The organism is Croceitalea sp. MTPC6 (assembly GCF_036985525.1).
Lineage (GTDB): Bacteria > Bacteroidota > Bacteroidia > Flavobacteriales > Flavobacteriaceae > Croceitalea.
In genome coordinates this window covers 1-47,545 of the sequence record NZ_BTGR01000015.1, presented here as the reverse complement: position 1 = coordinate 47,545, position 47,545 = coordinate 1, and the positions used below count along the sequence as shown (strand labels likewise).

56 protein-coding genes and 1 pseudogene are annotated in these 47,545 nt (G+C 41.6%); 44 read left to right on the top strand and 13 right to left on the bottom strand.

What is annotated here, in order from left to right; all coding sequences use genetic code 11:
• The 10 genes from AACP56_RS17760 to AACP56_RS17715 form a co-directional block, all read left to right on the top strand.
• On the top strand, positions 1-616 hold a 616-nt coding region (locus AACP56_RS17760; protein WP_339340019.1), incomplete at its 5' end, for a DNA-processing protein DprA.
• Positions 606-1,244, top strand: a complete 639-nt coding sequence (locus AACP56_RS17755) for a hypothetical protein (protein ID WP_339340017.1) — start codon at positions 606-608, stop codon at positions 1,242-1,244. The genes AACP56_RS17760 and AACP56_RS17755, both read left to right, overlap by 11 nt.
• A 17-nt stretch (positions 1,245-1,261) precedes the next feature.
• Positions 1,262-1,504: a hypothetical protein gene (locus AACP56_RS17750; RefSeq protein WP_339338906.1), complete on the top strand. Its 243-nt coding sequence runs from the start codon at positions 1,262-1,264 to the stop codon at positions 1,502-1,504.
• Between the two features lie 3 nt (positions 1,505-1,507).
• Positions 1,508-1,960: a GIY-YIG nuclease family protein gene (locus AACP56_RS17745; protein ID WP_339338908.1), complete on the top strand. Its 453-nt coding sequence runs from the start codon at positions 1,508-1,510 to the stop codon at positions 1,958-1,960.
• A gap of 1 nt (position 1,961) precedes the next feature.
• Complete coding sequence (locus AACP56_RS17740; protein WP_339338910.1) at positions 1,962-2,225, top strand: hypothetical protein; 264 nt, start codon at positions 1,962-1,964, stop codon at positions 2,223-2,225.
• A gap of 2 nt (positions 2,226-2,227) precedes the next feature.
• On the top strand, positions 2,228-2,428 hold the full coding sequence (locus tag AACP56_RS17735) for a hypothetical protein (protein WP_339338912.1): 201 nt from the start codon (positions 2,228-2,230) through the stop codon (positions 2,426-2,428).
• Between the two features lie 11 nt (positions 2,429-2,439).
• Complete coding sequence (locus AACP56_RS17730) at positions 2,440-2,799, top strand: hypothetical protein (protein ID WP_339338914.1); 360 nt, start codon at positions 2,440-2,442, stop codon at positions 2,797-2,799.
• Positions 2,800-2,806: 7 nt separating this feature from the next.
• Positions 2,807-3,793, top strand: coding sequence for an adenine-specific methyltransferase EcoRI family protein (locus AACP56_RS17725; RefSeq protein WP_339338916.1), 987 nt, complete (start codon positions 2,807-2,809; stop codon positions 3,791-3,793).
• The gene (locus AACP56_RS17720) at positions 3,793-4,875 is read left to right on the top strand and encodes an HNH endonuclease family protein (RefSeq protein WP_339338918.1); all 1,083 of its coding nucleotides are present in this window, start codon (positions 3,793-3,795) and stop codon (positions 4,873-4,875) included. Before AACP56_RS17725 ends, AACP56_RS17720 begins: the two co-directional genes overlap by 1 nt.
• Positions 4,876-4,991: 116 nt before the next feature.
• A complete protein-coding gene (locus AACP56_RS17715) occupies positions 4,992-6,911 on the top strand; it encodes an AAA family ATPase (protein WP_339338920.1) in 1,920 nt (639 codons plus the stop codon).
• Positions 6,912-7,348: 437 nt separating this feature from the next.
• Here the strand turns inward: AACP56_RS17715 and AACP56_RS17710 are convergent, their stop codons facing one another.
• The 4 genes from AACP56_RS17710 to AACP56_RS17695 form a co-directional block, all read right to left on the bottom strand.
• Positions 7,349-7,834 carry a hypothetical protein gene (locus tag AACP56_RS17710; RefSeq protein WP_339338922.1) on the bottom strand — a complete coding sequence of 162 codons (486 nt, stop codon included), beginning with the start codon at positions 7,832-7,834 and terminating at the stop codon, positions 7,349-7,351.
• Positions 7,835-8,121: 287 nt separating this feature from the next.
• Complete coding sequence (locus AACP56_RS17705; protein WP_339338924.1) at positions 8,122-9,231, bottom strand: serine hydrolase domain-containing protein; 1,110 nt, start codon at positions 9,229-9,231, stop codon at positions 8,122-8,124.
• Positions 9,232-9,466: 235 nt separating this feature from the next.
• Positions 9,467-10,501, bottom strand: coding sequence for an alpha/beta fold hydrolase (locus AACP56_RS17700; RefSeq protein WP_339338926.1), 1,035 nt, complete (start codon positions 10,499-10,501; stop codon positions 9,467-9,469).
• Between the two features lie 425 nt (positions 10,502-10,926).
• Positions 10,927-11,733, bottom strand: coding sequence for a sterol desaturase family protein (locus AACP56_RS17695; protein WP_339145034.1), 807 nt, complete (start codon positions 11,731-11,733; stop codon positions 10,927-10,929).
• 147 nt (positions 11,734-11,880) lie between these two features.
• On the opposite strand from AACP56_RS17695, the gene xerA reads away from it, so the two are divergent.
• From xerA to AACP56_RS17680, 3 genes are all read left to right on the top strand, one after another.
• The gene (xerA, locus tag AACP56_RS17690; protein ID WP_158259092.1) at positions 11,881-12,681 is read left to right on the top strand and encodes a site-specific tyrosine recombinase/integron integrase; all 801 of its coding nucleotides are present in this window, start codon (positions 11,881-11,883) and stop codon (positions 12,679-12,681) included.
• 121 nt (positions 12,682-12,802) lie between these two features.
• Positions 12,803-13,384, top strand: a complete 582-nt coding sequence (locus AACP56_RS17685) for a recombinase family protein (protein ID WP_094998671.1) — start codon at positions 12,803-12,805, stop codon at positions 13,382-13,384.
• Positions 13,385-13,398: 14 nt separating this feature from the next.
• Entirely contained in the window at positions 13,399-14,190 is a 792-nt protein-coding gene (locus AACP56_RS17680) for an AAA family ATPase (RefSeq protein WP_094998672.1), read from the top strand.
• On the opposite strand, the gene AACP56_RS17675 is transcribed toward AACP56_RS17680, so the two are convergent.
• Entirely contained in the window at positions 14,183-14,386 is a 204-nt protein-coding gene (locus AACP56_RS17675; RefSeq protein WP_188669485.1) for a hypothetical protein, read from the bottom strand. The two genes, AACP56_RS17680 and AACP56_RS17675, sit on opposite strands and share 8 nt — an antisense overlap.
• A 390-nt stretch (positions 14,387-14,776) precedes the next feature.
• On the opposite strand from AACP56_RS17675, the pseudogene AACP56_RS17670 reads away from it, so the two are divergent.
• A pseudogene (locus AACP56_RS17670) lies at positions 14,777-15,211 on the top strand (IS982 family transposase); the annotation flags it as partial.
• A 684-nt stretch (positions 15,212-15,895) separates the two neighbouring features.
• The gene (locus AACP56_RS17665; RefSeq protein WP_339338928.1) at positions 15,896-16,042 is read left to right on the top strand and encodes a hypothetical protein; all 147 of its coding nucleotides are present in this window, start codon (positions 15,896-15,898) and stop codon (positions 16,040-16,042) included.
• Positions 16,043-16,486: 444 nt separating this feature from the next.
• On the opposite strand, the gene AACP56_RS17660 is transcribed toward AACP56_RS17665, so the two are convergent.
• Together AACP56_RS17660 and AACP56_RS17655 are read right to left on the bottom strand one after the other, a co-directional pair.
• The gene (locus tag AACP56_RS17660) at positions 16,487-17,479 is read right to left on the bottom strand and encodes a replication initiation protein (RefSeq protein WP_339338930.1); all 993 of its coding nucleotides are present in this window, start codon (positions 17,477-17,479) and stop codon (positions 16,487-16,489) included.
• The gene (locus AACP56_RS17655; protein ID WP_339338932.1) at positions 17,476-17,715 is read right to left on the bottom strand and encodes a hypothetical protein; all 240 of its coding nucleotides are present in this window, start codon (positions 17,713-17,715) and stop codon (positions 17,476-17,478) included. The genes AACP56_RS17660 and AACP56_RS17655 overlap by 4 nt, the downstream gene beginning before the upstream one ends.
• A gap of 439 nt (positions 17,716-18,154) precedes the next feature.
• On the opposite strand from AACP56_RS17655, the gene AACP56_RS17650 reads away from it, so the two are divergent.
• The 14 genes from AACP56_RS17650 (at position 18,155) to AACP56_RS17585 (ending at position 33,361) form a co-directional block, all read left to right on the top strand.
• Positions 18,155-18,373 (top strand): hypothetical protein, encoded by a 219-nt coding sequence (locus AACP56_RS17650; RefSeq protein WP_339338934.1) that lies wholly within the window; start codon positions 18,155-18,157, stop codon positions 18,371-18,373.
• A gap of 629 nt (positions 18,374-19,002) precedes the next feature.
• A complete protein-coding gene (locus tag AACP56_RS17645) occupies positions 19,003-19,593 on the top strand; it encodes a BfmA/BtgA family mobilization protein (protein ID WP_339338936.1) in 591 nt (196 codons plus the stop codon).
• Positions 19,594-20,811: a DUF5712 family protein gene (locus AACP56_RS17640; RefSeq protein ID WP_339338938.1), complete on the top strand. Its 1,218-nt coding sequence runs from the start codon at positions 19,594-19,596 to the stop codon at positions 20,809-20,811. It begins immediately after the preceding gene.
• Positions 20,812-22,443, top strand: a complete 1,632-nt coding sequence (locus tag AACP56_RS17635; RefSeq protein ID WP_339338940.1) for a type IV secretory system conjugative DNA transfer family protein — start codon at positions 20,812-20,814, stop codon at positions 22,441-22,443. It abuts the gene before it with no gap.
• 15 nt (positions 22,444-22,458) lie between these two features.
• Complete coding sequence (locus AACP56_RS17630) at positions 22,459-22,776, top strand: hypothetical protein (protein ID WP_339338942.1); 318 nt, start codon at positions 22,459-22,461, stop codon at positions 22,774-22,776.
• Between the two features lie 3 nt (positions 22,777-22,779).
• Entirely contained in the window at positions 22,780-23,088 is a 309-nt protein-coding gene (locus AACP56_RS17625; protein ID WP_339338944.1) for a hypothetical protein, read from the top strand.
• Positions 23,085-25,526, top strand: coding sequence for a TraG/VirB4 family ATPase (locus AACP56_RS17620; RefSeq protein ID WP_339338946.1), 2,442 nt, complete (start codon positions 23,085-23,087; stop codon positions 25,524-25,526). Before AACP56_RS17625 ends, AACP56_RS17620 begins: the two co-directional genes overlap by 4 nt.
• Positions 25,513-26,082 (top strand): hypothetical protein, encoded by a 570-nt coding sequence (locus AACP56_RS17615; protein WP_246905352.1) that lies wholly within the window; start codon positions 25,513-25,515, stop codon positions 26,080-26,082. Before AACP56_RS17620 ends, AACP56_RS17615 begins: the two co-directional genes overlap by 14 nt.
• A 3-nt stretch (positions 26,083-26,085) precedes the next feature.
• Positions 26,086-26,847: a hypothetical protein gene (locus tag AACP56_RS17610; protein ID WP_339338948.1), complete on the top strand. Its 762-nt coding sequence runs from the start codon at positions 26,086-26,088 to the stop codon at positions 26,845-26,847.
• Positions 26,844-27,476 (top strand): hypothetical protein, encoded by a 633-nt coding sequence (locus AACP56_RS17605; RefSeq protein ID WP_339338950.1) that lies wholly within the window; start codon positions 26,844-26,846, stop codon positions 27,474-27,476. Before AACP56_RS17610 ends, AACP56_RS17605 begins: the two co-directional genes overlap by 4 nt.
• The gene (gene traM / locus AACP56_RS17600; RefSeq protein ID WP_339338952.1) at positions 27,469-28,446 is read left to right on the top strand and encodes a conjugative transposon protein TraM; all 978 of its coding nucleotides are present in this window, start codon (positions 27,469-27,471) and stop codon (positions 28,444-28,446) included. Before AACP56_RS17605 ends, traM begins: the two co-directional genes overlap by 8 nt.
• Positions 28,443-29,429, top strand: coding sequence for a DUF4138 domain-containing protein (locus tag AACP56_RS17595; protein ID WP_339338954.1), 987 nt, complete (start codon positions 28,443-28,445; stop codon positions 29,427-29,429). The genes traM and AACP56_RS17595 overlap by 4 nt, the downstream gene beginning before the upstream one ends.
• A 4-nt stretch (positions 29,430-29,433) precedes the next feature.
• On the top strand, positions 29,434-29,985 hold the full coding sequence (locus AACP56_RS17590; RefSeq protein ID WP_339338956.1) for a conjugal transfer protein TraO: 552 nt from the start codon (positions 29,434-29,436) through the stop codon (positions 29,983-29,985).
• Between the two features lie 19 nt (positions 29,986-30,004).
• Positions 30,005-33,361, top strand: a complete 3,357-nt coding sequence (locus AACP56_RS17585) for a TraQ conjugal transfer family protein (RefSeq protein ID WP_339338958.1) — start codon at positions 30,005-30,007, stop codon at positions 33,359-33,361.
• Positions 33,362-33,387: 26 nt separating this feature from the next.
• Here the strand turns inward: AACP56_RS17585 and AACP56_RS17580 are convergent, their stop codons facing one another.
• Complete coding sequence (locus AACP56_RS17580; protein ID WP_339338961.1) at positions 33,388-33,867, bottom strand: hypothetical protein; 480 nt, start codon at positions 33,865-33,867, stop codon at positions 33,388-33,390.
• A 45-nt stretch (positions 33,868-33,912) separates the two neighbouring features.
• On the opposite strand from AACP56_RS17580, the gene AACP56_RS17575 reads away from it, so the two are divergent.
• The 6 genes from AACP56_RS17575 (at position 33,913) to AACP56_RS17550 (ending at position 37,854) form a co-directional block, all read left to right on the top strand.
• Positions 33,913-34,596, top strand: a complete 684-nt coding sequence (locus AACP56_RS17575) for a M23 family metallopeptidase (RefSeq protein ID WP_339338963.1) — start codon at positions 33,913-33,915, stop codon at positions 34,594-34,596.
• 72 nt (positions 34,597-34,668) lie between these two features.
• Positions 34,669-35,961 carry a Y-family DNA polymerase gene (locus AACP56_RS17570; RefSeq protein WP_339338965.1) on the top strand — a complete coding sequence of 431 codons (1,293 nt, stop codon included), beginning with the start codon at positions 34,669-34,671 and terminating at the stop codon, positions 35,959-35,961.
• 7 nt (positions 35,962-35,968) lie between these two features.
• Entirely contained in the window at positions 35,969-36,385 is a 417-nt protein-coding gene (locus tag AACP56_RS17565; RefSeq protein ID WP_445227712.1) for a LexA family protein, read from the top strand.
• Positions 36,386-36,397: 12 nt separating this feature from the next.
• Entirely contained in the window at positions 36,398-36,781 is a 384-nt protein-coding gene (locus AACP56_RS17560; protein ID WP_339338969.1) for a hypothetical protein, read from the top strand.
• A 27-nt stretch (positions 36,782-36,808) separates the two neighbouring features.
• Positions 36,809-37,579 carry an SOS response-associated peptidase gene (locus AACP56_RS17555; protein WP_339338971.1) on the top strand — a complete coding sequence of 257 codons (771 nt, stop codon included), beginning with the start codon at positions 36,809-36,811 and terminating at the stop codon, positions 37,577-37,579.
• Positions 37,580-37,581: 2 nt separating this feature from the next.
• Positions 37,582-37,854 carry a hypothetical protein gene (locus AACP56_RS17550; RefSeq protein WP_339338973.1) on the top strand — a complete coding sequence of 91 codons (273 nt, stop codon included), beginning with the start codon at positions 37,582-37,584 and terminating at the stop codon, positions 37,852-37,854.
• Between the two features lie 7 nt (positions 37,855-37,861).
• Here AACP56_RS17550 and AACP56_RS17545 read toward each other — a convergent pair whose 3' ends face one another.
• From AACP56_RS17545 to AACP56_RS17535, 3 genes are read right to left on the bottom strand one after another with little or no spacing between them, the layout of a single operon-like run.
• Positions 37,862-38,206, bottom strand: coding sequence for a hypothetical protein (locus tag AACP56_RS17545; RefSeq protein WP_339338975.1), 345 nt, complete (start codon positions 38,204-38,206; stop codon positions 37,862-37,864).
• Positions 38,196-39,071: a hypothetical protein gene (locus AACP56_RS17540; RefSeq protein ID WP_339338977.1), complete on the bottom strand. Its 876-nt coding sequence runs from the start codon at positions 39,069-39,071 to the stop codon at positions 38,196-38,198. Before AACP56_RS17540 ends, AACP56_RS17545 begins: the two co-directional genes overlap by 11 nt.
• 16 nt (positions 39,072-39,087) lie before the next feature.
• Positions 39,088-39,246: a hypothetical protein gene (locus AACP56_RS17535; protein ID WP_339338979.1), complete on the bottom strand. Its 159-nt coding sequence runs from the start codon at positions 39,244-39,246 to the stop codon at positions 39,088-39,090.
• Between the two features lie 473 nt (positions 39,247-39,719).
• Between AACP56_RS17535 and AACP56_RS17530 the strand changes: the two genes are divergently transcribed.
• Both AACP56_RS17530 and AACP56_RS17525 read left to right on the top strand, forming a co-directional pair.
• Positions 39,720-40,013 carry a hypothetical protein gene (locus AACP56_RS17530; RefSeq protein WP_339338981.1) on the top strand — a complete coding sequence of 98 codons (294 nt, stop codon included), beginning with the start codon at positions 39,720-39,722 and terminating at the stop codon, positions 40,011-40,013.
• Positions 40,014-40,611: 598 nt separating this feature from the next.
• Complete coding sequence (locus tag AACP56_RS17525; RefSeq protein ID WP_339338983.1) at positions 40,612-41,400, top strand: N-6 DNA methylase; 789 nt, start codon at positions 40,612-40,614, stop codon at positions 41,398-41,400.
• 44 nt (positions 41,401-41,444) lie between these two features.
• Here AACP56_RS17525 and AACP56_RS17520 read toward each other — a convergent pair whose 3' ends face one another.
• Complete coding sequence (locus tag AACP56_RS17520) at positions 41,445-41,648, bottom strand: hypothetical protein (RefSeq protein WP_246905400.1); 204 nt, start codon at positions 41,646-41,648, stop codon at positions 41,445-41,447.
• 171 nt (positions 41,649-41,819) lie between these two features.
• Positions 41,820-41,978: a hypothetical protein gene (locus AACP56_RS17515; RefSeq protein ID WP_339338985.1), complete on the bottom strand. Its 159-nt coding sequence runs from the start codon at positions 41,976-41,978 to the stop codon at positions 41,820-41,822.
• A 506-nt stretch (positions 41,979-42,484) separates the two neighbouring features.
• On the opposite strand from AACP56_RS17515, the gene AACP56_RS17510 reads away from it, so the two are divergent.
• The 7 genes from AACP56_RS17510 (at position 42,485) to AACP56_RS17480 (ending at position 47,471) form a co-directional block, all read left to right on the top strand.
• Positions 42,485-42,868, top strand: a complete 384-nt coding sequence (locus tag AACP56_RS17510; protein WP_339338987.1) for a single-stranded DNA-binding protein — start codon at positions 42,485-42,487, stop codon at positions 42,866-42,868.
• Between the two features lie 76 nt (positions 42,869-42,944).
• Positions 42,945-43,172: a hypothetical protein gene (locus AACP56_RS17505; protein ID WP_339338989.1), complete on the top strand. Its 228-nt coding sequence runs from the start codon at positions 42,945-42,947 to the stop codon at positions 43,170-43,172.
• Positions 43,157-43,519 (top strand): DUF6876 family protein, encoded by a 363-nt coding sequence (locus tag AACP56_RS17500; RefSeq protein WP_339338991.1) that lies wholly within the window; start codon positions 43,157-43,159, stop codon positions 43,517-43,519. The genes AACP56_RS17505 and AACP56_RS17500 overlap by 16 nt, the downstream gene beginning before the upstream one ends.
• A gap of 17 nt (positions 43,520-43,536) precedes the next feature.
• Positions 43,537-43,773, top strand: a complete 237-nt coding sequence (locus AACP56_RS17495; RefSeq protein ID WP_339338993.1) for a hypothetical protein — start codon at positions 43,537-43,539, stop codon at positions 43,771-43,773.
• 649 nt (positions 43,774-44,422) lie between these two features.
• Positions 44,423-46,129: a ParB/RepB/Spo0J family partition protein gene (locus AACP56_RS17490; protein WP_339338995.1), complete on the top strand. Its 1,707-nt coding sequence runs from the start codon at positions 44,423-44,425 to the stop codon at positions 46,127-46,129.
• 233 nt (positions 46,130-46,362) lie between these two features.
• Positions 46,363-47,151 carry a ParA family protein gene (locus tag AACP56_RS17485; RefSeq protein WP_339338997.1) on the top strand — a complete coding sequence of 263 codons (789 nt, stop codon included), beginning with the start codon at positions 46,363-46,365 and terminating at the stop codon, positions 47,149-47,151.
• 5 nt (positions 47,152-47,156) lie between these two features.
• A complete protein-coding gene (locus AACP56_RS17480) occupies positions 47,157-47,471 on the top strand; it encodes a hypothetical protein (protein ID WP_246905385.1) in 315 nt (104 codons plus the stop codon).
• Positions 47,472-47,545: the final 74 nt, after the last annotated feature.

Genomic DNA, 47,545 nt, shown 5'->3' with positions numbered 1-47,545 from the left:
AGAGCTTTACACCGCAGGGAATACCGAATTGTTGTTCCAAAAAAGAAGGGTTTCCGTGGTGGGATCCCGAAAGGCAAGCAAAGATGGTTTGGCAAGGGCAAAGATCGTGGCAAGGGAGCTGGTCAAGCACGATATTATCGTGGTAAGTGGTCTGGCCAAGGGTATTGATACCGTTGCGCATGAGACGGCCATCCAGACAGGAGGGAGCACCATTGCCGTTTTGGGAACGCCCTTGAACAAGGCCTATCCAAAGGAAAACGAGGGGCTTTTGGAGACCATTAAAAAAGACCATCTGGCAATATCCCAATTTCCAGAGGGGTATCCCTCACAACCTAAAAATTTCCCTATTCGAAATCGCACGATGGCCTTGATATCGGATGCAACCATAATCATTGAGGCAAGCGAGAACAGCGGAACACGGCACCAAGGATGGGAGGCACTTCGTTTGGGCAGAGAGGTCTATATCCTGGAAAATGTGGCCAACAATCCAAAAATTGGTTGGGCAAAGGAAATGATTGACTATGGGGCAGTACCACTCGCAAGGGAACAAATGGAGGACGTTTTTTATGAAATTCCATACCTAACTTCCAAATTTCAGGACCAGGATGCCTTTTAATATCGATTTCGCCACTATGCTTGAATTCTCTACAAGGGGAACAAACGACAAGGCTGCATTGTCCAGGCGCATTTGTGGAAATTTGAAATCAGGAAGTGCCCAAATGATATTACGAATGATTTATTATATGAAGCAGCTTCCAGCCGATCACCCCATAAAAGCCATGTTCAGCGATATGCCTATTTTGGTTCCCGCCCCAAGGAGCGCCCCCTTGGTGGAAGGCGGGCTATGGCCTACTAGAATATTGGCGGATTTTTTGGTCAGGGAAGGTTTCGGAGGGAGCGTACAACATTGGCTGGAAAGAACCAAGAGAGTGCCTAAGTCAAGTAATTTCAGCAGTGCTGACCAACGGCCATCTTGTAACACACACTACGATAGTTTGCATGTTGTTCCGTCTCCAGAGGCATTTGTACACAAGATTATATTAATAGACGACGTGTTTACGTTGGGAAGGACTTCAACGGCATGTGTGCGACGATTGAAAGAAACCTATCCGGATGCACAGGTTTTTGTGTTCGCCGCCATGCGTACCCGTGGATTCGTCAAGACCTTGGACGAAATCGTAAAGCCATCCTATAATCAAATGGTCTACAGACCCGAATATGACAGCGTAAAGTTACCCGATTAATAAAAAAAGAGATGACCATGATATTTTACAAAGACAATAGGGTTGACCAGAAAATGGAGCTCACCCACAAAGAACTGATTGAGATTTTCATTGAGGATGAAATCGCCTATACCAATTTTTTAAAGGGATGGCCATTTGAGAGGGCTTTCCTGAACACGATGCCGGGCACACCGGAACCGATTCAGATTTCAGATGAAAACTGGAAAGCGCTCTGGAGCGAGTTTAAATCACAAGTTCCCAATCCTGAGTATAAAGCCTGATGAATGGAAATAGATGTAATGGCATATTTATCGTCGCTTGAAAAACAATTGTTTGCCCAAAACAATAGGAAGAAAATTTCTCTCAATAAGGATTGGCCAAAGTCATTGAACCTGAATGTTCCGGGAGTGTATGTTTTTTTCGAGAACAATAATCCTTGTTATGTTGGCGAAACAGGAAGCCTCTCTAAAAGGATGAACGATATTAGGAACACAAAACACCATTCATTAAGGCGGAGCTTTGGCACCAACCATTTTAAAGAAAATGTAAACTGGAGCAAACCAAGCTCCTATGTCAGTTTCCACCCCGAGATTGAGAGTGAACTTAATTTTTTGATTGAAAAATCATTGCAAGTAAGTTTATTGCCGGTCGAACTCGGCAGAAAAGAATTGGAAGAGCATATATGCAGTAAATATAACCTACTCGATAAGTATAATAATCGAGGTCAAAGAAAATAGTATGGCCATAAAAGGCATTTTGGGAAGGATTTACAGTCTGATGGGAGTTAAAGAGCGTACGGAGCTCCACAACCTCCTATTAAGGAAAGACAACCGAATCGCCCTGGTCGTTTTGCTTGTGGGGCTTTTGGGAAGTGTGGTGATGGCCATAGTTGGAACCCAGAACAAAGTTTCAGGAATACTGAAGCTTATGTTTGGATTACTTTGGGTAGTTCCTGCATACATCGTTCTGAGGGAGGTTTATAGAAATTCCAAGAAAGAATAAATATGACAAAAGCAGAATTGATAAAGGAGTTGGAGCAATATCCAGATGATATGAAGCTAACATTTCAAACAGCCAATAACATGTTCATCTATGACGATGTAATCATTAAAAAACTTGAAGTCCCAAATAATATACTGAAAACACTGGATGAAAAAAATTTGTACGGATACACGCTACTAATAACAAGCTCATCCTTTGATTAAAGATAGAAATTATGGAACATCCCAATAAAAAACAACGGGAAAACCAAGCAAAGCTCTTGGCGCAACTTCCGGAAGAGGAAAGAGAGGAACATGCCCGTTTGTTGCGTTTTGGTAATGCAGCTTATATCTACCATCGTCAGGCTGAGAACCTTGAGCCGACCGAAGAAGATTTTAATGAGTGGCTTGAGGGATTGCCCGAAAATGTGCGTGAGGATATGGAAATACAGGGTTTTGAGCTGTGCAAGGGCGTTCTTTCCTTTAGGCGTTACGTAATGGAAAAGAACGATATTGGGATGGGGGAGTGGATGCGCAGGAACTTAAGTGAAGAGGATTATAAAGCATATCAGGAAAGAGAGAAAAATTTAAGATAACTATCAAATGCCAAATAAAAATCAAGCACTTAATAAAGCTAGCAAGAATAAACGTGATGAATTTTATACCCAGCTCCCAGACATTGAGAGGGAGCTGAGACATTATAAGGAACATTTTAGAGGCAAGGTTGTCTATTGTAACTGTGATGACCCTCGAATAAGCAACTTCTTTCATTATTTCTCCTACAACTTTGAAGCTTTGGGGCTTAAGAAGCTCATAACCACTTGTTATAAAAGTTCAAATATGGAGCTGTTCAGTCAAAATGACTCTGAGCAGGCGATTTATTTGGAATACGAAGGCGACAAAAATGGGAACAACATTCCTGATATTGAAGAAATTGGGGTTGTACTACTAAAAGGAGACGGTGATTTTCGCAGTAAGGAAAGTATTGAACTATTAAAGCAGGCTGATATTGTAGTTACAAACCCACCTTTTTCATTGTTCCGTGAGTATGTTGCTCAACTTATAGAAAACAACAAAAAATTTATAATAATTGGACATCAAAATGCAATTACCTACAAGGAAATATTTAAATATCTAAAAGATAATAAAATTTGGTTGGGCTATGGATTTAAAAGAAATATGGCTCACTTCATCAACCCATATTATGAAGATTATGCAACGGACACCGATCATAAAGAGGGAATGATTCGTGTTTCAGGAGTAGTGTGGTATACGAACCTGGAGATAAAGAAGAGACATGAAGACATGATACTTTTTAAAAAATATAATGGGAATGAGGATGATTACCCTAAATATGATAATTATGATGCCATTAATGTTGATAAAACCAAGGAAATACCCATGGATTTTAAAGGAATAATGGGCGTGCCCATAACTTTTATGAGCAAGCACAATCCCGACCAATTTGAATTAATCGGCCAAATGGTAACGACGAAGGTTGACGAGTTTAATCATGGTTATCCTTATCTTAATGGTAAGAAAATATATGCACGTATTTTAATTAAGAATAAAAACGCATTTGACCAATAATGAAAATTGAATTAAAAGAAATAACAATCCGAGAACTCACTAATGGTTATTTCGATAACGAGGAAGATGGCGTTGTCGGTTTCGGGGGAAGGCTGGATATAAGACCACCCTACCAGCGTGAATTCGTGTATGGACCAAAAGAAAGGGACGCTGTAATTGACACGGTAAACAAGGAATTTCCCCTTAATGTGATGTATTGGGCCGTCAGGGATGATGGGAATTATGAAATCATTGATGGCCAACAAAGAACCTTATCTATATGCCAATATGTCAATGGGGACTTTTCATACATGATGAAGTATTTCCACAACCTCCAAGATGATGAAAAAGAAAAGTTCTTGGACTATAAGCTGATGGTCTATTTCTGTACGGGAACCCCCAGTGAACGCTTACAATGGTTCAGGACGATTAACATCGCAGGAATGGAGTTGACGGACCAAGAGTTGCTCAATGCGGTCTATTCTGGCTCTTGGGTTACTGACGCGAAACGATATTTTAGTAAAAGTGCCTCCCCCGCCTATGGGCTGGCAGCAGATTACCTTTCCGGTAGCGCCAAACGTCAGGACTATCTGGAGACAGCCATAAAATGGATTTCAAAAGGAAATATAGAGGTTTATATGGCAAATCACCAGCACGACCCCAGTGCAAACAAGCTATGGCTATATTTTCAAGAGGTGATCAATTGGGTCAAAACCAATTTTCCGAACTACAGGAGGGAAATGAAGGGAATACAATGGGGAGAACTTTATAATGAACACAAGGACATGGATCTTGACCCAAAGGAATTGGAAAGCCAGATTGTCACTTTGATGATGGATGATGACGTTACGAAGAAAAAAGGCATATATCAATATCTCCTAACCGGAAAGGAAAAACATCTCAATATCCGTTCGTTTACAGCCAACCAAAAACGTCAAGCATATGAAAGACAAAAAGGAATCTGTCCGATATGTAAAGAACATTTTCAGTTTAGCCAAATGCATGCCGATCATATCGACCCATGGTCGAAAGGAGGAAAAACCGAAGATAGCAATTGCCAAATGTTGTGTGCCGAAGACAATAGGAGGAAGTCCTCCATATAGGATGTAAGTTCAAAATAGGGATTGATTTAAAAACGAAGAAAAAGGAATTAGTTAGAAATAATTAAAAATTATGCCCTGCTCATTGTTTCCAGGGCCATATAAAAAATAGCCAACCCATGATTAGATTAAAGCAAGTCATCGTCAATAAATTTAAAAGCATCCAAACGCCCCAGACAGTAGATATTGAACCTACCATAACTACATTGGTAGGCATGAATGAATCAGGAAAAACATCATTTCTGACCGCAATAGCCAAAACAAAGTATTTCAATGATGATGAAGATTTTGAGTTTAACACCACGCAGGATTACCCAAGAAATGAACTAATTGATTTTCAGCATAGTGGCGAGGAATGTGAAATAATAGAATGCAAATATGAAATTCCGGACGAATTATTAAAGGAAATTGAGGGCGACATTGGAAAAGGAACGTTTGTTGGCAAAGAATTTAGCGTAACGCACAAATACGATTCTTCTTCCAGAACTTTTTCTGGAATTAAAGTAAAAAAAGAGAATTTTTATTTCCACATGTTTGAATCTTATATGCTTTCAGAAGCTACTAAGAAGGCTATAAATAAAATTGAAAAATGGAGCGAGATTGCTGAACTGGAAGAACTGGAAGGAGATACCGGGCTTGATGACTTTAAATCCGATATCGCAATATACGCCAAACAGTCTTTTAAGGGTTTTGACAATAGTTTGGCGGGTTATGTTGCGTGCAGGTGGTTGGATTTAAAAACCCCAAAGTTTTGGTATTTCGATGATTATTATCCATTGAGGGGAAAAATCAACATTAACAAGCTGCATAATGCCCCTCCTGTAGATGAAAAAGATAAAACATCGAAAGCCCTTTTTGAGCTGGCCAGAATCGAGCCTGAGGATATATTAAATGCAACTGAAGCGGAGTACGAAAAATACATTGCTTTGTTGGAAGCTTCGTCCAATAAAATCACAAACGAGATATTTAAATATTGGTCTACAAACAGCAATCTGGATATAGATTTCAAAATTCAGAATATTAAAAACGCCCAAGGACAGAATGAGAAAGTTCTTGATATTAGGGTCAAAAGCCAACGCCACAAAATAACCCTCCCCTTGGATAGACGAAGTAAAGGGTTCAATTGGTTTTTCTCGTTTATAATATGGTTTAGCAAAATTCAGTCCGATTCTGATTCTGATTACATTTTGTTGTTGGATGAACCCGGCCTCAATCTCCATGCATCTGCCCAAGCCGATTTGTTAAGGTTCATAGAAGACCTTTCGAGCAAATACCAAATTATATATACCACCCATTCTCCTTTTATGATTGACACCTTACATTTAAACAGGGTCAGGACCTGTTTTGAAACGGACAATGGGACAATCATTTCTGACTCGGTCCAGGAAAAGGACCCGAACACTTTATTTCCACTTCAGGCCGCTCTGGGATACGACATTGCGCAAAATCTGTTCATCTCCAAATATAACCTACTGGTCGAGGGCCCAGCTGACCTCATTTATTTAACTATAATGTCCAGTATTCTTGAAGAGGAAAAAAGAGCTTTCTTGAATCAGAAAATAACCATTGTGCCAGTTGGAGGACTGGACAAGGTTTCAACATTCATCTCATTATTAAGGGGACAAAGTTTAAATGTGGCCTGTCTGCTTGATACGTTTACAGACCAAAAGGGGAGGCAAAGGGTTGAAGACTTAATCATGTCCAAGATTATTAAAGAAAAGAACATACGTTTTTTCGACGAGTTTGCCGACAATGGAAAGAAAACAGCGGACATTGAGGATCTGTTCGATAAGGGGGAATACTTACATCTGTTCAATGAGGCATTTAAGGGGGAGCATAATGAAGTAAAGCTCGGCGATCTAGATGAAAAGCTGGATACGGTTTTAAAGCAAATCAATAAGCAGATTGGAAAAAAACGCTTTAACCATTATAGACCAGCTCATAAATTGAGCCAGTTGGGAGTTGATAAATCATTCTTCAAACCATCGACACTCGACAATTTCGAAAAAGTGTTTGAGGAAATTAATAAGCTTTTTTGAGCTAAAGAAAACCGAAAGATTTCCGGTTACGGATTGAAACCCATAAAGGGGATATCGGGTACGGATCTGTAAGATTTCGGTCCAATTTAAGCCCTTCTAAGGCACTCAAAAAAGCTAAAGGCCTGGAAGTATGCGGGATATGAAGTTATATAAGTGGTTTTATGTAAAATAGAACGCCTTTTTAAGGTACGAAGAAAAATCGAGAATTGTTACCGCTAATTTAAAATCAATACAGTAATAATTTAAAACATGTACGATTTTTGACCACGGATGAACATAACTGTTTGAGCAACAAAAAACTACAAAAATATTTCGTGAAAAAACTCGTGAAAAAACCGTGAAATCTGAAATTATTATGTCAAATTGAACCTGCAATTTTTCACGAATGCTAGTACCGTAAAAGGTTGAAAAAATGGGAATCTTAAATAGATGGAATTCTATTGAAGTTCGATTACTCCCAAAAACTGGAGCGGAGGAACTTCGGTAAGTTCGAAATTTGACCTGTTAAAAGTTCCCTCGAGAGGTAAATAATAAGACAGGTTGCATGGAATTTGGGTTAACTCAGCGGAAAAACTGACCTGGATGGAATTGGTTTCAGAGAGATATATAGTGTAATGAAAGTTGGATTCGTCCGGAATCAGGAGCTGGATGGTATTGTCCAACTTTCTGATATCTGCCTCTGGGACGGCAAATTCCCTGGGAGGATTGAAACTGAAACCTGCATTTGGAAAATCTCCTTCAACTCGTATGTCTTCTGGGTCTAAAGTGCCATTTTCAAATAGATTGGTATCCTCAGCATCGACCAATTCTAGATAAAGGGAGGGATAGGCAGGGTCAAAAAGTTCACAGTCAATCCCATTGTTATCTTCCGAACAACTTGTCCAAAGTGGTACTGCCAAAAACAATAGAAACATTTTTTTCATGTTGTTCAAACTTGCAAACTGTACTCAAAGATATGTTAATAGATGTTGATTCTCCGAAAGGTTGCTCTTAAATGTGGTCAGATAAGTTATTGTTAAATTGACATTCCCTGTAAATCTTATAAATATTCTAGAGTATAAATTGGGATGTCAACTAATTAAGTGGAAGGAAAGAGACAATTCCCAAAAAAAGTTTGGTTTTATGATACTAAATTGAAAGATTAAAGAATTTGTGAGTTGATGGGCTGGGCTGACACTTTAAATACTATTCATTGCTATTGTAGACAATTTTAATCCGTATACTTAATTATATTGTCCGCCAACGCACTCAATTTTTGATGCACTTCGGATCCCGAAACATTTGTTATGATAAAAACTCCAGTTTTCGTTTCGGGAATAATTGTCAACCAACTAGATGTTCCGAAAGCACCTCCATTCTGAAAAATTTTCTTTGGCTTATCTTCATTTTTGAATATCTGCCAAAACAGCCCATTTTCAAAATTCCCGTATTTGCCATTCCATAATTCCTGATGTGAGGTTTGAACTAGTTCATTGTCCGTTTGCAATTCAAATTGCAAATATTTTATCATATCATCAAGGTTTGAAATTATTCCACCCTCTGCTTGCAATTCTTTTTTAGCCCTAGGTGGCATTTCGATTCCATTGGTATTTAGCCCTTTAGCTAAAAATTGCTTGTTTTCTTCTGAAATTCCAATGTAAGTATTGTTCATTTTCAACGGTTGGAGGATAGAATTTTTGATTAAGTCCTCATATGGTTTTTGATATATTCTTTCAAGACAATACCCTAATAGATTTGCACCAGCGTTAGAGTAGCTAAATTTATGTCCAGCAAGTGTGTCCAATTCTACTTTGTGTAACTCTGCCAAAAATTGCTCCTTTGTAAATCCAGCCTGTAATTCGTTGATTTTGAAAGGTAATTCGTCCCAATTTGGTTTTTCAAATATTTCAGGTCGGTTTGGAAACATATTGGGTAAACCGCTTGTGTGTGTTACCAAATTCCTAAATGTTATCGGTTGGCCGTTAAATTCTAAATTTGGATAATCCTTCGGAAGATATTTTCTTATGTCGTCATCAAGTCCAACTTTTTTGTCCAAAATCGCTTTCGCCAATAACGTACCGGTAAAGGTTTTTGTTAAAGATGCTATTTCATAAAGAGTTTGGTCGTTCGGACTTTGTCCATTGGTCAATTTACCTTTGTGGAATTTGTAAATTTTACCATTCTTGATTACTCCTATGGAAAGCGATTTTATTTCTCCATTGGTTAATAGAGAGTCGCATTTGTGACCAATAAAGTCGCCAAGATTGTTTTGGCTTTGACAACTTGTTTTTCCAAGAATTATAAAAATTATTAGTGTTGCTGTAGATAGTTTTAGTTTCATTGCGTTGTTTTCCTAGGATAAGAGACGATTTAAAAACCGGAATGTTGCAAAGATGAAGAAAACAGGTAATGTTCCTAAAAAGGTTCGTTTTATGACACTACAACGGTCCGGCTATGATTTCGTTGCGTGAAAAATCCGATGGATTTTTCAGTACGGAATCCAGCCGTTTATTTATTTATGGGTGGAAGTTAGTTAAAAGGTAGCAATGAATTATAGCCCATGTTGTATGGCGTTATTATTTCAATTCCGACAGTACTTCAAGCACTTCTTTGCAAATAATGTCGGCATTTTCTTTTTCGGTAAATATGCTTGTATGAGTTCCCTTCATAATAATCAATTTACCATTTGTTGAAAGACAAGTTAAATCTTCCTGCATTTCCATACTCTTAATCTGATTATCTCTCAGGTCGATTCCTCTTTTTAGATATTTTTGATAAGTGTCTTCTGGAACTTCTCCAATAGCTTTGGTAAAAACCCTTACAGGTAAAGAACCAAAATTATTTTTCTTGCCCGCTCTTCTTAGGGTATTATGATATTGTTCTAATTCTTTTCCCGAAGCTCTTATAAATTTTCCTCCATTTAGAAAGTCATCTGTTCTGTTGTTAATTTCATCAGGCAATCCCTTCATTTGCAACTGGGTTAGGGGACCCATTATTTTATTATAAAGCATTAAGATGCCCAAATCTCCCAAAAGACCTTGAAACTTATAAGTCCAAATCACTGATTTCCATTTGAAAGAGGACTTTCGTGGTATCGATGTTATCCGAGCTGTACGCTCTGGATGAGTCGAGTCCAACAAGAACATTCCAACCACTTCATCTGGGTAAAGCTCTGTGAATACTCTGATATATGGCCCTCCAAGAGAATGACCTATCATAAGATATGGTGGTGATTCCCCAGCCTTCTCAAGAACTGAGTACAACTCCCTGGCAATTATTTCAGCCTGACGGGGGGTACCACTTACATCGCTGTAACCGATACCAGCTCTATCATAACGCACCACTCTAGTACTACCTTTAAGACCTTCATTCAACCAATGATAATATGTTCCGGCCATCCCTCTTCCGCCTTCAATCACAACGGTTGGATTTTCGTTTTTTTGCCCTTCGGCGATTACATGAAGCTTACAATTTCCAATATCCACTAAATTTCCTTGGGGCTGCGGCTCAGGGGCAAAAAGGCGAAGTGTCAAACCCAATAAAATGATTAAGATTAAGAATACACCTATGGTTTTTACCATCCATTTTATAATTCTTCTAAATAATCTCATTTCATCCGGCTCTAAAAGATTCCTTTTAACAAAATGGCATACAATGGGCTTTGTTTATGGCGTGTGAGGCGTGCCTCACCAGGAGCCATCATTACGCCTCATAGGTTATAAGTGTAGTCGATGGCCGTACCTTTTGCTCCAGTGCCAGTTTAAAATTAGGGAAAACTTCCTTAGGTATGGGGTGTAATGTACAAAGCCCATCGATGGCGATAAGCAAAAGGGAAGCGTGCAATGTACGTGATTTTGCGTTCCCGAAGGGATATGGCCATCGACGGTCTCGGCTATGAGTAGTTGCGTGGTTTAGCACTTAACTTTGCAAGTACACACCAAACTGAAAATCCGCGAGGATTTTCAGAAGTAGGCGAGAACAAGCAATTACTTATAGCCATTGTTGTGTGTTCGTGCTTTTTAATTAATTCAGTGTTTTATTTATCAAGTCGTTTAATATTTATAAATGGACTAACCAATAAATACCAAAAGCTCTGTTTTTTAGAACCTTCAAATTCAATCAATCCATATTTTATTTTGTCTACAGGTAATTCTTTAAAGGTTCCAAAAAGTTTGTCCCAAATAATAAACATATTTCCGTAATTGGAATCTGTATATTCTTGGTCTTGATGATGGTGTACTTTATGAAAATTTGGTGTGACAAATATTTTCCCGAAAAATGAGTCAACCCAGTTCGGAAAACCAAAACTAACATGATGTGCTACGAACAACGGCATGTAAAGAATCCAACGAAGAATAATTATTTTTATATCCAAACCAAATAAAATTCCCGCTACAAAAATCGAAGCATTATCCAAGATGACATCAAAAGGATGTGCTCTAAATGAGGTCGAGCTATCCATTTTTGTATCACTGTGATGGACTCTGTGCAAACGCCAAAACAGATGCCATTTATGATTAAGGCGATGCGCCCAGTAACCTACAAAATCAATTGCTATAATTCCCACAATAATTTTTATTATATATGGTAATTCAATTTGGTTGAGTAAACCAATATTATTTTCAGCAACCCAGTCAAATATAAAAACAAAAAGAGACGCAATCAGGATGTTCAAAATTATATAACCTGCCTGCAAAATAATACTATGAAATAGGTGTATGCTATTTTTCTTAATTGCTGAGCCGTTTTCTAATAATTGCTCGATAGTAAAGAAAATTGCAAGTAATATCACGAACATTTTATCTGCGTTGATACTTATTAGGCTTTCAATAATATTGTTCATTTATGTTAGTTTTATGTTTTTTGGTCGCATGACACACAACTATTGGATATCCGAACAATCCCGGACAACCATACCATTTTGGAATAAAAATAGTACTTTTTCATCATAAATAGATATCTTCACATTATTATGCCATTGCCTGATTTTGTGAAAATACTGGAGGTTAAACGGTATAGTAAGAATACCATAGAGAGTTATTCCTCAATCGTAAAGATGGCCATTCAATTTTTCGAAAAGCCACTGAACAAGATTGATGAAACCGAACTTCACAGGTACTTCTATCATATGGTACACACTAAGAAAGTATCCTATTCCTATCAGAAACAGATAGCAATGGCCTTGAAGCTGTATTACAGGGAGGTTTTCGATCAAAACATTAACCTGGAATTTCTGTTCCCAAGTAGAAAACCGGACAGACTTCCCGTAGTCATCGCAAGAAAGGAAGTTCTTAAAATCATTGAAAAAGCCAACAACATCAAGCATAAGAGCATGATAGCCGTGGTCTACAGTGCAGGCTTAAGGGTAGGCGAGTTGATTGCACTTGAAATCAAGGATATAGATTCATCCAGAATGGTGATACATATTAAATCAGGAAAGGGCAACAAGGACAGGATAGTACCCTTATCTGAAAAAACCTTGTCAATGCTTCGTGAGTACTATAAAGAATATACGCCCAAACGATACCTATTTGAAGGCCAAAAGGGAGACAGGTATTCTTCGTCAAGTTTCAACAAGCTTCTCCAGGCTGCTGCCAAAAGGGCCAGAATAAATAAAAACATCACCGCGCATACCTTGAGGCACAGTTACGCAACGCACCTATTGGAAAATGGTACCGATATTAGAATCATCCAAAAACTTTTAGGGCACAATTCCATTAAGACGACCATGATTTATACCCAAGTTACTGAACCTACTTTGTTGAATGTGACAAGTCCTTTTGATGATTGAACCGTTCCATAAATTGGCCGTTTTTCGGTACAACCGAAATGCCCTAAAAAAATATCTTATCCTAGTTCCATTTATCGTTCTTTTTAGTAGTTTCGTTATATAACCTTTTACGGAACTAAAAATGGTAGTAGGATATGCCAGGGTATCGACACCCGAGCAAAAGCTTGAAGCACAGATCGATCTGTTAAAAAATGCTGGTTGTGAGAAAATTTATAAGGATATAGCAAGCGGTACCCGAGACGACAGAAAAGGATTGAACGAAATGCTGAGATATATGCGAAAGGGGGACACTATCCTTACCTATAAAAACGACAGGGTTTTCCGTTCGCTGAAAAATATGGTTGAACTTATTGATAGGTTCAATGAGGCAGGGGTACATTTCAAAAGCTTGAGCGAACCGGAATTCGACACCACATCGGCCAACGGTAAATTTTTATTACAGATTTTTGCGGCAGTTGCGGAATTCGAACGCAACCTTATCAGTGAACGCACAAAGGTGGGGCTTGATAATGCAAGAAAGCGGAACAAGTTGTTGGGCAGGCCCAAAGGGTCGAAGATTGAAACAATCGAAAAGTACCATTATGCCAAGCATCTGTACGGGAATCAAGGAGTATCGATTGATTTGGCCTGCAAACGGGCAAAAATCGGTAAGACCTCTTTTTATAGAGTAGAAAAAGAACTTTCGTCAAAATCAAGTAGTTAATCTCAGACAAGGCTATGTCTTACCTCACATCACTTAGCATAACTACAGAAAGAACCCATCCGTTTCCCTATGATGTCAGTGCAATAAAGTTTGCAAAGGACGTTGATGTATCCGCACCTGTTACCTTTATTATAGGTGATAACGGTACCGGAAAGTCCACATTGCTCGAAACATTGGCACTTCGTTTACAATTACCACATATGGATGGATTTGGGTATGGTAAAAATTGTTTCAAGGCAGCCCGTTCGTTGACGCCATATCTGCATTTAGATTGGAAAATTGAAAAACCCAGAGGATTTTTCTTCAGGGCAGAGGACTTTGGTGACCTCTTGAACAGTATCGACAGAGAGGATGCCAGGCTCCATGAATCCTTCAAGGATATTTATGGAGAAGTTCCAGACCATATCATCCAAGAAATGAAGGACAACCAAAACTATCAGATTTATCGAATGCGATTGAACTATGGTCAGGATCTACAAGGTTTTTCTCATGGGGAGGCCTACCTGAAGATAATGGACGATACTATAAATGGAAACGGGATATTTCTATTGGATGAACCGGAGGCCGCTTTGTCACCATCCAAACAGTTGTCCTTGCTTTATTTTATCCAAGAACATCTTAAATCCCATATGTCCCAATTCATTATAGCTACACATTCACCTATGCTTATGGCATATCCCGGAGCCAATATATATGAGGTGACCGACAAAGGAATGAACAAAGTATCTTTGGAGGAGACAGAACATTACACTATTACAAGGTCGTTCCTGCAAAGTCCAGAAAGCTATTTGAGGTTTTTCAAGTAGAAAGTCCGGTATTATAATATGCGGTGCCGTCAAAAAATGGATACCACCATTTATCCCTTGTATTGGTTTCTCCTATGTTTTTTCCAGTTCCTGGTACGTTTTGAATACTTCGAGTTGGTCGTTTCAATCCCGTGGGGAAAACAGTAACAACAGCCACCCATCTTAAGATAGTTGTCAATCCTTGATAAACGAACATTGGATATTTTCTTTGGAAAATCAATATGTCCTTCAGGGGTAAGTCGAAAAGCCCTTTCAAATCGTTTCGTATATTTCACGATTTCAATGTTTTAAGTGAATACTTAAAACATTGAGCCTTTTAGGAATTTGGAAAGAAACATAATCGGTTGATTTCCGTAAAGATAGTCCATAAAACAGTTTGGGCACAAGTTATATTCAAAAGCTATGAAATGGTAGTGTAATCCCGAAACAAACGAATGTTCTTAAGCATTTGCAGAATAGTAGTTTGGTTAATCCAATTGGACTTTTGGCCAACTTTTGAGATGTAACCATTGTATAAGAAGTGCCAGTGTTTTCAGTACCTGTGAGCTAAGTTGTCGTTTTATGCAGCTATGAGGTCACTAGGCCTATTAATGATAAAGGCGAGCTTCTGTCTTTCTACCTTACCAAAGGCAATGTGGATGACAGGAACATTGAACTAATGACGGCCATGACCAAGGAGGTCTTTGGAAAGCTCTTTGGAGATAAGGGCTACATATCCAAGGCTCTGGCAGAACTGCTCTTCCAGGACGGCATACAGCTCATTACAAAAGTGAGAAAGAATATGAAGCAGCAGAATTTATCTGATGTGGATGCTATACTGCTGAGAAAAAGAGCTCTTGTAGAATCCGTCAATGATGAGCTCAAGAACATCTGCAAAATTGAACATACAAGACACCGCTCTGTTAAAGGGTTCTTAGTAAACCTCATAGCAGGGCTTACCGCATATTGCTTCTTCCCTAAAAAGCCGTCTCTAAATATCACCCCTGTGCAAACAAACCAATTATCTTTATGGGCTGCTTAAACATTATTCACGTTAAATTAGGTAATTTAATTGGGCATTTTGTTCAATTTTGGGACGATGTCAAAGCGGAAAGCCAATGTTTTCAATGCCTCCGAGCTATATTGACACTTTTCGCAGCTATGAGGTCACTAGGCCCAATAGGTGCTATGGTATTTCTAAATTAGTTTTGTGATTTTACCAATTTGCATAGAAGCGTTTGTTTTAAAGCACTCAAATAGAAATTATCGTAATCCTGCTTTTGGTAATTTTAGAATAGCGGTAACAGAATCATATATAAATCTAAAAGCAAAATCATGAGTGAGAATCAGCCAAATTACACAGAAGAAGAAAGGAAATTATTGGAAACAACATGCACGCCCGGGCACAGAATTTGTCTCGGAGGGACTTGGCACCAGTGTCGTGCAGGGGGGTCAGGATATTATAATACTGGGGAGAGTTGCGACTAGGCCTAGTGGAAGGGTAGCTGTTATACGGGGCCATCTCTTTGAGAACAAAAGAACACTTTAGCATGGATACAGTTCAAAGGAAAATAACAAAACAGAAACCTCCAAGATGGTTTCGGATATTACGCTACAATTTCAATTGTTTGTGGTACCATGTTCTAATGCCGGTAGGAATTCCAGAAGATGAATTTTCCAAGATGATCAGGGAGAGCCGTGAGAGAAGAAAAAAGTAAATTGAATTGTGGTTGAAGTATTCCGGAAAGATGGAACCAGTGAAAAAGCTGAAGAATTAGGCGAGGTCATATTTGATGATGGAAAATATTTTCGTTTACATTCCTCAGATCGGGTTTTCTCCAAATCAGAGTACAAATACACCACCAAACTCTAAAAATGGCATACATTAGGTACAGAGCGATTGTGAAGGTCATGTGTCCCGTTTGTCAATCAAACGTAGATTCCAAAAGGAGAATCGATACGGATTGCAGGGATTGCCGTTTTCTCCGGTACAACAATGTCAACCGATTAAAAAAGTTTACGAGATTCCTTCATTCGGATTTTCCGAACTGGAGCTATTTCAATATCTATGAATACGTAAAAGGGGAGAAGGGAAGATACCTCGGGAGCTTCCAAAAAGGAAAGAACGAACCCGTTTCGGATACGTTCTAAGAAAAAACGGAATGACCTAGTGGCCACTCCGTTTTTCGATACAAACTTGCGTTTGCTTCTTTCACTTCAAATATAGTGATTTTTGATTTAATGCGTCTTGCTTTTTTGACCTTTCTTCATATGGGTTTTCGCTATTGGAACAATGGCGGACGCCAGTTTTGCTGGTTTACGCGGAGCTTCTCTGTACTATAAGCTTATGAAATGCTTCAATAAAATTTTCCTGTTTTAGCAGATAGGGTCGGTTCTCATATTCAAGTGCAGACAGATAGGATAGGTCATATCTTTTTGCTAGTCCGCCCAATTGTTGTTCCTGGGTATCATCGAATTCGTATATTTTCCTGAACTCACTGATTTTTTTGGCCGCTCGTTTTGGTTCGTAAGTCGAGTTGACACTTTCCGTTTCCGTTTCGTAAAATTTGAAAATGATTTTTACAATTTTAGCGCCCCTTCCCCTGGTAGCTTTTGGGTTTGCCCTAACAAGCGTGTAATTGAAACTTTTATCAGCAAACTTGTCTAGCTCATTTTTGCACGGTTCAATTACCCTTGTAACGATTTTTCTCAAATCATTGTATTTGTCGCCAATCTTAAAATTTTCCCTTACTTGGGCTTCAGTGAGGGTTCTGCCCTCAATCTCCCCTTTTTTATACCATTGGCATATGTATTGATAGATGACCAGGTGATGTTTGTTGCCGGTTTGAAAACCTACATTCGATAGATAGGGCGTATAGCCCTTAGATAAATCCACAAGCACCTTATACCAATCCGCATTTATCTTTAAATCGACAAAGCTGTTGTTTGTGCTGTAGGTTGCCTCATTGATAATCCCCGTAATCGTTCTGGTTTCAACCTCCTGTCCTTCGTCCGTGGTTGTTCCTTTAACCACGATTTCCTTTTTTCTGATGGTACTCAATGACTGGTACACGAGCTTCAAATCATTTCCAACAGTCAAATCCTTAGGTCGGAATCGCATCACCACGTTATTGTCCATATCGATTTGTGTTCCCATTTGGATAAACTGGTGTTTTTTAATCTGCTGTAGAACACGGATTAGGATACGGGCTTCATGGATATTAAAATCAAAACTTTCGGTTAGCACATATGGCTGTTGAACCGTTTTCGGTAAGGTAGAAATGTCAACTCGTTGTATCTTAGCGCTCATAAACAGGGTGTCCGTGAAAGTTCCAATAAATCAAATGTAGCAATATCCGTGAAAGTTCCAATAATTCCATCCGTGGTTGTTCCAATAAAAATTGTTAATAAGTCCAATGCGATTATTGATAATGGGCATAGTGCTGTTAAAAACTTCATCCGCGGTTGTTCCAATAACCCGTCCGTCATTGTTCCAATAAAAACGTGGTTGTTCCAATAAATGTCCGTGACCGTTCCATTATCCATCCGCCATTGTTCCAATAAACCTCTTAAAGCCCCTGAAAACACTATATATTCGCGATTCCTTAATTTAATCTGTAATTCCTTTAATTGAAAAAAGAAATAATTTTAAATAATAATTTTAGTTTAATTAAGGTTTCAAAAAGGTCATAATTCTTGTTCATAACAAGAATTTCGCCCATTTTTCAATCATTTTTGTATTGTTTCACAATATTTAGGATGAAAGGTCAAAAAGCATCCGCAAAACCTAGAAAAAGTGTCAATATGTCGCTTTTCAATTGATTTTTTCTATCGGCCGTCCGTGGTTGTTCCAATAAATAAACCCTGTTTTTTTACTGAAAATAGGACTTGTACACGTTTTCTAAATTGTGCGTTTTATCGAAAAACCAACAATATTGATTGGTTGATTTATAAGATTCCAATTGTGATAGGCGTTAATAATCAAATGGCCCGATCCAAAATAAATATGGATGTTGTGAAACAGGTCCGCTCCAAATTGGAATCCAGAGAAATGTTCAATCCGGAATCCATGAGCGCTTTAAGCGAGAAGCTGAAACTTCAGCGCAAATCGCTAAGTTGTTTTTCATTTACGAAAAAGCGTGAATTGGATTTGACCATTTCCGCCCTCACTTATCTGCTGGACAAAAAGAAAAACAAAAACTAATACAGCCCGCCCCCGACATCTGACCCGGGGTGAATGAATCCATTCATATTTGAAATGAGTTTTTCCGGTTACGGGATGGCAAGCTGTATTTTCTTCAAATCGTTTTTCAGTAGTTTGCAAACTAAGAACAACCAAAATTTTGACCAAGTAATTTTCCTACAAATCGGTGAAACGCACGTAATGATTTTCAACCGAATTTTTTTGCCCCAAAAATCTTACTTAAGGTCGTCTTGCGACCTTGAAGATGAACAAACCTACTCGCTGGAACCGACGCTGTTTTTTTAGCGTTCAGGCAGATAAGCGTTAAGAAAAAACAGCGTTGGAGCGTTCATCATTTCTGAACTTTTGAAGCAAGTTCAACCGTTGTAGCCTAAAGCAAATATCGAGGATATTTGAAATGACTATTTGTGTTGCTTCGCAACAGAATATAGGAAGAGCAAGCAGTAATCAGGCAAGGCCTGATATAATAATGATTTACAGTATGTTATAAATAAAACTTCCTATATTTTGGTAGAAATTAGGGAGAAAGACCACGCTTAAGCTATGTATTTCAACGATTTTATTGTTAAAGTTAGGGAGAAAATAAGGAGAAATTTTACATTTATCTTAACACTCTATAAAAATGAAAAATGTCTCTCCAAACTATTAAAATCTACCCTGAAACCAAAGAACGTGTAGATAAATTCAAGAGCAGGGGAACATCATATGATGATGTACTTTCCCAATTTTTGGACTACTTCGAATCTACCGGTATCAAACCCAACGAAATTGATTCCTCTCCAATGACCGTTACCAAAAAGGCAACGGAAAGAGTGGTGAAAATCATACGGAATATCGAGACCAAAAAGCTATCGAAAATCATGGGGATGCTGGAGGATATTTTGGTCAGGGTTTCAGAATCCGATAATCAAACGGTTGCCCAGGGAGAGATTTTTTCATCTAAAGAAGTGGAAGAATTGGTGGAAACCATCGAGACATTACAGGAGGAAAATTCCCGATTGGAAAATCGTATCGAGGAGATATTAACCACAGGTAATAATGATTCGAAAACGGAAACCTTAAAACCCAATTTGGATTTTCTCGATGCCATTTTAAAAGCAGTGAAGGAATTACGTGATAATGCCAAAAGCATTCAATTACAGAAAGACGAGTACAAAATCAAAAAGAACATTCTGGACCGAAATCTAGATACAATTTCTAACCTTATTAAAAATAGATAATTGTTCGTAAAAGTACATAAGCCATTGAAATTGACGGGCGGGAACAACAAGGGGAGTTCCTTTAACCTGATAGAGTACCTATCCAAAGAAAACAAGGATTTGGAAAGGGATGACATGGATTATGATGGTTTTTTCAACTTGGACCAAGATGATATATTGGACAATAAGGCGGTGCAAATCATAGATGGAAATAATCATCGATTATCGGTCAGGGACACCAAATTTTATATGCTCAGTTTCAACCCCTCTTGGGAAGAGCAGAAACATTTGGTTGAAATGGCCAGCAACGGCAGAACCAATATTATCGAAGAGCTCTCCCCTGAAGAAAATCTACAGTTTCGGCAGTATCTAAAAGATTATACCAATGATGCGATGGAGCTCTATGCCAATACCTTCTCCAGAAAGGATAAAGAGGGCAACGAGATCATACTGGAGGCGAAGGATTTGAATTATGTGGCCAAGGTGGAATCCAAAAGGGAATACAGTATTTGGGACAAAAACGTAAAGCATAACCTGGCCATCAAAAAGAAGATTGACAAAAAACTGAGACAAAACGAGAGCAGTAACAACCCAGCGAAAATAATTCTCAACAAACGGGCCATCAAAGATTTGGAATCTCAGTATCTAAGGGACGATAACGGCAGCATCCAAACCGAAAAAGGAAACATCATTTTACAGGGGACCGAAAAAGGAGGCTGGAACTATCATGTTCACGTTGTAATTTCAAGAAACACAAAATCCAAATGGTACAAAGGGAAAAAAGTCGTTGACGAGAAAGGGAATCCTTTGGTATCCGATTCCAAGATTATCAGCAAAGCCAGGGGAATGCAATTGAGCCCTAACGCCAAAGGAACAGGGAAAAGTGAGAAGCACCAATTGAACGATGAGAAAGTCCATGTCGGTTTTCATCAGGAAAAATTTAAAACGGACAGCTCCAGCCTATTCAATGAAAAGTTTGGATATAAGCCGAAAGAGTTTGACCAATACAAGGGAACAACGTACAAAAATGTTTCTCCGCAGAGTAAGCAGCTTATTGCTAGATTGAGCCAAAAGCCGCTGAACAAGGCTAAAGGGGTCGCCATAGGAAAAACATTGGGTGATGCCGCCATAGCAGAAAGAAAAGCCTTGGCGCTGGTGTCCAATCCAAAGGCCGCCGCTATAATGGAGTTGAAACAAAAAGTAAAAGAAATACTATTGGCCAAAGAGATGGCTGGATAAATGGAGAACTTATATTACATATTGATTGTGGGAGGCCTTTTCTTTATTGGCCTTATCATTCTTATGGTCCGATTTACCAAGAACAGGGGAATGTCCTTTGTAATCGGCTGCCTTCTCTATATGCTAGTAATTTATGCCATTGGATATTACGGGAAACCGTATTTATCCATTGAATTTGAACCGTTCTTGGTCAAATATGGCGCACCCTCATATAGCTTGGCCCTAGTCATCGGGGCTTTGATTGTCTTTACTTCAAAGGATAAGAAATCCGTAAAAAAATCATACAACTTCACCCCTATTGAATTATCGGTCCAGAACGGACGTAATATTAAGTTCATGGATCCATTCAATAACTTTTTGGTGTACGCTGGAGCGAACACCGGTAAGACAAAAAGTATTGGGAAACCGTTGCTAAAAGGTTTTGTGGAAAACAAATTCGCAGGAATGATTTACGACCTGAAGGAGTTTGATTATACCAAGGCAGCATATCACTTCATCAAGGAAACCGGTTACGGTGGCTCTTTCTATTACGTGAACTTTACCGATATGTCAAGAACCTATCGGTTCAATCCGTTATCGGTGGCCGCGATACCTTCATCCGATGATTTGCCACAGTTGGGCGAAGACCTGATCCGTGCCTATTTGCCAGAAGGTCAAAAATTGAACGATTGGGGGCTTGGTGGACTTGGGCTGTTACAAGGCCTGATGATACGGTTTAGAAAGGATTATCCTCAATACTGTACCTGGCCACACATATCAAATTTTGCGCTCCACAATTCCAATAAACACCTGATATCCTTTTTGGAAAAGGATGCCCAGGCTAAATCATTGGCCGGTGCTTTCTTGGATTCAAAAGATAGTCCGAAACAGCTTTCAGGGTACAAGAGCTCTTTGACCAACTATATAGGAAAATTGGCCTATAACAAGAACATCTGTTACGTGCTTTCGGGCAATGATTTTGATTTCAATTTACTGGACCCGGAGGATCCTAAACTCTTTGCGATTTCCAATAATTATGCCTTGCGAAATATACTCGGGCCTATCATGGGAATGCTCGTTAAAATTTCCAGTAGAAGGTTCACCATGAGCAACAAGATTCCTTTTGTCTATTTCATGGATGAAGCGACCACCTTCAAGATCGACAATTTTGAGGAAATGCCCTCAGAACTCCGGGAGTATTTGTGTGCGTTTGTCTTTATCACCCAATCGCAAAGCAAAATCAGCGCACTTTATGGGGAGAAGGCTCTTAGTTCCATGGAAAGCAACTTCGCGAATGTGTTCTTTGGCAGGACCGGGGATACGGTCGCCCAAAAACGATACGTGCAACAATTCGACAAGATTGATGAAGTCAAAAAGACATACAGCAGGTCATCGGGTACACACAGTAGCAGTTCCGGACACTCCCAAAGGGTGGACAAAGTTGCCAAATATGAAACCTCGTTTTTCAAACACTTGCCGGCAGGGGAGTTTGTGGGTTACGGCAGTAACTCCAATTACAACGAGTTTCATTTAAAACTCGATATGATGCAATTCCCTGAAGAATTGGAATTGCCCATCGTGAGAAGTGTAAGCGAATCCGATATTGAAGCGAATTATAATGAGATTATCAATACGATCAAGAATCTATATTAACCTTTAAACTATACAATGAAAACAAATCAGAAATTATCGAAAACCGCCTTGTTAACCGCAGTATTGGGACTATCCACAACTGCAATGCAAGCTCAGGACTTTAGGGGAACCATCAACCAGGCCATCAATGATTACTTGATTCCCGTTGTGTTGCTGATTCTGCTAATCGGGGCCATTATTGGATTGACTCGAAACTGGGAAGAAGTCAACAATAGGAATACCCGAAAAGAAGGTTTGATCAATGCAGGAATCATTTTGCTATACGCTGCTTTGTTCGCTGGAGTTATAGCGGCTGTGGTCATTATCGGAGGGAGAATTTCGGTTAATATATAAACCATGAAGTCTTTCGAGGTCAACAAAAACTTGGAGCGGGAACCAAGGATACAAGGGTTTAAACCCAACTATTACTATTTGCTTTTTGTGCTACAAATTGCATTTGCCCTGGTATTCTTTATTTGGGCCCTTTTTGCTCTGGGAAATCCAACGGCCACAGGGCTTACCACCTATTTTGTGGCAATGGGTATTTCGTTGACGGCGATACTCTTTATGAGGAAACAGTTCAAGAAGCTATCGAACCAGACCAAATATAGATTTGGAACAAAGCGATCCGTTTTGTCCAATAAGGATATACTCAACCAGATATGATTAAAAGCAGTAGCGCATATTCAATTTTAGGGTTCAGCGGAAACCTCTTTTTATCAAAGGATGGAAGCGTAGGGGCGTGTTTTCTTGTAACGAACCCCGAGCCTTATTCATTGGATATGGTGAAACTGGACCTTCGACACGAATCCTTTGTACGCTCATTCAGGAATATCGATGATGGTATCTATGTCCAAAAACAGGATATTGTCTTGGAAGAGACGTATTCCAGTTCAAAACACTACTTCAGAAACACGTTTTTAACGGAAGCCGAATCCAGACACTTCGATGGAAGAGAGGGAATCAAACATTATTGTCTGCTTTCCTTTACCATTACCGAATTGGCCTCGCTGAAGGAAAGTTATGTTGCAAATCCGCTGAAGTACACCGAGAAGTTGACCAAAAAGGACAAGGAACGGTTATCACGATTCTTTGACAAGGTAAAAAGCTCCGTGGGGATTCTGAACAAACTTTACAATACCACGATTACCGCGCTGGAGGAAAACGAATTGCGCTATTTCTTTTTGAACTATGTCAATGGTTTCCAAAGCGACCAAGGGCTAAGGGATTTGGTCTTTGACAATAAACTGCATATCGGCGATAACCACTATTCCATTTTCTCGATTAGCGATTCTTCCTATTTGCCCGACACCATAACCAATGTTTCAGATGACACGACCATCAATGTTGAAAATCTGAAACTGTACAAAGGTTTGATGGATGATTTCGGGGTGCATCTTCCTTTCAACCATATTTATAATCAGGTATTGTATTTCCCTGGGCACAAACAATTGAAGGACGAGCTTGAAATGCGCGTCGAGCAATACGAGAAAAGCCAATCCTTTTCTACGGCCCTGAAGCGTGAGTTTACCCGCTTGAAAGAAGTGGAAAAAGAGTTATTGGACAATAATGTTACGCTTTGTAAAAGCCACTTCAACATCATAGCCTGGCACGAGGACACTGATGAACTCCGGAAACGGAGTGATGCCATAAAGGGGATATTTGACGACAAGGAAATCAGTTACTACATACCGTCCTACGAAGGGCTGGAGAACATTTTTCTTTCTACAATCGTGGGCAGGCAATCAAAGCTCCACAAGGATTATCTGTTTCTCAATACTCTCCAGAACGCTTGTTGCATGCTAACGAACTACTCCTATTATTCCGATGATGAAGAGGGTATTGTGGTTCAGGATAGATTGTTACAGGTTCCGTACCGATTGGATTGGTGGGACCGAAAGAACAAACGTATCAATGCACGGAATTTTATCATATACGCACCAACCGGAAGCGGAAAAAGTGCGGACGTCCTGAATATGGCTTATCAATTTTTAGAGGACGGGGTTACACTGGTCATTGCGGAATTTGGAAGTTCCTTTGAACAGTTGACCAAGCTTTATCCAAAGGAAAGCAAGCATATTAAGGTAAACTCGAATACAGCCTTGGGCATCAACCCCTTTAATCTGGAGGGTCGAAAACTTACCAACGAAAAGCTGTTCAGCTTAACGGCCGTGGTCATGAAGTTTTGGAGATTGCCGGCTGAAATCAAAAGAGAGGCCAAAAAGGCCGTGGCCATTACAAAAACCCTTCAGGATTACTATGAGCAAGTTAAAAGAGACCACCATTTTATTAGCTATTACAACCATGTAGTCCAAAATTTCAGGGCTATTTGCGAACGCAAGGATTTCCCTGAAGAATATTTCGACATCAACTCCTTTAAGGTGGTCTGCTCCGAGTTTTTGGAAGGAGGGATATACCACAACGTGGTATCGTCCAATAGCGAAATCAACGAAAGCATTGGCCTAAAATCAGCTATCGTCTTTGAGTTGAACGAGATTAAAAACAACCCCTTTCTGGTATCGGTGATCATGACCATTCTATTTGATGCCATCAATGAAAAAATATTGAAGGACAAGACCAAAAGGGGCTACTTCATATTTGACGAAATGGCTTTGGGAAGCGAACTGAAGGACAATTACAGCGGTATCGACATCATGAGTACCATTTCATTGATCACCGCCAGCATCAGGAAGGAAAACGGCGCGGTAGGCCTCATTTTCCAAACGCCCACACAGATGCCAAAAAATAACCAGTACACCGATTCGATAATCGGGAACATGCAGATACTGGGCGTTTTGGAGGGTAACGAACAGGTTTACGATGCCATCATTGAGCGCCATAAGCTCAAAAACAACGAGCACATCCAAATGATGAAATCGGTATCGAACAACTTTACGGCCGATCGGCCATACTCAGAAAAATTCGTGCGCTTCAATGAGAACTATGCCACCATTATCCGCAATGAATTTTCTAGGGAGAAATTTTTAGCGTTCCAGACCACGGGTGAAATATGGGCTGCTTTACAGTCCAGGTATGAGCAAATCGGCGATATGGAAGAAACAATTATTGAACATATAAAATCTGAGGAATATGAGAAAGTTTAAACTAATGCTTGCCCTGGCATTGCCTTTTCTGGCCAGTGCGCAGCTTGTGGTAGAAGCTCCGGTTCTGGAGGCACAGACCACGGCCCAAAACGTTACCATGACCAAACAGCTTACCGAAGCTTTGGCACAATCGACAACCCTTGTAAAGACCTTCAATACGGTCAAAGAGGGGGTGAACATTTATAAGGAAGTTTCGTCAGCGGTTCGCACCTTAAAATCGATTAAAGGTGTCATCGATAAAGAGTTTGAGTTGATCAAGCTGGCCTCTGAAACCGGGAGGAACATTTCAAAGCTGGACCTTTCCAATGAAACCTTTGATAAGGCATTGGACATTGTTTCGGACATCATTGAGGCCAACAACCAAAATATGGAATCGGTGGAAGCGCTTTTGACCAACGGGAAAATCAATGCGGACGACGGCGAACGGATTTTGATTTTACAGAATATCGAGGAACGGACGGACAAGAACATAGCCGCTCTGAAAACCTTGTATTCCAGATGTAAGAGCTCTCACGATAGACGTTCAATGTACAAAAAGGTCAGGGGGACCAACTAGCCTATGGATGAATCCTTTATCGGAATTAGCGACGTAGAACAGGTATATCGGGATTTCAAAACCAACGGTGTGCTTATTGGCGCATACATTTTTGTGTATGCCGTTGGTTTGTTCTTGGTGGTCCGGAACGTCTCGAAAGTCTATTACAAACAGTCGCGGGAGAACGTAAAGGATTATAAGAAGTTTTTTGACCTCTTGACCCCGCTTTTTCCATACATCGGCCTCATGCTTTTCTTTCCTGTAATCATCAGTGGTTTGGAATGGGGCCTTACCCAAATAGAACAGGGAATTTTGAACATCGTTGGTGTACAGCCCAATGTCAGTTATTGGGATTCCCTTTTGGAAGAGGACGAACGGATAACCGAGGGGGGCGTAATCAACAGCATTCTGGATTGGGATTGGGTAATCGGTTATTTCAGCGTAATAGCCATCAAGCCCATGGCGCTGCTCATTGACAATTATCTTTTCAGTATTGTCATTGCGGGGCGTTACGTCTGGCTTATTCTACTGGAGTTCCAGGCCCCATTTGCCATTATATCACTGATGAGCAAGGACACCGATGAAGTTTTTAGAAAGTGGATAAAGGAGATGTACAAATGTTACCTGTACATACCTGGTTTCATGATTGCCAATTTTTTCGCAGAGGGCATATTTCAGGCATTTTTTGACCAAGGCGACTACAATATGTTCGTAGTCCTTTTTCTGATCGGGGTCAAGATTTACCTATACCGCTTCGTAGCGATTAAAATAAACAATATGATATGATGGATACCGAAGAATTTGAAAAGCAGTACAACGGTTTTCAGAACGCCAAAAAACAGGGTGTTTCGCTTACCAAATGGTTTATGGTTTGCTGTGCCGTTATCGTTGTCGCCGTCCTTATTTGGGCGTTCTTTGTCCATGTTAGCACCGTCAACAAAATCATTGTAACGGACGAATCCGGAAAGCAATTAAATTCTGAAGTGGTCCAACGGGAAAAGATGTTGGAAACATTGGTTTTTAACCAATGCGAGGCCGCTGTTTATTATGTCAATTCATTTGACAGGTTAAATATTAAAGCGAACCAGGCACGAAGCCTTTTTTACATCAACAGCAGTGATGCGAAACGGATATTCGAGACCTATCAAAAAAATGGTGGCTATAACGATGCGCTCCAGCTTGGTTACACCTATGAGGCAGAGTTTGAACGGATTATACGGATGGATGTCGAAACCTTTCCGTATTCGGTTGAGTTTTCGGCTATATTGACCATCGATGAGCTGGATGAAATAAAACGGTTCAGGATTGTCGCCAGGGGCAACATCGATACGAGAACACCGAATTATCCTGAGAACAAAACAGGCTTCTTCTTTACCGATTACTCCCAAATTTATAAAAGGCTGGAAAATGAATAGATCAAAGGTTATTATCATAAGCATTGTAGGGCTCCTAAGCATTGGTGTCATTTTCCTGTTTGTGAATGCCGGCAGCGGTGAATCGGAATATGAGGGTTTTGAATCCTCTCCGGGATCACAGACTAATTCCGAGTTCACTTTTGAGGACATGATGGAATCCGAAGAGGGCAATCTTTTTGATGCCGACAATGAAATGATAGACCCCCACCGGACGAAGAAAAACAGCATTGAAAAAATGTTGGATGAGGGCGATTCCCTTTACGAAGATGAAAACGACCCGAAAGTGCTGGAGCTCCAGCGCCAAATCGAACTTTTGGAACGACAGAGAAAGGCCGAGCAAGTGGTATCGGGCAACGCAGGAACCCAAACCACTAAGCCGCTCACCAAAGCCGAAAAAGAGGGGAAATACAGGGAAGAATTACTGAAAGCCAGGGAAGAGCGTTTGGCAAGATCTCAGGACATTTCAACCCCATCCGCACAGGTCAATACCACGGCCTCGGTATCGGAACCGCCCCTATACTTCAAAGCCAGTATTTATCAAGACCAGTTCATACTCCCGGGCGATAGGGTTACATTGATTTTGGATGAACCCTTGACGTATAAAGGGAACACTTTTAAGAAGAACACCTTTTTATTCGCCAATGCCAATATAAGAGGTTCAAGAGTGCTCATGAGCCTGACCAACATCGACCATGTTCCGGTGATACTGATTGCCAAAGACGTGCGGGATGGAAACACGGGGATGTACAGCAAACGTGCCGGTGAATTGTTCAGGGAGTTCCAAGCGGAAGCAGAATCCCGAACACTCGAAGAAACGGCTGGAGAGGTTACGGCCAGAGCGAACATTCCTCTAGGTACATCCGCTATTAGGGCTTTTTCCCAATTCTTCAGAAAAAAGAAATACAAGGAGAAAGACAAAATTTTATTAGTCAATAATCACGAAGTTATCCTAACAACCCCCGACAGATGAAAATATTAACCCCACTATTTATTTCCTTCATGTCGTTTGTGGGATTCTCCCAGAACGATACCATTCAAGTTTCCAAAAACGATAAAGTCGTTGTGGTCTTTCCAGACAATATATCCGAGGCCTTTATTGGGGACGAGCTTAAATTCTTCATGGATTTCAAACGTGATGAAGGAAGCTCATTCGCCCAACGCATCCTGAAGCTCTATTACAATGAAAGGGCAACAGATAAAAAGGATTATACCAGTCTAACGGCCATAACCGATAATGGAAATTCCTATGAATTTACCTTGGAGCTATCGGCAAAACCAAAAAAGCCTGCCTGGTACATATCACCCGACCAAGCCGTTACCAACATTTTAGGGAAAACCATCGATAAAGGCTATCAACAGGTAGGCACCAACGGCAATTATGATGAAACGGTTGGACCAGTGGCCACAGAACCGGTTGCAACCAAAACCGTCGTATTGGAAGAAACGGAACCAGAGGCGGAACAGGGCGATGAAACCGCACAGCCCACGGCGGAACTTTATAAATCCGACCCCAAAGAGTATTACAGGTTACGGTGTTATTACATGCAATTCGATAAGGCCAGAATACCACGATTCTTTGCAAGAAACGATGATATTTTTCTATGGCTGAAAGGGGTGTATTACAATCAAAACGAACTGTATCTGCAATTTAGGTTGGAGAACAAGGAAGGGGTAGATCTGGATATCAATTTTGTAAAGTTCAGCACGGCAACGGCCTATAAGGGTAGCAGTAGTAATCAAAAGACCGAGCTCACCGATGATGAAGTGCTTTTGGAATACAAAATCCCCAAGAGGGTCGAAGGGAACACCGAAAACCATTTTGTGGTGGTCCTAAAGAAAATGACGCTTGATCGCAACAAAGTCCTAGTGGTCGATTTGGACGAAAGCAACGGGAACAGGGATTTATCCCTAGAGATCGATCACGGTTTATTGAACAACCCCAAAAGATTCTAAGTATATGAAAAGAAAAGCCCCACCATTTTTAATTATTATGTGCCTTTTATGCACCGCTTCGATATTTGCCCAACGCAGGGGCAACCTGGCATCTTCAGTAGGTGTTAGTGGTGGATATGTGGAAGATGGGTTCGCCGCAATGGGAACCTTCAATTTCCACCCCAACCGATTCAAATATTTCCAGATAAGCGTTTTGGCCGCTTTTGCCGAGGATAGGGGAACCCAAGATATTCCCTACAACGTATTCACCATACAGCCAGGGCTAATGTACCGATTGTATATTTCCCGAATAAAAACCTTTAGCGTCCATGCTGGAGGGGGAGGGCTGTTCGGTTACGAGGTCATCAACAACGGAAGCAATGAACTGCCCAACGGGGCCATTATCGATGGAAGAAGCCAATTTATTTACGGTGCCTGGATAGGCGCAGAGGCGGAACTTGCATTGGGAGACGATTTTTCACTATTGATAAAAGCAAATGAATATTACCATGTCAACTCGGATGTAGGGAATTTTTATCCCTACGCAGGCGTAGGAATACGCTACTTTTTATTTTAAGAACTAAAGGAACACTGTTATGAAAACCATCACCCCACTACGCATAGTGTTTTCAAGCGTACTATGCGTTATTTTAATCCTAGCTTGTAGTAAGGACTTTGACCGTATCGTCCAAGATTCCTTTGATTTTACATTTACCGCAGACAACGAAAAGGAAGGCTTTGTTTTTGAAGCATCCAAAACGGATTTTTCCCTAGAGCCTGAAAAGGTCGTTACTTCCGTTGAATACTTTATGCAATACAGCGTAGAGAACGGAAAGGGCTATTATATGACCCCCGAGAACGATACCATTAGGGAAACCGATACCATTTTCGTGCAAGACTTCGATTTTTCATTTAACTACATGGCCATCGATACCGGCATGCACAAAGTAAAACTACGTGCATGGGATTCCAACAGCCTAGAAAAAGAACTGGAGCTATTCTATGATACGAAGTATGCCATCTTCAGCTTCCTTTTGAACAAGGGTACAGAGGAATTTATCATAAACACCCCGAACCCCGTAAACGTTACTTTGTTACGGGATAAGGACACGGGCAACCCAGATAATGAAAGTGCCGAGGAATTTGAAGTAACCTACCAACTGGAGGACGGCACGGGCAAATTGTATTTGGGCGATACCGCCTATGAAGCCGGGGAACCGTTTACGTTGCCAAAAGGGGTAAGCGAATTTGGGTATCAGCCCGAAACCTTGGGAGAACACAAATTGACGATGACGGCAACCGCTCCGGACGGTGCAAAAATCACCAACGAATTATTATTGACCGTAGGCAACCTAAATTTTACCTTTAGGTCAACAGCTTCATCTTCACAGGTTGAACTGAATACAAACCTTGCCGTCAATATCGACCTTCAGACCCAGGACGAGGAATCCGATGTTACCTACGAGATAAGCCACGCCTTTTCTTCAGATAGCCAAGGAGCTGGAACCGTCCGCGACCAAAACGGCGGTGTGATGGATCCAGGCACTTTTAGAAACATCAATCCGGGCAATTATAATTTCACCTTTCAGGATGACGAGCTTGGCCAACGCAAGATTTACTTTGATGTAAGGGATTCAAACGGCCAAACAAAGAGGGACAGTGTCGAAATCGAGGTCGCCAATATTCCCTTTACCTTTTCAGGTAATTCGGAGAGCAACCAGGTATTCGTGAACCAGCGAACCCAATTAAATTTCAACATCAAATCCAATGGGAACACCTCTAATATTGATTATTTCCTGACCTTCAATGTAACCGAAGGGAACGGAAAGGTTACTGGGGTTAACGGCAATACCATCCAGAACAATACCGATTATGGCGTGGACCTTGGAAACTTCTCTTTGTTCTATACGCCCGAAAGCTTGGGAGCGCATAAAATCAGTTTTATGGTAACGGACAATTTCGGCCAGGAAGTGGGGCCCGTGGAAATCGACTTGACCGCCCGCCAATTGGAATTGGAGTTTACCGCATCGGCCAACGATAGCGAAGTGTTGGTTGGCCAGCGTGGAACCATTTCATTAAGCCTAATCGAGAAAGGAGATTTTGACGGAGTTTCCTATGAGTTGAATTACTTTATTACCGGTGGACCTGCCCAATTGTACAATGGTAATTCCGCCATTACACCAAGCCAGTATTTTACCGTCAATCCAGGGAGCTTTTCGTATGACTTTATCGGCGACCAAGCAGGAACCTATGAAATTACTTTCCTGTTAAGGGATAGCAATGGCCAGATATTGGAAGAAAAGGTTACAGTGGTCGTTGGCAACAACGATTTTACCGTTACTATGACCCCATCCAAGCCCACGGAGTTTTCAAACATTCCCGTAAACATCATCGTCAATATCGATGAAGTTCCGGACGGAGCAAATGACACCTATCAGGCGTTTTACTCTTCGAGCAACAACGGAAAAATGACCGTTAACGGTGTGGATTATGGACCAGGGGAAACCTTCCCATTGAGTGCCGGCAATTCCAACATTACCTATACAGGGGAAGAGCCTGGCCAGCACAATATCGTATTGAGTGTTGAATCAGGTTCCGATGTTACCAGAACCGCCAACACCACCATCAATTACGATCAGGTCGATTTTTCATTTACGGGAGGGGCGCAAAAAACCGAAATTTCGGTAGGCGAGACGACCGCACTCAATTTCAATATTACCGAGAGTGTTGGATCCAGCAATTACCGTATGCGATTTACCATGAACGGGAACGCCATCATAAAGGATGCCAGTGGAACCGTGGTAAGTCCTGGTAATATCTATGACGTGCCGAAAGGAAACTTTAACTGGAGTTTGGAAGGAACCGACGATGGTTCTATCAGTATAACGTTCACGGCCCAAAATGATACAGGCCTAGAGAAACAGGTCACTATTTCGATAACCGCCAATGCCAAAGATTACAACTTCACCGCATCGGCTTCGGAATCGTCCGCATTTACCAATGAAGTAATATCGGCCAATTTCAACATTTCTGAAATTGGTATCGGGGGCGACACCTACGAAATGTACTTCTCTTCAGGAAGCAATAACGGTAGCTTCGAGTTTGATGGCCAAACCTACTCCGCAGGGGAAACGTTTGCCGTTCCAGTTGGCGCATTTTCAGGAACGTATACGGGAATTTCGGAAGGGAACCATAACGTAACCTTTACGGTACGGTCATCTTCGGACGTTACCAAAACGGCCAGCTTCAATATCGATTTTGATATTTACGAGGAACCGTTTACCCTAAACATCAGCCAGTCAGCGCAAGACAAGTATATCAATATTCCTTTTGACTTGACGGCCCTTACCAATGCACCGGGCGGGCACGACCCATCAGTAACCTATACAATGGTGTTCACCTTTTCAGGTGCCAGTGTTGGAACCATGCGCTATAAAGGCATAACCTATTCTGAAGGGGAAGTAATCCCGATTGATTACGGCAGCGCACCCATGCAGTTTACGCCGGAAACGGATGAGAGTTTCAACATCAATATCCGTGTAGAAAACTCCACAGGTCAATCCCAGACCACTAGCGAATCCATTGAAATGTTCAAACGGCCTAAAGTAACGGCCAAAGGGGAGAAGCATAATGTGAGTTGTGGTGGCCTGAACGGTTGCGACTACCAAGTTAGGATCTATACGTGTTTCGCCGCAAATTGTTCCGAGGCCTACAACGGGGCAACATTGGAACAGGTCGAAATCCGCATCTTTAATCGTAGTACCAATAGATGGGACAATGAAGTTTTCAACTACAACAATGCCCAGGGAACCGGTGTTGATAGATATTTCTTAATGGAGGAAGAACCAAGAGAGAGCAGATTGAAATATTTAGATCAAGACTACGAGGTACGTGTTAGGGATAGCAACGGCCAGTGGAGCGATTGGACTTCAGGAACAGTTGTAAGAGTATAAACAATAGGGGGCCAAGCGCCCCCTTTTTAACTCCTTTTAAATGTATAGGTTATGACAACATCTTGGTCGTCCAAAAAATCATCCTGCTCAACTACGAGACGGTTTTGTGAAAACTCGATAATAGTCATATCGTTCCTGTTATCAAAGCGAAGGATTTCATTATTGATGAGCTCATATCTATCAGATTCCACAGTGCTAAAAGCGTCCACTTCGCCACAACTTAAACCATTTTCGTTGATAGAATACGCATCTTTTTCACCTTCCCCACGATCAGCAAAAAAGGTAAGATTGTCTTTTAGGCATTGGCGGATTTCGTTGGTGTTGAACAAATCAACGTTTACCGTTCCATCACCATTGATATCCACAGCCGTATTGGACCTGATGGCCTCATATTCCCATTGGCCAAAAAGGGCTTCTTCCCTATTGTCTAGGCTTACATTGTCATCATCATTATCACAGGATAATAGGATGGCAAGCATTCCAAATGTCAGTAAGTATTTTCTCATAACGTAAGATTTGTGTTCGGTAGTTAAAGATACAAAAATGCCCCTATGAATATCCCGCATCCCTTACCCCTACTCTATTTACATACGATTATCCCCACAATAAGGATGCCGAAGACATCAGTTCCGGTACTTTTTTTGTGGTTGCTTTTTTTGACCTTTTCTCCCCTTGGGAACGACCTTTTTGCACAGACCGGCTCATCAAAAAAACTTTCTAAAACCGTCGATATTTTTTTACATAAATCTGCCTCTGCAGAGGATGTAAAAAAATTAATGGAAATCCTTGGGGATGACGTGCAAAAGTTCAGTTCAAAATTCAAGTACGTGCCCTCCATCAACCCCTTGAACCCAAAAAAATTGAAACGTTTCTCCAGTAAGTTCGGAAATCGCTTTCACCCTATCGACAAGAAGAACAAGCCCCATTTTGGCCTTGATATTTCTGCCAAGGCGGGAACACCAATTCATGCCGCTGCTTCAGGAACCATAAAGAGTATAAAGGTATCCAAAACCGGTTACGGAAACCAGGTGGTTATTGAGCATGATTATGGCTTTAAGACGCGTTACGCCCATATGTACCTTTTCATCGTGAAAGAGGGCCAAACCGTAAAGAAGGGAGAAATCATCGGTTTTGTGGGAAGCACGGGAAAAAGTACCGCAGACCACATCCATTTCGAGGTATGGAAGAACGGCGATAGAATCAACCCTTATCCTTTTTGTTTGCTTGACCTCTAAATATTTTTTGGATAAGTCTTTTTGCGTATTCAATTTCACCCTAGCTTTATAGGTCCAAAATTTGGACTATAATTGAACTGGTACGCACTTATCGATTGCAACAACTTTTACGCATCTTCAGAGCGGGTCTTTGACCCTTCCCTGAACGGTAAGCCCGTAGTGGTGCTTTCAAACAATGACGGCTGTTGTATCGCTAGGAGCAACGAAGCAAAGGCCCTGGGCATTCCCATGGGCGCACCCTACTTTGAGTACAAATCCTTTTTTACCAAACACAACGTAGTTGTCAAATCGTCCAATTATGCACTCTATGCCGACATGAGCTCCAGGGTGATGAACATACTTTCTAGATACTGTCCGGAGGTGGAAGTTTACAGTATCGATGAAGCATTTCTTTTGTTCCGGGGCTTCGAACATTTCAATCTGGAGAACTATGCCAGGGAAATTAAAACCTTTGTCCATCGTGCGACAGGCATTCCCGTATCGATAGGAATTGCCCCAAGCAAGGCCTTAGCAAAAGTCGCCAATAGGATTTCAAAAAAGTTCCCCGATAGAACGGGCGGGGTGTATCTGATGGACACCGATACCAAGAGAACAAAAGCCCTAAAGTGGCTGAAAATCGGTGATGTTTGGGGGATTGGGAGCCGCTATGCAAAAATATTGCAATTGCAGAACGTTCGTACCGCACTTGATTTTATCGAACTACCCGACGACTTTGTAAGGGATAGCATGACCGTAGTTGGCCTACGGCTCAAACATGACCTGATGGGGAAACCCTCAATCCAAATGGAAGAAGTCCAAAATAAAAAAGGAATTGCCTGTACACGTTCTTTCCATAAGGATTATACCGAGTTTTCCGAATTGCACGAACGCATTGCCACCTTTGCATCCGTTTGCGGTAGAAAATTGAGAAGACAAGGCTCCGATTGCAATTTGGTTCAGGTATTCGTTCGGACAAACCCATTTAAGGAGCATTTGCCACAGTATGGCCGCTCCGTTTGCATCAAGCTCACCTACCCGACGAATTCCACCATGGAATTGACCAAACACGCCGTAAGAGGTCTTAAAATGATTTTCAAAAAAGGATACCACTACAAAAAAGCGGGCATTATGGTCATGGCGCTAACCCCTTCGGCATCGAAGCAATTGAACGTTTTCCAAAACTCCGACCCCAGACATTTGCCCCTCATGAAAGCCATTGACCGAATCAATTTGCTTTCCGGTTTCAATGTTGTTAAATTGGGTAGCCAAGATTTGAAGCGGGAATGGAAGATGAACCGCAACCAATTATCCCCTAGATACACCAGTAAGTTTGACGATATAATTACAGTAAATGCACATTACCCAAAAGAAGAAACAGAAGCTTGAAATATTGATGCCCGGTAAAAGCATGGCCATCGAAGTGCCTTATTTCGACGGGGGCATTTCATGCGGTTTCCCCTCACCCGCTGATGATTTCAAAGAAGATCGTATTTCGTTGGATAGAGAGCTTATCCACGACCCCGATGCCACCTTTTTCGCCCGTGTGAACGGAGATTCCATGCAGGGGGCGGGCATGGACGATGGCGACCTTTTGGTCATTGACCGCAGCATCGAGGCATACGATGGCAGTATAGCCGTCTGCTTCGTGGATGGGGAGTTTACGGTAAAACGTATCAAAAAGGAAGATGATAAAATTTACTTGATGCCCGAAAACCCAAAATACAAACCCATTGAAATCAGTGGAGATATCACCCTTAATATTTGGGGCGTAGTAACCAACATTGTTAAACGAGTCCATAAAAAAAAATAAACCCAACCAAACATGAAATTTTTAAGAAAACCGCTTGAATATAATAAGCTAGCTCAGGCTTTCAACGGGCAATATCAGATGCTTCAAAACCTTTTATCCAATCCAAATGCAGAAGACTTTGAAAACGACCTGTTAACGCTAGCATACATCGGACGAAGAGAAATACTTAATAGGATGGAAGAGTATAACTGGAAAATGAACGGAAGGATAGTAGTTCCGATGATGCCAGGGAACCAAAAAACGCTCGCAGATGCTTATCAGAACACTATCGGACGCCTATTGTCTTTTAGTGAGGAAAAAGGTTATTATTCGGAGGTTAAGGACATCTTGGACGGCGGAGAGTTATACAGGGAATTTGACCAAAACATTCCTGAACACTTAAAGAAAATGCTTTAACTTCATTTTTCATCAAAATCAATAAAAATGTGTTTCCATGCGCGAATAGTCCGAACAGCAGAACAACTTGAAATCGATTTTGGGGTGACCCGTTCGGAACCGGCCAAAGAGGAAGGCCGTGAATTCATTTACCATCATTCCAACGGATATTCCCACGATTTTTTTTGGGTGATACCCCAGCAAAGGAGTACACACATGACCCCTATGATGTGGGGTCTTTTGCCATATAATAAGCCAGGGGAAGATTATGAGGCATATTATAAAAAAGCCATTCCTTGGGGAGCCGGTCTCAATGCACAGGCCGAAAAACTATTTGATTTTTGGCAGTACAAACACAGTGCATTGACAAAAAGGTGCGTTATACCGCTTTCAGGATTCTATGAACCCCATACGTGCGAAAAGCCAAAGAATTTCAAAGTGCCCTATTACTTCGAGCAAAAGGATTCCCCTATCATTAGTTTGGCAGGGATTTATAGCATTACTCCAGATAAGTATGTAACCTTTTCAATTTTGACTAAGGAAGCTCCGGAAGGATCCAAGTACGCTATAATCCACAACAAGAAAAATCGTGATGGCGAAAACCGCCAAGTGGTTCCATTGGCTAAAAATCAAATTGAAGAATGGCTATCCGATGACCTTGGGGAAGACGATATTTTTGAAATCATCAACAATGATTTGCCCCAGGATCAAATCAATGCTTATTCCGTAAGTAAGGATGTGTTTTCAAGTACCGTCAATTCTGATTACCCCGAGATTATTGATAAAGTTGAATATCCACAAGTTCAAATCCCTTATTGAATATGGATATAAAGACCTTTTTAGGCATGCAGACCTATGACCAATTCGAAGAATTTTGGGAGCACTGCAACTTTTTGGAACATCATGTAGACTATACGGGGGTTAAGTACCATTTGTACCGGTTGCACGGTTTTTACGCAGAACTCACTTCAGACATGACGGGCAAGCTCGACCCTCACATACACGCATTCATTGACGGCCCCAGATTGGACAAATACCGTCAGAGCGACATTGATTACATCAATGATGTTTTAAACCTCAAGGATTCAGAATAGTAAGGCATTACTGAATTTCACCTTTCTTTTTCTTTTCCCAGAGATAAGCACGGATTTCTTCGTAACAGGCCTGTTGAGCCACCTTATCGCTGGAGAAACCTTGAATCAGGGACAGGCTAAAAGCATGGTTTGTAGAAAACTCATCGATATCCCCTATCCCCACTTTCGAATACTCGCTATCCACCAATCCTAAATCTAGGGTGTAAGGTTTTGATTCGTCAATATCATGCATAACATGATTAACTTTTTGGAGCATTTTATCAAGCCCCTTCGTAAGGTTCGAGAGATAGCCGAAACGTTTTCCGTCGCTCTTTTCTCCCGTTTCCTCTAAACGTAATTTGTCAAAATCCATTTTCTGCGGTTTTATTAGGTTCTAATTGTTTTGTCCTTCCTGTCTTATCGTTAAAAAATAGGTTCCAAGCTAACAGGACGCTTAGACCAATTGTTATATAAAATTTAATGTCCGGAGCGCCGAAGGGGGTTTCTTGCATGTCCAGAATAAAGAGAATCAAAGAAAAGAAACTGATGATTACAGGCACCAATAAGAAAGGCCTAATCCCCTTTCGATTGTGATTGTAATAAATAAATGAGCCGAGCCAGCCTAAATGCGCATAAAAATGGAGCAGAAAGAAATACACTGCTGCACGATAGCTTCCAAACCCGAGTACTTTTCCATTTGCATCCCTCAGTGCGTTCTCCACTCCGATTTTCGGAACCCACCACCTTAGTTCAGCGGTCGCCTTTTCTGTTATGATGTCATGAAAAAATGGCATTACGGTTACTGAAATGATGAAGAGCCATTTTATACTTGTTACAGGATTGAACCGCTTTTCCTTTAGTTGGGAAAAGAACAGTACAGCCGATAGAATGAGCGTCAGCCCAACCTTCACTTCCCAGCTATTGGCCAATGTGCTTCTCCATCCCCCTAGAATCATGACGATTTGATAGAATCCCAAAGAAACGGGAACAAGCAGGGCCTTATGATAAAATTTATTCTTTGATGCCAAGTACCACGCCAACCAGCCCAAGGTCGTAAAAAGGAACATCAAAAAGGTGTACAGAAACATACGATACCCCGAAAATCCCAATACCTTTGTTTCCGCATCGGGCATAAACCGGTTTAGACCGAAAAGATGCGCCCATTCGGCACCCTCTTCGGTCTTCACCGTAAGTACTTCATTAAGATAGGGCAGTGATGAAACAAAAATGAGTGCCACTACTACCCAAAGGGAATCATGTGTCCTCGTTCTTAACTTCGTCCCTATCGATTGCTTGTTCCTCTGTTGCATTGATTAAGGCATCTTCTTCAGCGATGTCGCTTTTACTACAAGAAGTTGATACGGCAAAAGTGAATAATACGGCTAGGGCAAAAATTGCTTTTTGTACTTTCATAACTAAATAAATTTTAGGGTTAATAACTACCCAAATTTACCTAGCCGTTTTGCTTTTTTGACCTTACATCAGCTTTACTTCTACAACTTCTATTAACATTATTTAACGTAGATTCTTACTTTTATATAACTTCAAATCTGTCACTAAAGTACAACAAAGGACACTCAAAGAGTGTCCTTTGAATCCAGATTTTAGTATACTGTCCGATTCTGCTGGTAAACTACATGATTTTAAAGGGATTCGTAATCGACAACGATAAAATCCCTCGGTTCGTCTATTTCGATGCAATTTGCGCGGTCTTCTCCTACATTTAAAATAATTTCAAAGTTTTTCATCTTGTGGGTTTTTGGGATTTGAACCGATAAAAGAGGGCTGGCCGCAATGGGCAATGAACCCATGAAATTGACATTTGGGGCCAACGCCCTAGATTTGGTGAACAGCCCCGACCCTAAAAGATGCTTTGGACATGATAAATGGAGTACAAAAGAGAATATCGGGAAATCGGGTTTCGGGTGATTTTTTCAAAGCATCCGATTACGAACATACTTGCTTTCGCCGCCCAGCCTTATGAGCAGATGTTGGACACGGAACTCAATAGCAAACCAGAGGTCTTTTTGGTAAGGGGCAGGATCGGAACGGGAGAAAAGCTGGAGGTGGGATTTAAGGATTTTACCTTTGAAATGACCATTGATTTCCACAAGCGTTTGGGAGAGCTGTACGAGGTCGTAAAAAAGGAGTACCGAAATACCGTTGTGAAAAAGATTTAGGGCATCCTAGCGGGCTATCCCTACAATCATTTCTGAGCCGTTCTAAGCGGTTTTAAGCCTTGCGGTAGCTTCATGGTCGCTTCCTCATGCAAAACACGCTAGGAACCCCATAAAATGGATTTACGCTCCATCCCTGATGCACCCCGAATACGGGAAGAAAGGTCAAACAAGCATTCCGCAAGAATCCTATCCGAGTAGCACTTCCCATGTTCCTGCGGGAGTTGGCACTTTCTCCGTCTCTCGGACACTCCGAGCGTACCAGATCCGGTACGCATTCGGAAGTCCTACCGCCTCCAAAAGCACCAACACCCTCGGAACCGTGCACAAGAGCATGACGTTTCTCCGTTCCCCCACCGTGGGACCACTCCCCCCATCGCCCCGTCCTAAAGGTCGTGGATCCTCACGGGAGAACTCCAAAAGTGATGCACTTGCCTTGCCCCTGCCCTATCCTTCGGGCCATTGAGGGCACTCCCCATTTTTCCACAAGCAAAGGGACGACCACAGAACCACACACCATTTCGTGCCTCATGGCTTTGTGGACCTTGTGGCCGTGTAAGGGCCGATGAGAAAAATGAGTAGTAACCCTTACACAAAAATTATGGCTAAAAACAGACTGCCCGAGGAACTGAAAAAGTTCGGCAACATCTTCGATTCGCTTTCACGTAGGTACGGCACGTATTACATCTTTCAGGATTTTTTGGACCTTTCCATCAATGCCTGGTCGTTCGATTACAAAATCGACCTTGTGGCCATCCGAAAGAAGTACAGCGAGAAGGAACGGCAATTGTTCGGCCAGCTCATCCATGAGACCATACACATCTTGGACAGGATGATAGTGTCGGACAATGATTTTTACGATGTCTTCGGAACCTTTTACGAGGCCAACAGCCTTACCAACAAACATTTTGCCCAGTTCTTCACCCCGCTTCACGTATGCCAGCTCATGGCGCAGCTTACCCTTGACAAAAAAGCCCAAAACTTCAACGACCCCTGTTCTGGTTCGGCCCGATTTTCGTTGGCCAGCAACAGCGTCAAACCTGGCATGTTCCACAGCCTTATCGACATTGACTTTACGTGCGCACGGATGAGCGCCCTTAACCTGATGTACCACGGCATCCACGGCATCGTAATTTGCGATAATGGCCTCATTGCAGGTAAGAGCTTCAGGGGAGCATTTATCGTGAACCGATGGCTTACACTTCAGGGCGTACCCCAAATAGAGTACGTGGACAACGTAAACCATGCCTATGATTACATAAGGGTGAAATTGGGCCTTCCAGAACACAAGAAAGTTCCAGCGCAATCTTCAGGGGAAACCAAAAGCCCAATTCAGGAGGTGGCGGACATCATCGTGGATTCAAAAACCAACCAAATCAGCCTGTTTTGATCGGGCATAAAAAAAAGCCCCATTATGGGGCTTGTGGCCATTATTCAATACTCCCGCTCAACGGGGTAAAGGTTCACCCAGACTTCCCCTTTTTCATTGGGAAGTGGTAGGGCGTTCAACTTTAGGGAAAGGTGGCCATTCTCTTTCTCGATGACTACCCCTAGGTTTAGATAGTTGTACTTTTTCTCGCCTGCTTCATTTTTAAAGCTCCCGATGGTCTGTGCTACATTGTACTTTACTTTGGACATAACGCTAAATTTTTGATTAAACATTAATTACATGCCAGAGAGGACAAGGACACAGGGGGCAATTGGCCCCATATGGGAAGCTTGCGACCGAAGCCAAAATTTTCCCGACAGGCCGAAAATTTTTGTCATATGGTAGTGCCGTTTTGCACCGTCCAGACCTTTGCATAGGAATTATGTTGACGTATCAAAAAGGATGTTATGGTAAGTGGCAATGTAGTGCCATCTAGGGCTAGATGGAGCAGGAGATTTACAACTAACGGTATTCAAGGACGAGTATTCCTTTCCACCTTGGGAACGTGTCCAAATCGGAAGTCGGGCACCCTTATCCATTTGCACAAAGTGTTGTCATTGTCATGCCTTTTGCGAAAAAGCAAAAGCCCCGCCAATGATCAATTCTTGCCGTACAGGGCAAGAACTTCATGGGGGCGCCCTCCAGATAATTGCAGTTGGGTTCCTTTTCCCTCGGCGAAGCCTCTCCCATCGACGGCAAAGATAGCCCGTGCAAAATGAGCTGGCCGGCAATGCTTTTCCGGAGAATCGGGTTTCCCACTTTCAGGGGAACCCTCCCGATTTTCCGATACGGTCGCAAGCTCCCAAAAGCCTTTTGGCCACTCGCACGGTCAGTTGGTTTGGCATCGACGGGGGCGATGACTCCACCTCGGGGAACCCCAACATCTTTAAGGGCTCTGATATATCATAAATATCTATAAAACAGTTATTTGCGAAAAAAAAAGAAAATATGAAAACAATGTAAACAATGCTTGCATTTATTACATTTATTGCGTATATTGTATAGGTATTAAAATAAGTATTAATCCTTTAAAACCTTAACAGTTATGAGTATCAAAAATCAAGTAACGTTAATCGGGAATCTTGGCAAAGACCCCGAAATCATGACCTTTGAAAGTGGCAGTAAAAATGCGAAGTTTTCATTGGCTACAAATGAAACCTACACCAATAACAACGGTGAGGCGATTACACAGACCGAATGGCACAACATTGTCGTTTGGGGCAAGCGTGTGAACGTGGTAGAGAACTATCTCCAAAAGGGAAGCGAAGTTTGTGTAACTGGCAAATTGACCCACAGAACCTACGATGACAAAGAGGGCATCAAAAGAAGCATTACCGAAGTCAAAGCGGATGAAATCGTGATGTTCGGCGGTAGGAAGTCAGCAACCAATGGTGATGCATCCACCAATCAAACCACGGAAGAAGAATAGGATTGATGCAGTAAAAAGGGCGAAGCCTTTCAACTCTTTCGCCCTTTTTTAAATCATAACCTTAACAGTTATAATCATGAGAGACAAAAATAGTCAAAATAGCCGTGGGCTTTCCTTTGACAAGAAAAAGGATTCCTACACCACCATACTCCCAACAGATGTTATAGTGGAGCGAACCAAGGCCAACGGGGTCGAGCAAATCCACGTTATCGATGCCCAGGTCATTGAGCCACCGAAAAGACCTTCCTTTTTTATTTCCGAAACCCTTGTAAAAGCACGTAAGAGACTATGGAAACTACTTTAAGCCCACAAGAGATACGTGAGAACTTGGCACAGTTCCACGGTACGGAGAATTTTTATAAGCATCCATTGTGCAACGTCATCTGGACGGATGGCGCCCAATACGTCATTGATTCGTGCAACGCCCATTGGTTGGTTTCCGATGTGAGCATCCAATGTGATGCGCTAAAGGACAAATCGGAATTTATCAAAGTCCAGTTGTCATGCGAAAATGAGAAAGGCACTTTGGAATACACGAACGGCAACGGAAAGCTATTGCACGTACACGAATATCGGTACACCGATTTCCCTTTGGACGTGATTGCTTTTTATTATACGAACGGAACCCTTTTGCTCCCTAGCGAGTACTAACCCTAAAGCATTAAGATATGAAACTAGCGGAGATACACCAGTTAATGGGAAAGACCAATTTCAGCAAGGATGAGAAAAAAACTATCTTTGCCTTAATCGACTATAAAGTAGAAAATGATATGGACAAGGTAATCAACAGAATGGAACGGGTCGAGGAACGTATGGAGAATACGTTAAAGACCTTTATTTGGGTCATAGGAATAGCTACAACGGTTATTTCGGTTTTATTGGGCATCATTGCCCTGAAAGGATAGAAAGTCTCCCCCAAGCAATATATAAGCCTCTTTTACAGGGGCTTTTTTTGTGCCGTCCGGATACTGTCATGGTTTTTGCGGAAAAGGCAAAAACACACGCCAGATCCGGGGGAGAAATCGGAAGTCCTGCCCCCTACCCTCTTGCACTTTCCGTGTCGCCTTTGTCATGCCTTTTGCAGAAAAGCAAAAGCCCCGCCAAAGGCGACCCTTGCCCTCTACGGCAAGGACTTCGAGGGGTGGCACTCCACATTAATTGTCAAGGCTCCAGTTCCCTCGGCGGGGCCCCCTTCTATCGACGGCAAATATAGGCCGTGCCCCATGGACTGGCCGGCAATGCTTTTCCGGAGAATCGGGTTTCCCACTTTCAGGGGAACCCTCCCGATTTTCCGATACGGTCGCAAGCTCCCAAAAGCCTTTAGGCCACTCGGCACGGCCAGACCCATCGGCATCGACGGAGGGGCTAACCCCACCTCGGGGGAGCCTTGTCTTTAAAGGGGTCTAATCGGTTTTTCGCTCCGCTTCAAACCCTGTATTTCAATGCAACATCCGTAATCAATAATTGCAATAAAAACAATGTAAACAAAGCAAACAATGCTTGCATTTATTGTATTTATTTCGTATATTGAAGTAAATAAAAACAAAGACGATTATGGAAAATCAAACAGTTCAATCATTGAAAATCGGGTCGATAAAACCCGACCCCGGACAGCCGAGGAAATCCTTTAGGGTGCAGGACATCAGCGAACTTGCCGACAGTATTGCAAAGGTAGGTCTGTTACAGCCCATCACGGTCAGACCGTCAGGAAAGAAATTTATCATCGTTATGGGCGAACGTAGGTACAGGGCATGCAAAATGCTCAACTGGAAATCCATACCCTGTATGATCAGGGAATTGGATGAAGATGCCATTTTGGAAGTACAGATCATCGAGAACCTTCAGCGCAAGGATGTTGAACCCGTAGAGGAAGCGGAAGCCATTGCTATGCTCAAAACCAAGTTTACCCCCGAGGAAATTGCAAACCGTATCGGGCGCAACAAGAAATTCGTTTACGCCCGTATCAAACTTTCTGAACTTATCGAGGGGTTCAAAACCTTTGTGCGGAGCAAGGAAATGACCATTTCACAAGCCGTAACCGTGGCTTCGTTCCCCGCAGAGGAACAGCATTTGATCTTAGAGGGAATGGGCAAGGAATTTAAGGAAAGGTATGTACAGAACGCCTGTAACCGCCAAGCCTTTGATTTGGCGAAAGCACCCTTTAAAACAGACGATGCAAACTTGGTAGCCAAGGTAGGGGCGTGTACCCTTTGTCCATTCAATTCCATCAACCAAGGAAGTCTCTTTGGGGATGGCAAACAAATCTGTACCAAGTCCAGTTGCTATGCCACCAAAAAGACCAAGACCCTTTTGAACCTTATCGATGAAGTAAAAAAGGATGGTCGTTTGCTGATACCCAAATTCAGAAGCTATAACTCGGATTCACAGGACAACCAGTTAATCCTTTCCATTATGGAAGAAAACGGCTTGGAAATCCATCTCTTGGATGATATGGACATCTTAACGGAACCCGTAAAGCCCACAGCGGAATCCATCAGAAACGAATACCATTGGCAGGATTGGACCGATGAAGAAGTGAACGAGGAACTGGAAGAGCGTATGGAAAGCTACAACGAGGAAGTTGAAGCCTATGCCAACGCTCCTGAAATTGGGTATTCAAAGGGGGTTATTGTTGACCCCAATACCTATGTTACCCAAGAAGCATTGATGAAGGCCGAAGAAGAAACTATCCCCGAAGTTCACGCTTTGCCCATCGACAAAAAGAAGATGGACGATTGCACCCCCACGGAGAAAATCCAAAAGATGAACACTAGGGAAGTCCGAAAAAAAGAGTTGGAGAACAATAAGCAGTTTCAGGACGTGATCAAGATGGTTCGAGAATCGGAGTACCATAATACCAAGAAAACATTGAGTACGGATGAAATGGTGGCATTTTGTTTCACTCTTTTTGAGAACCATTTAAGTTGGTATAGCCAAAGGGATTTCTTTAAAGGCTTCCTGGGCAATACCGAAAAGAAGAGTAGGGCAGAAGTGGTCGAGCAGTTTAGGAAGAACTTTAAGAAAGAATACTTTCATAAGCTGATTCGCTTTGTGATGGCCAGACAAGTTCACTTTGGGGAATTGAACCATACCAACAACCACGTTAACATTGCATTCTATACCGCAGTACGACCGTATTTGAAAAAGGACATCGAGGCCATTGAAGCCGAATACGAGGAAAAGAGAATCAAACGTGAAAAGCGTTTGCAGGAGCGAATCGCAAAACTTGAAAGAGAGAACGAATTGCTCAAAAGCGCATAGGTCGTTTTTGTTAAGGTTGGAAGTCCGCAGGTCTTTGATTTGCGGGCTTTTTTGTTGCATGAGAAAAGGGCGGCTTATGGATGGCCGCCCTTTCATAAAAACAAAGACTGGTTTAAAACAGCCTGTTCAAATGTAGGGGTAAAAATCTACCTTTAAAAAAATAAATGCAATCATTGTGTACTTTGTTTGCTTTGCAAACATAAGTTGCATAAATTGCATTATAAATAGTTATTGTGAAAGTAATATCGGTTATCAATAAAAAGGGCGGGTGCACCAAAACGACAACCTGTATCCATATGGCAGCATACTTGGCCAAGAGGGGCAAAAAGGTTTTGCTGATTGATTTTGAGGCGCAGCGTAATCTTTCCATTGGCTATGGAATACCCGATGATTATCCCTATACGGTTTTTGACATGCTCAAAGGGAAACCCGGCCTTCGTCTAAAGAACAAAAAATCGAATCTTTATATTCTTGCCGGTTCGGACCTTATCGATACCGAAGTGTACCCTTTGGAAGTTCTGAAGAAGCGGCTGGCCATCCTGGAGAAAATGTTCAGGAATGAATACGACATCCAGTTTGATTACGCCATTATCGATTGTTCCCCGTCCGACCTAAAAAACAAATATGCCGGCGGTAAGCTCCAGCCCAAATTGAACCAAATCGCCCTCTATGCTTCGGATGCTTTTATCATCCCCTTGGTCCATGAAAAATTTGCGGTTGATGGATTGGCCAATTTTATGGGCGATGCCCTTGCGTTCAAGAAGGAATTCAATCCCAGCTTGAAGGTTGGCGGAGTGTTTTTCAACATTGTCGAAGTAAACACCAGGCGTTTCAAAAAGTATTACGATGAAGTGATGGAAGGGGTGCCGGAGAAGTACTTTATAAAAACATATGTCCGGAAGGACGCAAAAATCGCTGATGCCACGGAAGAGGGCGACAGCATTTTCGAAGTGGCCCCAAAATCGAGGTCAGCTAAGGATTACAGTAAATTGGTAAGGGAAATATTAACTAAAATAGACTGATAATTATGGGTGGAGACAAAGTGATCAAAGAAAAGTTTGTTGATTGGGAAGAGGCCGAGGAAGAAGTATCGGAACAGCCCAAGAAACGAAAGCGTGTCGCCTTTACAGTAAGGGACTGGCCAGAGACCAAAGAGCTTTTGGACGACCTTCAATGGTTGAAGCAATTCGTCGTTGACAAGAAATCAGTATCCCAGGGGGATGTCGTCAGGGAGGCTTTGGATCTGTTGGCAAAAAAAATGAAATATGACAAGCTAAAAGAGGAGTATGCCGAGGAATTGGCCAACGCCACCATTAAGGCGGGTAGAAAGACAGGCAGATAATCAAAGGATATTTAAATGAGTATCAAGAACTATTTTGAGTTGTTCACCGACGCCGAAAAACGGCACTTGCCCAA

Coding starts and splice junctions, on each gene's coding strand:
- AACP56_RS17590 (WP_339338956.1), top strand. CDS start 29,434: ATGAAAAGAAAAGCCCCACCATTTTTAATTATTATGTGCCTTTTATGC.
- AACP56_RS17740 (WP_339338910.1), top strand. CDS start 1,962: ATGGCCATAAAAGGCATTTTGGGAAGGATTTACAGTCTGATGGGAGTT.
- AACP56_RS17685 (WP_094998671.1), top strand. CDS start 12,803: ATGGTAGTAGGATATGCCAGGGTATCGACACCCGAGCAAAAGCTTGAA.
- AACP56_RS17550 (WP_339338973.1), top strand. CDS start 37,582: ATGGATATAAAGACCTTTTTAGGCATGCAGACCTATGACCAATTCGAA.
- AACP56_RS17560 (WP_339338969.1), top strand. CDS start 36,398: ATGAAATTTTTAAGAAAACCGCTTGAATATAATAAGCTAGCTCAGGCT.
- AACP56_RS17580 (WP_339338961.1), bottom strand. CDS start 33,867: ATGAGAAAATACTTACTGACATTTGGAATGCTTGCCATCCTATTATCC.
- AACP56_RS17660 (WP_339338930.1), bottom strand. CDS start 17,479: ATGAGCGCTAAGATACAACGAGTTGACATTTCTACCTTACCGAAAACG.
- AACP56_RS17595 (WP_339338954.1), top strand. CDS start 28,443: ATGAAAATATTAACCCCACTATTTATTTCCTTCATGTCGTTTGTGGGA.
- AACP56_RS17615 (WP_246905352.1), top strand. CDS start 25,513: ATGAGAAAGTTTAAACTAATGCTTGCCCTGGCATTGCCTTTTCTGGCC.
- AACP56_RS17530 (WP_339338981.1), top strand. CDS start 39,720: ATGGAGTACAAAAGAGAATATCGGGAAATCGGGTTTCGGGTGATTTTT.
- AACP56_RS17730 (WP_339338914.1), top strand. CDS start 2,440: ATGGAACATCCCAATAAAAAACAACGGGAAAACCAAGCAAAGCTCTTG.
- AACP56_RS17630 (WP_339338942.1), top strand. CDS start 22,459: ATGAAAACAAATCAGAAATTATCGAAAACCGCCTTGTTAACCGCAGTA.
- AACP56_RS17505 (WP_339338989.1), top strand. CDS start 42,945: ATGAGAGACAAAAATAGTCAAAATAGCCGTGGGCTTTCCTTTGACAAG.
- AACP56_RS17745 (WP_339338908.1), top strand. CDS start 1,508: ATGGAAATAGATGTAATGGCATATTTATCGTCGCTTGAAAAACAATTG.
- AACP56_RS17715 (WP_339338920.1), top strand. CDS start 4,992: ATGATTAGATTAAAGCAAGTCATCGTCAATAAATTTAAAAGCATCCAA.
- AACP56_RS17545 (WP_339338975.1), bottom strand. CDS start 38,206: ATGGATTTTGACAAATTACGTTTAGAGGAAACGGGAGAAAAGAGCGAC.
- AACP56_RS17555 (WP_339338971.1), top strand. CDS start 36,809: ATGTGTTTCCATGCGCGAATAGTCCGAACAGCAGAACAACTTGAAATC.
- AACP56_RS17500 (WP_339338991.1), top strand. CDS start 43,157: ATGGAAACTACTTTAAGCCCACAAGAGATACGTGAGAACTTGGCACAG.
- AACP56_RS17695 (WP_339145034.1), bottom strand. CDS start 11,733: ATGAACAATATTATTGAAAGCCTAATAAGTATCAACGCAGATAAAATG.
- AACP56_RS17625 (WP_339338944.1), top strand. CDS start 22,780: ATGAAGTCTTTCGAGGTCAACAAAAACTTGGAGCGGGAACCAAGGATA.
- AACP56_RS17585 (WP_339338958.1), top strand. CDS start 30,005: ATGAAAACCATCACCCCACTACGCATAGTGTTTTCAAGCGTACTATGC.
- AACP56_RS17735 (WP_339338912.1), top strand. CDS start 2,228: ATGACAAAAGCAGAATTGATAAAGGAGTTGGAGCAATATCCAGATGAT.
- AACP56_RS17720 (WP_339338918.1), top strand. CDS start 3,793: ATGAAAATTGAATTAAAAGAAATAACAATCCGAGAACTCACTAATGGT.
- AACP56_RS17650 (WP_339338934.1), top strand. CDS start 18,155: ATGGCCCGATCCAAAATAAATATGGATGTTGTGAAACAGGTCCGCTCC.
- AACP56_RS17575 (WP_339338963.1), top strand. CDS start 33,913: ATGAATATCCCGCATCCCTTACCCCTACTCTATTTACATACGATTATC.
- AACP56_RS17520 (WP_246905400.1), bottom strand. CDS start 41,648: ATGTCCAAAGTAAAGTACAATGTAGCACAGACCATCGGGAGCTTTAAA.
- AACP56_RS17490 (WP_339338995.1), top strand. CDS start 44,423: ATGGAAAATCAAACAGTTCAATCATTGAAAATCGGGTCGATAAAACCC.
- AACP56_RS17565 (WP_445227712.1), top strand. CDS start 35,969: ATGCCCGGTAAAAGCATGGCCATCGAAGTGCCTTATTTCGACGGGGGC.
- AACP56_RS17620 (WP_339338946.1), top strand. CDS start 23,085: ATGATTAAAAGCAGTAGCGCATATTCAATTTTAGGGTTCAGCGGAAAC.
- AACP56_RS17705 (WP_339338924.1), bottom strand. CDS start 9,231: ATGAAACTAAAACTATCTACAGCAACACTAATAATTTTTATAATTCTT.
- AACP56_RS17525 (WP_339338983.1), top strand. CDS start 40,612: ATGGCTAAAAACAGACTGCCCGAGGAACTGAAAAAGTTCGGCAACATC.
- AACP56_RS17605 (WP_339338950.1), top strand. CDS start 26,844: ATGATGGATACCGAAGAATTTGAAAAGCAGTACAACGGTTTTCAGAAC.
- AACP56_RS17515 (WP_339338985.1), bottom strand. CDS start 41,978: ATGGATAAGGGTGCCCGACTTCCGATTTGGACACGTTCCCAAGGTGGA.
- AACP56_RS17610 (WP_339338948.1), top strand. CDS start 26,086: ATGGATGAATCCTTTATCGGAATTAGCGACGTAGAACAGGTATATCGG.
- AACP56_RS17700 (WP_339338926.1), bottom strand. CDS start 10,501: ATGAGATTATTTAGAAGAATTATAAAATGGATGGTAAAAACCATAGGT.
- AACP56_RS17680 (WP_094998672.1), top strand. CDS start 13,399: ATGTCTTACCTCACATCACTTAGCATAACTACAGAAAGAACCCATCCG.
- AACP56_RS17495 (WP_339338993.1), top strand. CDS start 43,537: ATGAAACTAGCGGAGATACACCAGTTAATGGGAAAGACCAATTTCAGC.
- AACP56_RS17755 (WP_339340017.1), top strand. CDS start 606: ATGCCTTTTAATATCGATTTCGCCACTATGCTTGAATTCTCTACAAGG.
- AACP56_RS17535 (WP_339338979.1), bottom strand. CDS start 39,246: ATGAAAGTACAAAAAGCAATTTTTGCCCTAGCCGTATTATTCACTTTT.
- AACP56_RS17750 (WP_339338906.1), top strand. CDS start 1,262: ATGATATTTTACAAAGACAATAGGGTTGACCAGAAAATGGAGCTCACC.
- AACP56_RS17480 (WP_246905385.1), top strand. CDS start 47,157: ATGGGTGGAGACAAAGTGATCAAAGAAAAGTTTGTTGATTGGGAAGAG.
- AACP56_RS17510 (WP_339338987.1), top strand. CDS start 42,485: ATGAGTATCAAAAATCAAGTAACGTTAATCGGGAATCTTGGCAAAGAC.
- AACP56_RS17675 (WP_188669485.1), bottom strand. CDS start 14,386: ATGTTCGTTTATCAAGGATTGACAACTATCTTAAGATGGGTGGCTGTT.
- AACP56_RS17710 (WP_339338922.1), bottom strand. CDS start 7,834: ATGAAAAAAATGTTTCTATTGTTTTTGGCAGTACCACTTTGGACAAGT.
- AACP56_RS17655 (WP_339338932.1), bottom strand. CDS start 17,715: ATGGATAATGGAACGGTCACGGACATTTATTGGAACAACCACGTTTTT.
- traM (WP_339338952.1), top strand. CDS start 27,469: ATGAATAGATCAAAGGTTATTATCATAAGCATTGTAGGGCTCCTAAGC.
- AACP56_RS17725 (WP_339338916.1), top strand. CDS start 2,807: ATGCCAAATAAAAATCAAGCACTTAATAAAGCTAGCAAGAATAAACGT.
- AACP56_RS17635 (WP_339338940.1), top strand. CDS start 20,812: ATGGAGAACTTATATTACATATTGATTGTGGGAGGCCTTTTCTTTATT.
- AACP56_RS17645 (WP_339338936.1), top strand. CDS start 19,003: ATGTCTCTCCAAACTATTAAAATCTACCCTGAAACCAAAGAACGTGTA.